Annotated in this window: 35 protein-coding genes; 13 read left to right on the top strand and 22 right to left on the bottom strand. The window is 60.7% G+C overall.

Annotated elements, in window-relative coordinates:
* Positions 1 to 226: 226 nt before the first annotated feature.
* Positions 227 to 1,243, bottom strand: coding sequence for a TRAP transporter substrate-binding protein (locus BUE38_RS15395; protein ID WP_073436137.1), 1,017 nt, complete (start codon positions 1,241 to 1,243; stop codon positions 227 to 229).
* Between the two features lie 236 nt (positions 1,244 to 1,479).
* Between BUE38_RS15395 and BUE38_RS15400 the strand changes: the two genes are divergently transcribed.
* The 3 genes from BUE38_RS15400 to BUE38_RS22645 all read left to right on the top strand — a co-directional run bounded on the left by BUE38_RS15400 (position 1,480) and on the right by BUE38_RS22645 (position 5,579).
* Positions 1,480 to 3,240 carry an IlvD/Edd family dehydratase gene (locus tag BUE38_RS15400; RefSeq protein ID WP_073436138.1) on the top strand — a complete coding sequence of 587 codons (1,761 nt, stop codon included), beginning with the start codon at positions 1,480 to 1,482 and terminating at the stop codon, positions 3,238 to 3,240.
* Between the two features lie 121 nt (positions 3,241 to 3,361).
* Positions 3,362 to 5,164 carry an IlvD/Edd family dehydratase gene (locus BUE38_RS15405; protein ID WP_073436139.1) on the top strand — a complete coding sequence of 601 codons (1,803 nt, stop codon included), beginning with the start codon at positions 3,362 to 3,364 and terminating at the stop codon, positions 5,162 to 5,164.
* Positions 5,165 to 5,195: 31 nt separating this feature from the next.
* The gene (locus tag BUE38_RS22645) at positions 5,196 to 5,579 is read left to right on the top strand and encodes a hypothetical protein (protein ID WP_143166354.1); all 384 of its coding nucleotides are present in this window, start codon (positions 5,196 to 5,198) and stop codon (positions 5,577 to 5,579) included.
* On the opposite strand, the gene BUE38_RS15410 is transcribed toward BUE38_RS22645, so the two are convergent.
* Positions 5,525 to 5,836 carry a hypothetical protein gene (locus BUE38_RS15410; protein ID WP_073436140.1) on the bottom strand — a complete coding sequence of 104 codons (312 nt, stop codon included), beginning with the start codon at positions 5,834 to 5,836 and terminating at the stop codon, positions 5,525 to 5,527. The two genes, BUE38_RS22645 and BUE38_RS15410, sit on opposite strands and share 55 nt — an antisense overlap.
* Before the next feature lie 176 nt (positions 5,837 to 6,012).
* On the opposite strand from BUE38_RS15410, the gene BUE38_RS22650 reads away from it, so the two are divergent.
* The 3 genes from BUE38_RS22650 (at position 6,013) to BUE38_RS15425 (ending at position 8,218) form a co-directional block, all read left to right on the top strand.
* The gene (locus BUE38_RS22650; protein ID WP_143166355.1) at positions 6,013 to 6,228 is read left to right on the top strand and encodes a hypothetical protein; all 216 of its coding nucleotides are present in this window, start codon (positions 6,013 to 6,015) and stop codon (positions 6,226 to 6,228) included.
* 17 nt (positions 6,229 to 6,245) lie between these two features.
* Positions 6,246 to 7,172 (top strand): LysR substrate-binding domain-containing protein, encoded by a 927-nt coding sequence (locus tag BUE38_RS15420; RefSeq protein WP_073436142.1) that lies wholly within the window; start codon positions 6,246 to 6,248, stop codon positions 7,170 to 7,172.
* A gap of 101 nt (positions 7,173 to 7,273) precedes the next feature.
* Positions 7,274 to 8,218: a Gfo/Idh/MocA family protein gene (locus BUE38_RS15425; protein WP_073436143.1), complete on the top strand. Its 945-nt coding sequence runs from the start codon at positions 7,274 to 7,276 to the stop codon at positions 8,216 to 8,218.
* A gap of 58 nt (positions 8,219 to 8,276) precedes the next feature.
* Here the strand turns inward: BUE38_RS15425 and BUE38_RS15430 are convergent, their stop codons facing one another.
* The gene (locus BUE38_RS15430; protein WP_073436144.1) at positions 8,277 to 9,254 is read right to left on the bottom strand and encodes a LysR family transcriptional regulator; all 978 of its coding nucleotides are present in this window, start codon (positions 9,252 to 9,254) and stop codon (positions 8,277 to 8,279) included.
* A 370-nt stretch (positions 9,255 to 9,624) separates the two neighbouring features.
* Between BUE38_RS15430 and BUE38_RS15435 the strand changes: the two genes are divergently transcribed.
* From BUE38_RS15435 to araH, 4 genes are all read left to right on the top strand, one after another.
* Positions 9,625 to 10,719: an aldose epimerase family protein gene (locus BUE38_RS15435; RefSeq protein WP_234987057.1), complete on the top strand. Its 1,095-nt coding sequence runs from the start codon at positions 9,625 to 9,627 to the stop codon at positions 10,717 to 10,719.
* A gap of 438 nt (positions 10,720 to 11,157) precedes the next feature.
* Entirely contained in the window at positions 11,158 to 12,096 is a 939-nt protein-coding gene (locus BUE38_RS15440; protein WP_371860452.1) for an arabinose ABC transporter substrate-binding protein, read from the top strand.
* Complete coding sequence (gene araG, locus BUE38_RS15445; RefSeq protein ID WP_073436147.1) at positions 12,080 to 13,618, top strand: L-arabinose ABC transporter ATP-binding protein AraG; 1,539 nt, start codon at positions 12,080 to 12,082, stop codon at positions 13,616 to 13,618. The genes BUE38_RS15440 and araG overlap by 17 nt, the downstream gene beginning before the upstream one ends.
* Before the next feature lie 110 nt (positions 13,619 to 13,728).
* Complete coding sequence (araH, locus tag BUE38_RS15450; RefSeq protein ID WP_073436148.1) at positions 13,729 to 14,742, top strand: L-arabinose ABC transporter permease AraH; 1,014 nt, start codon at positions 13,729 to 13,731, stop codon at positions 14,740 to 14,742.
* A gap of 156 nt (positions 14,743 to 14,898) precedes the next feature.
* Here araH and BUE38_RS15455 read toward each other — a convergent pair whose 3' ends face one another.
* The 6 genes from BUE38_RS15455 to BUE38_RS15480 all read right to left on the bottom strand — a co-directional run bounded on the left by BUE38_RS15455 (position 14,899) and on the right by BUE38_RS15480 (position 33,254).
* Entirely contained in the window at positions 14,899 to 15,666 is a 768-nt protein-coding gene (locus tag BUE38_RS15455; protein WP_371860451.1) for a FadR/GntR family transcriptional regulator, read from the bottom strand.
* A gap of 111 nt (positions 15,667 to 15,777) precedes the next feature.
* Positions 15,778 to 17,949, bottom strand: coding sequence for a site-2 protease family protein (locus tag BUE38_RS15460; RefSeq protein WP_084541985.1), 2,172 nt, complete (start codon positions 17,947 to 17,949; stop codon positions 15,778 to 15,780).
* Positions 17,950 to 17,956: 7 nt separating this feature from the next.
* Positions 17,957 to 19,306, bottom strand: coding sequence for an efflux RND transporter periplasmic adaptor subunit (locus BUE38_RS15465; RefSeq protein ID WP_073436150.1), 1,350 nt, complete (start codon positions 19,304 to 19,306; stop codon positions 17,957 to 17,959).
* 19 nt (positions 19,307 to 19,325) lie between these two features.
* Complete coding sequence (locus BUE38_RS15470; RefSeq protein ID WP_084541986.1) at positions 19,326 to 20,228, bottom strand: efflux RND transporter periplasmic adaptor subunit; 903 nt, start codon at positions 20,226 to 20,228, stop codon at positions 19,326 to 19,328.
* The gene (locus BUE38_RS15475) at positions 20,218 to 21,903 is read right to left on the bottom strand and encodes a TolC family protein (RefSeq protein ID WP_073436152.1); all 1,686 of its coding nucleotides are present in this window, start codon (positions 21,901 to 21,903) and stop codon (positions 20,218 to 20,220) included. The genes BUE38_RS15470 and BUE38_RS15475 overlap by 11 nt, the downstream gene beginning before the upstream one ends.
* Entirely contained in the window at positions 21,900 to 33,254 is an 11,355-nt protein-coding gene (locus tag BUE38_RS15480; protein WP_073436153.1) for a VCBS domain-containing protein, read from the bottom strand. Before BUE38_RS15480 ends, BUE38_RS15475 begins: the two co-directional genes overlap by 4 nt.
* 411 nt (positions 33,255 to 33,665) lie before the next feature.
* On the opposite strand from BUE38_RS15480, the gene BUE38_RS22655 reads away from it, so the two are divergent.
* Positions 33,666 to 33,893: a hypothetical protein gene (locus BUE38_RS22655; protein ID WP_143166356.1), complete on the top strand. Its 228-nt coding sequence runs from the start codon at positions 33,666 to 33,668 to the stop codon at positions 33,891 to 33,893.
* On the top strand, positions 33,880 to 34,845 hold the full coding sequence (locus tag BUE38_RS15485) for a GlxA family transcriptional regulator (RefSeq protein WP_255320825.1): 966 nt from the start codon (positions 33,880 to 33,882) through the stop codon (positions 34,843 to 34,845). The genes BUE38_RS22655 and BUE38_RS15485 overlap by 14 nt, the downstream gene beginning before the upstream one ends.
* Before the next feature lie 55 nt (positions 34,846 to 34,900).
* On the opposite strand, the gene BUE38_RS15490 is transcribed toward BUE38_RS15485, so the two are convergent.
* The 8 genes from BUE38_RS15490 to tmpA all read right to left on the bottom strand — a co-directional run bounded on the left by BUE38_RS15490 (position 34,901) and on the right by tmpA (position 42,905).
* Entirely contained in the window at positions 34,901 to 35,650 is a 750-nt protein-coding gene (locus tag BUE38_RS15490; RefSeq protein ID WP_073436154.1) for an ABC transporter permease, read from the bottom strand.
* A gap of 1 nt (position 35,651) precedes the next feature.
* Positions 35,652 to 36,371 carry an ABC transporter permease gene (locus BUE38_RS15495; protein ID WP_073436155.1) on the bottom strand — a complete coding sequence of 240 codons (720 nt, stop codon included), beginning with the start codon at positions 36,369 to 36,371 and terminating at the stop codon, positions 35,652 to 35,654.
* Between the two features lie 65 nt (positions 36,372 to 36,436).
* Entirely contained in the window at positions 36,437 to 37,381 is a 945-nt protein-coding gene (locus BUE38_RS15500; RefSeq protein WP_234987059.1) for a transporter substrate-binding domain-containing protein, read from the bottom strand.
* 110 nt (positions 37,382 to 37,491) lie between these two features.
* A complete protein-coding gene (locus BUE38_RS15505) occupies positions 37,492 to 38,298 on the bottom strand; it encodes an amino acid ABC transporter ATP-binding protein (RefSeq protein WP_073436157.1) in 807 nt (268 codons plus the stop codon).
* Positions 38,295 to 39,485: a pyridoxal phosphate-dependent aminotransferase gene (locus tag BUE38_RS15510; RefSeq protein WP_073436158.1), complete on the bottom strand. Its 1,191-nt coding sequence runs from the start codon at positions 39,483 to 39,485 to the stop codon at positions 38,295 to 38,297. The genes BUE38_RS15505 and BUE38_RS15510 overlap by 4 nt, the downstream gene beginning before the upstream one ends.
* Entirely contained in the window at positions 39,482 to 41,119 is a 1,638-nt protein-coding gene (locus BUE38_RS15515) for a 5-guanidino-2-oxopentanoate decarboxylase (protein WP_073436159.1), read from the bottom strand. Before BUE38_RS15515 ends, BUE38_RS15510 begins: the two co-directional genes overlap by 4 nt.
* A complete protein-coding gene (locus BUE38_RS15520; RefSeq protein ID WP_073436160.1) occupies positions 41,116 to 41,748 on the bottom strand; it encodes an HD domain-containing protein in 633 nt (210 codons plus the stop codon). The genes BUE38_RS15515 and BUE38_RS15520 overlap by 4 nt, the downstream gene beginning before the upstream one ends.
* Positions 41,745 to 42,905 carry a 2-trimethylaminoethylphosphonate dioxygenase gene (gene tmpA, locus BUE38_RS15525; protein WP_073436161.1) on the bottom strand — a complete coding sequence of 387 codons (1,161 nt, stop codon included), beginning with the start codon at positions 42,903 to 42,905 and terminating at the stop codon, positions 41,745 to 41,747. Before tmpA ends, BUE38_RS15520 begins: the two co-directional genes overlap by 4 nt.
* 232 nt (positions 42,906 to 43,137) lie before the next feature.
* On the opposite strand from tmpA, the gene BUE38_RS15530 reads away from it, so the two are divergent.
* The gene (locus BUE38_RS15530) at positions 43,138 to 44,184 is read left to right on the top strand and encodes a GlxA family transcriptional regulator (protein WP_073436162.1); all 1,047 of its coding nucleotides are present in this window, start codon (positions 43,138 to 43,140) and stop codon (positions 44,182 to 44,184) included.
* On the opposite strand, the gene BUE38_RS15535 is transcribed toward BUE38_RS15530, so the two are convergent.
* The 5 genes from BUE38_RS15535 to BUE38_RS15555 form a co-directional block, all read right to left on the bottom strand.
* Positions 44,147 to 45,454, bottom strand: coding sequence for a TauD/TfdA family dioxygenase (locus BUE38_RS15535; protein ID WP_073436327.1), 1,308 nt, complete (start codon positions 45,452 to 45,454; stop codon positions 44,147 to 44,149). The two genes, BUE38_RS15530 and BUE38_RS15535, sit on opposite strands and share 38 nt — an antisense overlap.
* Positions 45,455 to 45,721: 267 nt before the next feature.
* On the bottom strand, positions 45,722 to 47,497 hold the full coding sequence (locus BUE38_RS15540; protein ID WP_234987063.1) for a BCCT family transporter: 1,776 nt from the start codon (positions 47,495 to 47,497) through the stop codon (positions 45,722 to 45,724).
* A 288-nt stretch (positions 47,498 to 47,785) separates the two neighbouring features.
* Positions 47,786 to 48,238, bottom strand: a complete 453-nt coding sequence (locus BUE38_RS15545) for a thioesterase family protein (protein ID WP_073436163.1) — start codon at positions 48,236 to 48,238, stop codon at positions 47,786 to 47,788.
* Positions 48,238 to 49,191, bottom strand: a complete 954-nt coding sequence (locus BUE38_RS15550) for an L-carnitine dehydrogenase (RefSeq protein WP_073436164.1) — start codon at positions 49,189 to 49,191, stop codon at positions 48,238 to 48,240. Before BUE38_RS15550 ends, BUE38_RS15545 begins: the two co-directional genes overlap by 1 nt.
* Positions 49,188 to 50,096 carry a beta-keto acid cleavage family enzyme gene (locus BUE38_RS15555; RefSeq protein ID WP_073436165.1) on the bottom strand — a complete coding sequence of 303 codons (909 nt, stop codon included), beginning with the start codon at positions 50,094 to 50,096 and terminating at the stop codon, positions 49,188 to 49,190. Before BUE38_RS15555 ends, BUE38_RS15550 begins: the two co-directional genes overlap by 4 nt.
* Positions 50,097 to 50,301 lie beyond the last annotated feature (205 nt).

Genomic DNA, 50,301 nt, shown 5'->3' on the forward strand with positions numbered 1-50,301 from the left:
TCATCGCCACACACACCAGCCAGGCGGCACTTTGTCCGGCCTTGACCACCCAGCGGTCGAAGCCGCTGCGCACCGGGTCGGGAGCCTTTTCCGGCGTTATGTCACTCATGGGGCGTCCTCGGAAACTGTCTCAACAAGCGGACTCGACAAGGGATTTCGAAAGGCCGCGCAGCGTCCGGGACTGTGCCCGGACGCAGGTATCGAAATCGCGGTGGAAGGAAAGCGGTTACAGCTGGCCGCGTGCACGCAGGAAGCTGGTCACCGAGTCATAGAGTTTCTGGGTCATGGCGTTCTGCCCGGCCCATTCCTGCCATTCCTGTTCGGCGGCCTGACGGAACTTGATGCGTTCTTCCTGAGGCAGATCGAACGGATGAACTTCCGGATCCTCATTGAGGCGGGCCAGGGTTTCGATGTCCTGGGCCTTGAGGCGCGCAATCAGGTCATAGGCCATGCCGTCGAAAGCGGTTTCCAGCGTGGTTTGCAGGTCGGCCGGCAGGCTATCCCAGATCTCCTTGTTGAGTGACACGGCGATCATCGGCATGGAGTGGAAGCCGGGATACAGCGGGTAGGGCGCGAAGGCATGCAGCCCCTGGGCGTCATTGTTGGATAGCACCGTGGAATCGGCCGCATCGATGACACCCTTCTCGAGTCCGGTGTAGACCTCAGAGCCAGGCAGGTTGACCGGCGTGGCACCGATGCGCTCAAAGATGTTGTAGACCATCCCTTGGGGCGCGCGGATCTTGAGCCCCTCGAAGTCCGCCAGGCTTTCGATCGGCACCGTGGAGGGAATTGACTCCAGCGGGAAGGTGGCGGCCGCCATCAGGTGCGCGCCATAGGGCTCGACCAGTTCGTTGTAGAGGTCTTCACCACCGGCAGAATTCATGAACTCCAGGAAGTCATAGGGATTGTTCCAGGCACCCACCAGATTACCGATCATGCCGAAGGCCGGATCCTGGCCGGAGAAGTAGCTGGGATCGGTCATATGTCCCTGCAGAATGCCGGAAGATACCGCCTGGAGTGTTTCGGTCGGCCCGACCACCGAGTTGATGGGCAGTACCTCGATACTGACGCGACCGTCGGTCATGGTACTGATGCGCTCGGCCCATTCCTGCTTGATCTTGAAACTGGGCTCACCGGCGGTTTCCGATGCCTGGAAGGTCCATTCGTACTCGGCGGCCTGCGCAGTTACTGAGGTCAACAGTGCGCCAGAGGCCAGTATCAGCGTAGGGAGTGTTCTGTTCATGGTCGCTCTCCGGTCAGGTGTTGTTGTAGGGAGTTGTTGTTGAGAAGCGTTGTGGGGAAACCGCCTCTTGAAGACGGTGAACATGGATTGCTCGGAGGAGCAATGTTGCTCATTGGGCTAATATGTTCAACATATACTTTCGTATGTGTGTACTTTGCATAGGGGAGCGGATAGGGTGGCTGCAACCGCAGTTCACAAGCGTCATCTACCTACCGTGACATCCGAGGAGCATTGCCATGGCCCGGGACAACGAATCCTCTGCCAAGCGCCAACTGCGCAGCGCACAATGGTTCGGCAGCGCCGACAAGAACGGTTTCATGTATCGCAGCTGGATGAAGAATCAGGGCATTCCCGATCATGAGTTCGATGGCAGGCCGATCATCGGTATCTGCAACACCTGGTCAGAGCTGACGCCCTGCAACGCACACTTCCGCAAGATTGCCGAGCACGTGAAGAAGGGGATTCTCGAGGCTGGTGGATATCCGGTGGAATTCCCGGTGTTTTCCAATGGCGAGTCCAATCTGCGCCCCACTGCCATGTTCACTCGCAATCTGGCTAGCATGGATGTCGAGGAGGCGATTCGTGGTAACCCCATGGATGGCGTGGTGTTGCTGGTGGGATGTGACAAGACCACTCCGGCGCTGCTGATGGGGGCGGCGAGTTGCGATATCCCGACCATCGTGGTCACCGGTGGGCCGATGCTCAATGGCAAGCACAAGGGACAGGATATCGGCTCGGGCACCGTGGTCTGGCAGTTGTCGGAGGAGGTCAAGGCGGGACGTATTTCCATCCATGACTTCATGGCTGCCGAGGCCGGGATGTCGCGTTCGGCGGGTACCTGCAACACCATGGGCACGGCCTCGACCATGGCCTGCATGGCCGAGTCGCTGGGCACTTCGTTGCCGCACAATGCGGCAATCCCGGCAGTGGATTCGCGTCGCTATGTATTGGCCCATCTGTCGGGCAATCGTATCGTCGACATGGTGCACGAGGATCTGCGTCTATCGAAGGTACTGACCCGTGAGGCCTTCGAGAACGCCATCCGCACCAATGCTGCCATCGGCGGTTCGACCAATGCGGTTATCCATCTCAAGGCCATCGCCGGACGTATCGGTGTCAACCTGGAACTGGATGACTGGAATCGAATCGGGCGCGGCACGCCAACGCTGGTCGACCTGCAGCCGTCAGGACGTTTTCTGATGGAAGAGTTCTACTATGCCGGCGGTCTGCCTGCGGTTCTGCGTCGTCTGGGCGAAGTCGACCGACTGCCCCACAAGGATGCCTTGACCGTCAACGGCCAGACACTGTGGGATAACGTCAAGGACGCACCGATCTACAATGATGAAGTGATTCGTCCGCTGGAAAAGCCGCTGGTCGAGGATGGCGGAATGTGTGTGCTGCGTGGCAACCTCGCACCACGCGGTGCCGTGCTCAAGCCGTCCGCGGCCAGCCCCGAGCTGATGCGTCATCGTGGTCGCGCCGTGGTGTTCGAGAATTTCGACGACTACAAGGCACGCATCAATGACCCGGACCTCGATGTCGATGAGACCAGCGTGCTGGTGATGAAGCACTGTGGTCCTCGGGGCTATCACGGCATGGCGGAAGTCGGCAACATGGGGCTGCCCTCCAAGCTGCTCGAGAAGGGCGTCAAGGATATGGTGCGCATCTCCGATGCCCGCATGAGCGGTACCGCCTACGGCACGGTGGTACTGCATGTATCCCCGGAAGCGGCGGCGGGTGGCCCGCTGGCGGCGGTGCGCAACGGTGACTGGATCGAACTGGATGCCTATGCCGGCAAGCTGCACCTGGATATCAGTGAGGAAGAGCTAGCCGCTCGCCTGGCGGAGAACGATCCGACCGAGGCCTCGCGCCAGATAGCCTCCACCGGCGGTTATCGCCAGTTGTATATCGAGCGCGTGCTGCAGGCGGACGAGGGTTGTGACTTCGACTTCCTGGTGGGATGTCGGGGAGCGGAAGTGCCTCGCCACTCACACTAGGTTTTCACACCAGGTTCTCATACCAACCCTTGATGGGAATTTGCCACCAATAGCCACACTGCTCGTAGCTCGTAGCTCGTAGCTCGTAGCTCGTAGCTCGTAGCTCGAATAGGGAGACCCCATGTCTCAACGCCCACGCTTGACCCCGGATCAGTTACGTTCGCGCTGGTGGTTCGATAACCCGGAGCATCCGGGGACCACGGCGCTGTGTATCGAGCGCTACATGAACTATGGCGTGACCCTCGACGAGTTGACCTCGGGGCGACCGATCATCGGCATTGCCCAGTCGGGGTCGGATCTCACCCCATGCAATCGTCACCACATCGAGTTGGTCAAGAGGGTCAAGGATGGCATTCGGGCTGCAGGGGGCGTGCCCTTCGAGTTCCCCCTGCATCCGATCCACGAGAATGTACGCCGTCCCACTGCGGCACTGGATCGCAACCTCGCCTATCTGGGGCTGGTCGAGGTGTTGCATGGCTACCCGCTGGACGGTGTAGTACTGACCACCGGCTGTGACAAGACCACTCCGGCCTGCCTGATGGCGGCGGCAACGGTGAATATCCCGGCCATCGTGCTGTCCGGCGGACCTATGCTCAACGGCTGGCGCGGCAATCAGCGGGTGGGGTCGGGAACCATCATCTGGGAGCTGCGCAAGCGCCTGGCTGCCGGTGAGATCGATTATGCCGAATTCCTCTCCACCGCCACTGACTCGGCACCCTCGGTGGGACACTGCAATACCATGGGCACGGCCTCGACCATGAATTCGATGGCCGAGGCGCTGGGCATGAGCCTGCCGGGCTCGGCGATGATTCCGGGGCCCTACAAAGAGCGCGCCATGGTCGCGTACGACACCGGTCAGCGGGCCGTGGAGATGGTCTGGGAGGACCTGCGCCCTCTGGATATCCTGACCCGCGAGGCCTTCGAGAATGCCGTCGTGGTGTGCTCGGCGTTGGGTGGCTCGTCCAATGCGCCGGTGCATGTCAATGCCATTGCTCGCCACGCTGGGGTGCCGCTGAGCAATGATGACTGGCAGCAACTGGGCCATGAGGTGCCGCTGCTGGCCAATGTGATGCCCGCTGGTGTCTATCTCGGAGAGGAGTTCCATCGTGCCGGAGGCGTGCCGGCGGTGGTCAACGAGTTGCTGAAGCACGGGTTGATTCACGGCGAGGCCATCACCGCCAATGGAGGCTCGATGGCCGAGAATGTCGTCGGCTGCGAGACCCTCGACGAGGATGTCATCTGTCGCTTCGATACTCCATTGCTCAAGCAGGCCGGGTTCCTCAATCTCAAGGGGAATCTGTTCGATTCGGCGTTGATGAAGACCAGCGTCATCTCTACGGATTTTCGCCAGCGTTTCCTCTCCAATCCTGATGATCCGGATGCTTTTGAGGGCAAGGTGGTGGTTTTTGATGGTTCCGAGGATTATCACGCCAGGATCGATGATCCCGATCTGGGCATCGACGCCACGACCATACTGGTGATGAGAGGCGCAGGGCCGGTGGGGCATCCCGGTGGCGCCGAGGTGGTCAACATGCAGCCGCCGGAGGCGTTGATCCGTCAGGGCGTGGATTCTCTGCCATGTCTCGGCGATGGGCGACAGTCGGGGACTTCGGGGTCTCCGTCGATACTCAATGCGTCGCCGGAAGCGGCGACCGGCGGGCCTCTGGCCTTGCTGCAAAGCGGCGATCGCCTGCGTGTGGACCTGGCGCGTGGGGAAGTACAACTGCTGATTGATGATCAGGAACTGGTCCGGCGCCGGGAACAACTGGAACGCGACGGTGGTTACCGCTATCCCGCCCATCAGACTCCCTGGCAGGAGATCCAGCGGACGCTGATCGAACCGCTGGATCGTGGCATGACACTGCGTGGTGCCGATGACTATCGCGATGTGGCTCGGTGTTCTCCGCCTCGGGACAACCACTGATATTAACCCGGCATGCTTTCATGTCGGGTTAATGGCGGCACAGGGACGTGCCGCCGTCGGTCATCAGGCCGACGCGAGACCGCACCACACCAGCAGACCCGCGCATCTGCGCCAGTGTGATGCAGACGAAAATCAAATCGATCAGGATGAGCGATTTGATTGCCATGTTATTAACCCGGCACGCTTTCATGTTGGGTTAATGGCGGCACATGGACGTGCCGCCGTCGGCCATCAGGCCGACGCGAGACCGCACCACACCAGCAGATCCGTGCATCTGCGCCAGTGTGGTGCGGGCGACAATCAAATCGATCAGGATGAGCTATTTGATGGCCATGTTAATAGTGATCCGCAGCAGCCTGATCAACCCCGACAGGGACCGGCAGCCCCGGGAGTCTGCTCATCCACTGATGGCTGATCGATTCCGATGTCATCTCTCAGGCGTTGATCGAGCAGCTCGGTCTCTTGCCGGCTGCGTCGCAGATGGTGCTGGTGTTTCCACGCGTCCAGACGTCGCTTTATCCAGTTTTCAATGGCGGTGATCAAACCCAGCGGTGGCATGGCCGGCATGACCAGATCCGGCATGCGATTCAGTGCCGTCTCTTCCTGCCGGTCCTCCATGTCAGGGTGTTCATTCCTGGCTTGGGTCTGATGTCGACGATTGAGCTGTTGCATGGTGCTGCCTCCTGTGACGGTGACTTGTTGGGACAAGTCGGGAATCCATGGCCCCGGAATGTCGTCGAATGATGCCTGGGGCGAGGTCTACACCCGCAGCATCGTCGCTGCATTCTGTTCAATCCAGCGAAACTTGCTACACTGTATTTTCAGGAAATCTGAAAGCATGATCTTCAATGATCTGTTTTATTAACCCGGCATGCTTTCATGTTGGGTTAATAGCGGCACAGGGACGTGCCGCCGTCGGCCATCAGACCGACGCGAGACCGCACCACACCAGCAGATCCGCGCATCTGCGCCAGTGTGGTGTGGACGACAATCAAATCGATCAGGATGAGCTATTTGATTGCCATGTTAATAAGAGAATCGTTTCCAGAGAGCTGTTCCTATAGAACCAGAGGACCCCACCATGTCCGCTTCCGTCGGCCCGGGCTGGCAGGCACCATTGCCGTTACTGGATCTCGATGTGCTGCGCAATTTTGTGGCCATCGTCGAAAACCGCAGTTTCTCGCGCGCTGCTCAGCAAGTGCATCGCACCCCCTCGGCGCTGAGCATGCAGATCAAGAGTCTGGAAGCGACGCTCGGCAAGGCGCTGCTGGTGCGTGAGGCGCGGCGGATCAGCACCACGACCGAGGGCGAGACGCTGTTGCGCTACGCTCGACGTCTGCTGAACCTCAACCAGGAGGCCGTCACCCAGTTTCTGCAGCCGGCCCTGCAGGGCTCGGTGCGGATGGGCACAGCGGACGATGTGGGCACCCGGCTGTTGCCACAAGTGCTGTCGCGTTTTGCCCGTTTCCACCCGTCAGTGCAGGTGGACGTGAGCGTTGCTCCCAGTCTGGAATTGATGGAGCGTTTCGATGGTGATGACCTCGATGTGGCTCTGATGACTTCCGGTACCGATGGCCTGCCTGAGGGAAGAGGGGAAGTGGTACATAGCGAACCGTTGGTATGGGCCGGTCGCAGTGGAGGGTTGGCCAGCGAATGCCGTCCACTGCAATTGGCGCTCTCCAACCACGGCTGTGCCTGGCGCCGCATGGCTCTGGCGGCGCTTGACGCCACCGACATCGACTATCGCATTGCCTATGTCAGCGAGAGTACCTCTGGTCTCTGTGCGGCGCTCAGCGCCGACCTGGCGGTATCGGCATTACCGGCCAGCATGGTGGAGGCACCCTTGCGTAGCCTGGGTCAAGGCGTCGGCCTCCCTGTCATGGGCAATTACCAGGTGCTGATGCTGCGTCACCCCGATCGTCAGTCCGCCAGTGATGCATTGGCTGAAACGGTGATCGAGGCGTTCCAGCACTGGAGTGGACAGTCACTGGAACTGGCCAGCGCCTGATGTCGCGATGGCTGGCGACCTCTGGGGATAAGCTTTTCAATATGATGTTTTCAATGACCTTTTCAATATGATGTTCTCAATGAGCAGGGGGAGAGCCGTTTATGTCGGTGTTTCGTGTGGGTCTCGTGGGGGCGGGAAAGATCGTCCAGGATCAGCATCTGGCTGCCATCGAGGCAACGCCGGGTCTGGAACTGGTGGCCTACGCCGATCCTGGTGTGCAGCTCGAAGGACTACCGGGCTTCACGGATCTGACGGCGATGCTCGATGCTCACCCAGAGATCGATGCGGTGGCCATCTGTACTCCAGCCAGACTGCGTCATCGTCTGGCTCGTGAGGCGCTGACCAGGGGCCGGGCGGTGTTGCTCGAAAAGCCCCCGGCCACTACCCTGGCTGAGGCCGAGGATCTCAGGAGCCTTGCCGAGGACCTGGGGCAGGTGCTGTTTTCTGCCTGGCATTCACGCTATGCGCCGGGTATTGCACAGGCCCGAAAGTGGCTGTCGCGAGGCCAGGTCGATTCAGTGGCGATCCGTTGGCACGAGGATGTGCATGTCTGGCATCCGGGCCAGACATGGCTATGGGAAGCCGGTGGCATGGGGGTGTTCGATCCGGGGATCAATGCGCTATCGATTCTGACCCACCTGCTCGACGAACCGTTCTTCCTGAAGGGAGCCGAGTTGGAGGTACCAGGCAACTGCCAGACACCGATTGCTGCGAGGCTCGACTTCCATCTCGGTGATGGGCCTTCCGGGCAGGCGCGCAGGATTGCGGCGGATCTTGATTTCCGTCACGAGGATCCGCCCCACTGGAACATGACCTTCGAGACCGACTGTGGTGTGCTGGCGCTGGAAGGCGGCGGAGCACGCTTGATCATTGACGGTGAAGTGGTCATCGATGCGCCTGAACGTGAATACCAGGGCGTCTATGCGCACTTTCATGAACTGCTGGCGCGTGGCGTCAGTGATATGGACATCACGCCGCTGCGCCATGTTGCCGATGCCCTGATGCTTGGCCATCGCCATTGGGTAGAGGACTTTGTCGACAGTTGAACGGGGTCGACAGTTGAGCGGGGCGGCGGTTGAGTCAGGAGATGAATGAGCCAGTGGATCAGCGTGCCGGGCGTCGCCAGCTTTGACGACGAATCACATCCCGCAGCCTGGTGCTCAAGGCGGCGGCGCCTGGGGACAGGCGCGTTTCGCGTCGAGTCACCAGGCCATAGGGTTGCACGCTCAGGGCCTCGCGTGTCGGCAGTAGACGAAAGCGCCCTCGGTCGCAGAGTAGATCTGCGACCTCCTGGGTGGTGACTGTCAGTGTATCGGTGGCGGAGACCAGGGCCAGGGAGACCAGAATGTCGGGAGTATCGACAATCTGTAGAGGAGGCGTCAGTCCGTGGTAGGTCAGCAGATAATCGAAGCGCTGGCGCATCAGTGATCCTGACGGTTGCAACACCCAGGGATAGCGCATCATCGCCGCGAGATCGGGGCTGTTGGAAGCGGTGAGCGGATGGTCATGACGACAGACGATGCAGATGGCTTCTTCGCCGATTTCCTCGAACACGAAGTCACCCGCATTGAACCCTGCCGGAATGCGACACAGCGCCAGGTCGAGCTCGCCATTCAGCAACCTGGGGATCAGGGCCTGGCTGACATCAACGTCCACACTGACCTTGAGTCCCGGTAGGTCCAGACGGGTCTCTTCCAGCGCCTGGGTAAGCAGGGTCACGGTAGGATCCATCACGGTGCCCACGGCAACGGTACCGGCGTTGCCGGCCTTCAGTGCATTGAGTTCGTCACCGGTCTGTTTCAGTGAAGACAGCATGGTGCGGGCATGACGCACCATGATCTCGCCATACCAGTTGGGCTCGAGGCCCCGGGAATGACGCTCGAAGAGCTTCAGCCTCAGGCGCTGCTCGAGATCACCGAGGAGCTTTGACGCTGCCGGTTGACTGATGCCCAGGCTATTCGCCGCACGATGCAGGTTGCGGTGGTCGTCCAGTGCCGCCAACAGTTGCATATGGCGTAACTTTAGTCGGACATCGAGATACCAGTCCGGGGCGAGGTCGTCGTTGTCTACCGCTCGCGTCATAGGGTGATAGCCAAATGGATATGAGAAATGTGACAAGGGAGTATTAGCGGTTAATCAGAGCGATGTCCAGGCTGGGATTTCAACCGGAAGACACTCCGGTTGTTCAGTCCATACCTGTGTCTGGAGAATGCGAATGCTGTCACCTGGTTCATCACGCCCTGGTTTATCACGCCTTTTTTCATTACACCCAGGTCCTTCACAGCCTGCTCCATCGCGTTCGGTAGCGTCAGAGCCGGCTGTACGGGAGAGGGGCTTTCCCTCCCGCAAGCGCCATGTCGGCTGCCGTGCGACTGCTGGCCTGGTTTCTGCGATGCTGGTGGGTCTACCACTGTCCGCACTGGCCGGTGATACAACTCAGGAGGAAACAAGGATGAGTGAGGTGCCTGCCGCCGGTGTGACGGCGCAGACCTTTGGCCAACTGCCGGATGGGCGTGAGGTAGAGCTCTACCGGTTGGTCAACGACAATGGCATGGAGATGACAGTGATGTCACTGGGAGGCACCATTGTGTCCCTCAAGACGCCGGATGCCGAGGGCAATCAGGCGGATATCGTGCTGGGCTTCGATAGTCTCGAGGACTATCTGGCACCGGAGTATCGCAAGGCCAATCCGTATTTCGGTGCCCTCATCGGTCGCTATGGCAACCGCATTGCCGGTGGCCAGTTCGAGATCGATGGCCAGACCTGGCAGGTGCCGCAGAACGACGGCAACAACTCTCTGCATGGTGGGAGTCGGGGATTTGATCAGCGCCTCTGGGAGGTCAGCCCAGTGGAGGAGGGCAGCGGTGTCGGCGTGGTGCTGACACTCACCAGCGAAGATGGTGATCAGGGGTATCCGGGTCAGTTGGAGGCCGAGGTGCGTTACACCCTGACCGACGACAATGCGCTGGATATCCATTACCAGGCCACGACCACTGCAACCACACCGGTGAATCTTACCCAGCACAGCTACTTCAATCTCGAGGGCGAGGGCAACGGCGATATTCTCGACCATCAGTTGACCCTCAATGCTGACGCCTTTACCCCAGTGGATGACAGCCTGATACCGACCGGCGAGATTCGCTCAGTCGCCGACACACCGTTTGATTTTCGCCAGCCGACCGCGATCGGTGCCCGTATCGACGAAGACAACCAGCAACTGCAGCGTGGTCAAGGCTACGACCATAACTTCGTGCTGAAGCGTGAGGCTGGTGACGACCTGGTGTTGGCGGCACGTGTCGAGGCGCCAGACAGTGGCCGGGTGATGGAGGTCTACACCACCGAACCGGGGATACAGTTCTACTCCGGTAACTTTCTCGATGGCTCGCTGGAGGGGAAAGCCGGTCAGCCCTATGGTCATCGGTCGGGCCTGGCACTGGAGACCCAGCACTATCCTGACTCACCCAACCAGGCCGATTTCCCCTCTACGCTGTTGTCACCCGGCGAGACCTGGCTCAGCCATACCCGCTATCGGTTCTCCACCCGCTGACTGGCTCAAAGCCTGATCTGGCGCTTCACACTGACTGCAACGATCATCAAGCCCCGCTCATGCGGGGCTTGACGTCTGAATGACATGATCTTTGTAAGGACTCTGTACCAATCCTTCCTTCTCGACCGACAAATCTACGCACTTTAGTCGCAACGGTGGTGATGGCCCTTCTTCCGAGATCCGGCTATTGGCGGCTGATCGCGACATAGTGATAACTAAATGGATATCAATGCCAGTCGTTAATGCTATTTGGCGGTTATGGGTGATACGCCTAGAGTTCGACACAGCAGGCTCATGGGCGCAGCAGCGCCCATTCCCACAACGACATTTCCACAACCACGTTTCCACAACAATAAATTCAGCTCGATTGAGGAGCAGCATGATATGAGACCCCTGTCACTGTTGACGACCATCACCCTGGGGACAGGACTGGCCTTGATGACCACGGTAGGCGCGCAGGCAGCCGATGACATCAAGTTGGGCTTCATCGTCAAGAAGCCTGAGCAGGCCTGGTTCATCAATGAGCAGAGAGCGGCCACGGCCCTCGGAGAGGAGCAAGGCTTCGAGGTGGTGCGTTTGGCCGGGGAAGATGGTCAACAGGTACTCAGCGCCATTGACAACCTCAACTCCCAGGGCGCAAAGGGTTTCGTCATCTGTCCGCCGGATGTGCGCCTGGGGCCGGCGATCATGAATCGGGCTGAGCAGTACGGCATGAAAGTGGTCACCGTGGATGATCGCTTTGTGGGCGCCGACGGTGAGCCGATGGAAGGAGTACCGCATCTCGGCATGTCCGGTTTCAAGATCGGCCAGCAGGTGGGTAATGCCATCGCCGACGAGATGGAGGCGCGTGGCTGGGATCCCGAGGAAGTCGCTGCGCTGCGTATCACCAATTATGAACTGCCGACCGCGAAGGAGCGTACCGATGGCGCGACGCAGGAACTGATCGAGCGTGGACTCCCCGAGGACAATATCTTCGATGCGCCACAGCAGAACACTGATACCGCCAGTGCCTTCTCCGCAGCCTCGCCGGTGATTTCACAGAATGGTGAGTTCGAGCACTGGATCATCTATGCCCTCAATGAGGAGAGTGTGCTGGGTGGCGTAAGGGCCACCGAACAATATGGTCTGTCGCCGGAAGATGTGATTGGCGTAGGGATCAATGGCTCCGGTGCCGCCTTTGCTGAGTTCTCCCGGGACAATCCCACTGGCTTCTACGGCACCGTAGCGGTCAGCTCCACTTCGCATGGCCGCGAAACGGCCAGTAGCCTCTATCAGTGGGTGACCGAAGGCGTCGAGCCGCCGGCCAATGTCGAGACCACCGGTACCTTGATGACAAGAGACAACTGGGAGCAGGTGCGCGATGAGCTTGGCCTTTGATGAAGTTGCCGGCACCGCGCCTCTGCCATCGACTCAAGCCTTCCTGAAGGTCGACAATGTCACGGTCGAATTCCCCGGTGTGCGTGCGCTGGATGGCGTGAGCTTCGAGGCTCACGCTGGCCAGGTCCATGCGTTGATGGGCGAGAATGGTGCTGGAAAGTCAACGTTGCTCAAGGTCTTGAGTGGCGTCAACCGTGTCACTTCAGGCGCCGTCTGGTTGGATGGCGAACGCCACTTGTTTGCCAATGCCCGTGAGGCGCTGGCGCAGGGGGTTGCCATCATCTACCAGGAATTGACGCTGTCGCCCAATCTATCCGTGGCGGAAAACCTGTTGCTTGGCCAGCTACCCGAGAACCGTGGGCTGCTCGACCGCAAGCGGCTATATGCCCGGGCCCGAGAGGTGCTGGACGATCTTGGCGAAACCGAGGTTCACCCGGCGACGAAGGTGCGCGACCTGTCGATTGGTCAGCAGCAGATGATCGAGATCGGTCGAGCCCTGCTGCGCGACGCCCGAGTCATTGCCTTCGATGAGCCGACCAGCAGCCTGTCCGTGCACGAGACCCGACAGCTCAAGCGTATCGTCAAGCGTCTGCGTGACGAAGGCAGGGTCGTCCTGTATGTCACCCACCGCATGGAAGAAGTCTTCGAGATGTGTGATGCGGTCACGGTATTTCGTGATGGCTGCCATATCCGCACCCACGACACCATGCAGGGCCTTGATCACGATACCCTGGTCAGCGAGATGGTCGGGCGCGATATCGAGGATGTCTATGGCTATCGGCCACGGACTAGAGGAGAGGTGTTGCTGTCGATTGCCGGTGTTGCAGGGCATGGGGTAACCAGCCCGGTGAGCTTCGATGTGCATCGTGGTGAGGTCTTCGGGCTGTTCGGTCTGGTCGGTGCCGGTCGCAGCGAGTTGATGCGTCTCGTTTGTGGCGTCGAAGCGCCGAGTGCCGGTGAGGTCCGTTTCCAGGGACAGGTTCGGCGCTTCTCGACTCCCGGTGATGCCATACGTGCGGGTCTGGCCATGTGCCCGGAAGACCGCAAGTCCCAGGGCATCTTTCCCATCGCCAGTGTGTCCGACAATCTCAATATCAGTTGTCGGCGCTTCTTCAAGCGCCTTGGCTGGATGCGCCATGCACGACGCGAGCTCGACAATACCGAGGACTACATCCGTCGACTCAGCATCAAGACGCCGGGGCCACGAACGCCGATCGCATCGCTGTCCGGTGGCAACCAGCAGAAGGTCATTCTGGCACGCTGGTTGTCCGAGCAGATCGAGCTGTTTGTCATGGATGAGCCTACCCGAGGGATCGATGTCGGCGCGCGGCGGGATATCTACAACCTGCTGTATGACCTGGCAGACGAAGGCAAGAGCGTGGTGGTGATTTCCAGCGACCTGGCGGAGATCACGGCTATCTGTGACCGTGTTGGCGTGATGCGCGATGGTGAGTTGGTGGATATCGTGCCTCGTGACCAGGTGACTCCGGAACGCCTGTTGAGTCTTGCCCTGCCGAGTTGATGGCGCGAGTGGCGGCGTTTGCTGCTCTTGCCAGCGCTCTCTCAGAGTCTTTTCTTCCAGCGATTTTCTTCCAGCGACTTTCTTCCAATAACGAAATGAGTAGAGATGTTATGACGACTCAACGCCTGGCTGAAGGCGATGGTGCTGAGGCACCACGCGCCAAGGGCCGTCAGGGACTGGCCAAACCCCTGCGCACGCTGCTCGATACTTCCGGCCTGATTGCCGTCTTTATCCTGTTGTTCATTGGCCTCTCGGTGCTGATCCCCGACTTCCTGACCAGCCGTAACATGGTCGGTCTGCTGTTGTCGGTGACAGTGATCGGGACCATCGCCACCACCATGATGCTGGTGCTGGCGCTGGGGGAAGTGGACCTCTCGGTGGCCTCCATCGTGGCCTTTACCGGAGTGGTGGCGGCGGTAATCACCACCACCTCGGGCAGTGTCTTCATCGGTGTGCTGGGTGGGATTGCCGCCGGGGGCGCAGTGGGTGCCTTCAATGGCTTTGTCGTAGCGCGTTTCGGGATCAATTCGCTGATCGCTACCCTGGCAGCGATGGAGTTCGTGCGTGGTCTGGCCTACATCACTTCCGGCGGTGACGCGGTAATGATTACAGTGCCTGCCTTCTTCGAACTGGGCAGCGCCTCCTTTCTCGGGTTGACCCTGCCGGTCTGGACGATGATTGCGTGTTTCGTGGTGTTTGGTGTGCTGCTCAACCTGACCGCCTTCGGGCGCAATGTGCTGGCCACCGGGGGCAATGCCGAGGCTGCCGCTCTGGCTGGCGTCAATGTCCGTCGATTGAAGGTCATCGTGTTTGGTCTGCAGGGTGTAGTCGCTGGTATCGCTGGTGTACTGCTGACTTCACGCATGGGCCTGGGGGATCCCAATACTGCGCTGGGACTGGAACTTGCGGTGATCTCGGCCTGTGTGCTCGGTGGTGTGGCACTGTCCGGTGGGGTGGCGTCGATTACCGGGGTACTGGTTGGGGTGCTGATCATGGGTTGCGTACAGAACGCCATGGGCCTGCTCAATGTGCCCACCTTCTATCAGTATCTGGTGCGCGGTGCCATTCTGCTGCTGGCGGTGATGTTCGACCGCTGGAAACAGACACGGCGTAGTCGAGGCTGAGCTACGAGCAGCTATGTTCGTTCCAGACGAACAAACGCACTTCCCACATCCCTGTGGGTCGCGAGCCACGAGCAACACGAGCCATGAGGGATGACCTCGTGGCTCGTTTTCGTTCGGAGTGTATTCCAGAGAGGCGCGTCCGTGCTTGATGGAGCTTTACGCCGAGGGAGGAAGTTCCACACCGCTGCCGAGGATGGCATCGCCCGGCTGCAGTCCCAATGCCTCGGCGGTACCGGCAAGTACAGCCTCCGCAGCGCGAAAGGCTGTCTGTGGCTGTCGGGCACGGATTGCCTCCATCAGCTCACGGTGGCGCTCCAGACTGGCTTCGGGGTCGGTGGAGCTCTCGTTGGACATCTCGATCAGCAGGTAGATCGACGGGCGCAGGATGTGTGAGAGCTGTGACCAGACGATATTGCGCGTGGCCTTGAATATGGCGACGTGAAAGGCGATGTCATGGTCACTGTGGAGGCGCCTGGCGTTGCTTCCCGCTGCATACATCTCACGCTCCATGCCTTCGAAGGCCTCCTCGATGGCCACCAGGTCGCGGGCAGTGGCACGACGTGCTGCGGTCATGGCCACCCAGGGCTCCACATCGAGTCGAAAGGCCAGAATCTCGCGTTGGATATCCGGGTTTGGCGCCGCGTAGCGGGTCATCCAGTCGGTGACCTGAGGGTCGAGGATGTTCCAGGCATCAAAGTCGCGAACCCGGGTGCCATGGCCGGAAATGCGCTCGATGATGCCGGCATCGACCAGTTGGCGAATATCGCTGCGTACGGCGGAACGATTGAGGGAGAACTGAGCGGAGAGATCAACTTCCCGGGGTACCAGATCACCGGGCTGATAACGGCCGGAGAAGATTGCTTCGGCGAGGTACTCTGTCACACTGGGGCGTTTGCTGGTGGTAGCGGGGGAAGGCGGCACTATTGAGCTCCATTCAGGGTCCAGCCGATCCTCGCATATGTTGAACATTTACTCAATTCCACCCTTCGTTGCTGGGCGTCCTTGCCTCCATTGTCCGGCAGATGATGACGCGGGTCAGAATCCGCTTTCGCGTACCGCAATGGCTGCCAGCCAGGTGCCCAGGCGTGCCGCCAGACTCTGACGTTCGGCGTCGATATGCAACCGCCCGCGGGCTTCGCGAATGTCGTTCCAGCTCGTGTCAATGCGGGCCTGAACGGCAAACAGCGGTTGCTCCAGCTCCAGTGGCTGTCCCTCACTACCGCTCTCCTGCTGGGTCTTGAGCACACCGCCATGGCGCTCAGCCAACATGGTCTGGTCCAGCAGCCGTGTGCGTGATGGCGCGATACGCACCAGTTCACCGTGCAGGGCGCTGGGCTGACCTTCGACGAAGAAGCGCACCGAGCTGCCGACTTCCAGGCGATGGATGTCCTGCTGGTCAATGTAACCTTCCACTACCCAGTGTGCGGGGTCGATCAGCACCCCCAGTGGTTCCCGGGGGCTCAGCCACTGACCAGGTGCCAGCTGTTCGTTGATGCGTTGCCACTTGCCGGCGAAGGGAGCCGAGAGATGAAGACGAGTGATCTCGCGCTGGTGAGACTCGATATTGCTGAGGTTGAGCAGACGCCTTGCCTGGGCGGCGCTCAGTTGAGCCCGTCCCTGAGGGTTGTCGAGCAGCCCGGTCAGTTCGGCATCGATATTGTCCAGCGCGACCTGCTGAGCGGCGAGATCCAGGCTGATATCCGGCTCGATCAGACTGACCAGCGTGGCGCCTTGTTCCACTGAACCATCGTCATGGCGAGCTTCTAGTCTGGCCGGCATCGGTGCATAGTAGGTCAGCGAGCGCGCCGAATGAATGACGCCGGGGCCGCCGACACTGGTCTGCCACGGAATGAACAGCAGCGCGGTCAAGCCCAGGGCTACCAGCAGCCAGCCAACACGGAAATGCCTCGGGACGGCGCGACGCTGTGACCACCAGTGGGACAGCTCCTGGTGTATCGGGCGCACGATGAACCACAGGATCTCGACGACGAACAGGAAAATCCCCAGTGCCTTGAAGAACATGGTGTAGACGGCCACGGCAATCCCCAGAAACAGCACCAGGCGATACAGCCAGGTGGCGAAGGCAAACCCTACAAGGGCTCGACGGTGCGAGCGCGAAAACGCTTCCGGCCAGGGCTCGTTCAGGCCCAGCAACCTGCGGCGCAACCAGCAGCGTGCCTGACCACCGGCACGTTCGTGGAGGTTGGGAAAGTCGAGCACGTCGGTGAGGATGAAGTAGCCGTCGAAACGCATGAAGGGACTGGAATTCAGTGCCAGCGACAGTACCCAACTGGTGGTTGCCAGATACAGCAGGGCGCTGTTCAGTGCGCCAGGTTGGGTCATCACCCAGCCGAGTGTCGCCAGCCCGGCCAACGCCAGCTCGGTCAGGATACCCGCCGAGGATATTGCCAGGCGCTGGCGCGACCCCTTGAGCTTCCAGCTCTCTCCGGTATCGGTGTAGAGCATCGGCCACAGCACAATAAAGGCGATGCCCATATGCGCTACCTTGACGCCGAGACGGGTGGCCACCAGTGCATGGCCCAATTCATGAAATGACTTGGCTACCACCAGAGCACAGGCAAAGCTCACCAGCCCCGAGAGCGAGAAGGCTTCGACCACGGCATGGGTAAAGCGATCCCAGCGCTGCACCACGAGCAGGATCCCCAGTATGCCCAACAGCAGCACGGCCATGACGCAACTGCGTGTGAACAACCAGGGAAGGGCGCGGGCCATGGTCTGAAGGGCACGTTGTGGACGCACCAACGGCAGGCGGAAGAACAGATAGTTGTGCAACCACCACTTGGCCTTGAGCCAGGGCGAGCGCTCATTGGCCTCGGCGGCAAAGCGATCGACCGTGGCGGTATCCGGTCGCAGTAGGTGATGGGTAGCGAGAAACTCGACCAGTGCCAGTACCTGGTCAACATCCGGCTCCAGTGCCGTCTGGGCACGTATCTGCTGACAGATCTGCTCGGGCCTCTGACCCCAACGACGCAGACATTCGAATTCCAGCCAGCCGATGCGATAGAAGCGATTGGTGACCGGGTCCTCGATGCACCACGCGGGTTCACCATCCCGTTCACGGGCCACTTCGACCAGATGCAGGTCATCACGCAATGGCGGTACCGGGCGCTGGAGGCGTGGGTCCGTGGCGCCGGGCTCATCGGCGGTCAGAGTCGTGGCAACGTCACTGCTGGAGAGATTGATCATCGGACCGTCACCATCCTGTCCAGGCCCGCAGCGCTGAGATCGGTCGCCGCATCAGGTAATAGCCGAGACTGACCTCTTCTCCGTACAGCCTGGCAGTGCCGTACAGCCCGAGACGAGCGTGTTCGGTGTCGTCATCGGCGTCGATACTGGCCACCAGGCGATAGGCGGCAACACCGTTGTCGTCGGGTCTGGCCTGGTAGTTGGTCTCGATGATCTCTCCCTTGATCGGCTCAAGGGGGTAGGCAGTGAGAAACAGTGTGACTTCGCTGCCCGGTTCGAGGGCGATGGCATCGGCCACCGCCAGTTGCACTTCGATCTCCGGCTGGCCGGGGTCGGCCAGTTGCAGGATACGTTCGCCGGTGGAGACCGGACGGCCCTGCCAGTCGTCCTCATCGCGATAGATGGCGACGCCTGAGGTCGGGGCATGCACCGTAGTACGGGCCAGCTCGGCCTCGACCCCTTCGAGCTCAGCCTGGCGCTGGTCGCGTTGGGCCCGAAGACGAGCGATCTCGGCCATGCTGGAGGCATCATCGAAGGCCAGGCTGCCAGCGGCATTGAGCTCGGCTTCGGCCACGGCGAGCTGTTGGCGAAGGACCTCAGCGCGGCTCTCGAGACTGGTGGTATCGAGCCGGAACAGCGGTGTGTCTCGGCTGACCGACTGATTGGGGGCAACCAGCATATCGGCCACCACGCCGTCCAGCGGGCTGGTGATCAGCATACTATCGTGAGAAATGATCTGTGCCGGTGCCAGAGCCGACTGGCGCACCGGGATGAACATCACCGCCACCGCCGCGACCAGCAGCAACCAGGCAATGCGCTTGCCGGGGACTCGCCATTTCCTGCGTTTCGGCTCTAGCGCCTGCCAGCAGAATGCCCAGCAGTTGGCTAGCGCAGGCATCTGTTCGCGCAGCGTCTGGGGTGGGGACTGGTCGAGCAGGAACACTGCGAGCCCCAGGCGTTGGCCATCGCGGCCATGCAATGGCACGCACCAGACCACCGCTGGCCACCACTGTGACCAGCCTTCAGCGATATCATCAGGCAGTTCAAGGTGGTCTCGAGACAGCACCTGTGGTGTTGCGTCTTTCTGCTGCGCGTCCAGCCAACGCCCGGCACGCTTCAGCCACTGGAGGTAGGGGGTCTGTTCGCGGGGGGTGGCCAGCCCGGAAACACAGGCGACCCGAATGTCGCGAGCAGTGGTGCTCAATACCAGTGCCTGGCGGAAACGTAGCAGCGGGTAGGGATCGTTGGCGATGGAGAACGCCAGCGCCGCCGATGACTCGGCGGCCATGGCGCGATCACGCAGCGCCGTCAACAGTGGCGCGAGAGACACTGGACTGGGTTGTTCATGTGCACTCATGTTCTTCTCGACAGCTGTTCTACTCGGTGACCGCTGCGCTGTCCTCGAACAGCATTCTGGCGTTGCCGGTCATACCCGGCCTCAGCTCCTCGTGAGTGTTGTCCAGAGTTGCCTCCAGTGCCACTGTCTGGGCAACGGCATCTATGCGTGCACTGATCGCACTGAGCGTCGCCGCATAGCGCTGTTCAGTCTCGTTGACGGTGACTTCCAATGCCTGGCCGACCTCGAGTCGCGGCAGCAATACGGAAGGGGCATTGAGGCGCACCTTGAGCGGGCCCTCGCCGACCAGATCGACCATTGGCGTACCGGCGGCGACTGTCTGATAAGGCTTGACGTGGATACGTGCAATGCGGCCATCGAAGGGGGCCTTCAGGGTGCACTGGTCGCGTTCGGCCACCGACAGGTTGACGGCGCTCTGAGCCTTCTCGACCTCGGCCTGGGCCACGATCACCTCATGGTCGCCAACCGCATCGAGTCGTCGCAGGCTACGCTTGGCGTCGAGGTTGAGGCGCGCCACCGAGACTTCGGTGCTCGCCGCATTGACCCTGGCCTGCTGGATCCTGCAGTCAAAACGTGCCAGTACGTCGCCCTCGCTGACCGTATCCCCCAGGCCTATCGGCAACTCCTCCAGGGTGCCATCCATACGGCTGGAGAGTGTCGAATCCTGTTGTGGTGCCAGCAGCACCCTGAGCCGCAATGACTCGGGGGAGTTGCGTAGCTGCTGCACCTGCTCAGGTTGCAGGGTCTGGGCGGGTGGGGCGGTCGGGCTGCCCGTTGGCGGCTGTTGCTGGGCCATGGCGCTGAGGGGTAGCGCGGCAGCGGCGACGATCATCGTCAGCCGTGCCAGATATCCTTTCCATTCCGCCTCGAGCTGTTTGTTTCCACGTCTTCCTGATCCATGAATTCGCGGATTATTGGGCATTGCCACCTCCCTGTATGGCACCGGGTTGGCTCATGGGCGTGGCAGTGGCAGGCGTTGCTGAGTCGGACGTCGTTCTGGGCGACGGAGTTTGAGGGGTGGCTCGTTGCAATGGCGCGCCATAGGTGTGATCCGTGGCCCCGCTGGGATGCGCGGCTATGATGCCCTGGGTCTCATGGATATTCATGGCGTTTTCCAGTTCGGCGGCCAGGGTCTGGACGCTGTGATCGGCAACGGTATCAGGCAGGACGTCCACGCCCACCGAGTTGAACAGCCGCCCCCAGGCGGCCTGAGCGCGGGAGTAGGCAGCTTCGCGGGAATACTGGGACAGCAGGTAGCGGCTCTGGGCTCGGATGACTTCCAGCTCGGAACCGATCGAGGTGGAGGCGGCTGCCTTCGAATAGTCGAGCAGATCCTCATCGACTTCCAGGCTTTCGTCGGCGTACTTGAGTTCCTCGAGGGCCAGGTGGTAGCGCAGTGCACCAACACGCACTTGGGTGAGCACCGCCATGGAAAGGGCTGTGCGGCGCAGTTCATCGACGTCCGACTGGGTTTCCTGGGCCTGATTGAGATCCGGGTATTGCAGCAGGCGCAGCAGGTTGAGGGAGACGTTCACGCCACTCTGGGCCCAGTCATTGTTGTACAGATAGTCGTTGGAGTCGTATGCGAGGCCTGCGCTGACGGTGATGTTGGGCCACAGGCGCAGTTTGGCCGCTTCCAGGTCGAGCTGGTTGACGCGCTGGCGATACCACTCTTCCATGATTTCGGGGCGTTGCTCCAGTGCTATCTGCTCAAGGCGTGCGACATCGCTGATTTCCGGTGGTAGCTCGGGTTCCGGCATATCGGCCAGTTCGAGTCGAGTGCCTGGCGGCAGCGACATCAAGGCAGCGAGTTCGGATTGGGCCAGTTCGAGATCCTGGCGACGTGCGGTCAGCAGTGACGTGGAGTCCAGCAGAGCACGTTGATAGGACAGCACTTCCTGGCGGGGCAGCAACCCCTGGCGCTGGGCTTCGCGGGAGGCGTTCAGCGCCACTTCGGTACGTGCCAGCAGCACATTGAGCTGAGGAATCAACCGCTGGGCGGCCAGAGCACGCCAGTAGGCATTACGCACATCCCGCAGCACATTCTGGGCGACCTTGCGGCGGCGTTCCTCGGCCATCAGGATCTGATCGGATTTCTGCTGGTTCTCATAGTAGGCCAGGCCGAAGTCGAGCAGGCTCCAGCTCAGGTCAAGGCCAGCGGTGGTGTGATAGCGCTCCTCGGAAGTGGAGGGGCGCAGGCTTTCCTGACGATCCTCGATGCCGATGGAGGTGCCACCGGAATCGTTGCTGCGGTCACTGTACCCTGCACTGGCGACCAATTGGGGCAGCAATTCGTGACGAGAGACGTCGCGCAGATCCGAGGACAGCGCACTTTCCATCAGTTTCAACCGGTAGTCGAGGTTGTACTTGAGGGCACGCGCTGCAGCTTCATAAAAGGTGATCGGCTGGGTGATCGGCTCCTGAGCCGAGTACATCTTCGCCTGATCGCTGATCGCTCTCTGGCGAACTTCTTCCTCTGTATAAGGATCAACCTCAAGGCTGGAGCAGGCGCTGAGCGTCAGGCTGGCGGCTATGGCGGCTCCAAGTGCAGTCACTGGAAAGCGAGCCAGACGCGGGGAGGGGCGAACAGCTGTCATGAGTCAGACTCCAATGTCAAAGGCGCGAGACGCGAATTCGAGACCTGCAACTGCTGGCGGAAACCTGGCGCAATCGGCTGCGCTGCGACCTCCGGCACCTTGTCGTCGGTGCCTTGTGCAGTGTGGGTCTGTTGTTGTTCGGTGCGTGCCGCACCGTCCTGTGGTGTGGTTTGACGATCATCCGTGTTGGAGGCTGGCCTGGCATCAGCTTCGGCACCGGCATTGTCATCAGTGCCAGCGTTCTCGGCGGGTCTGAAGCCTTCCAGCATGGTGCTGTGGGTAGCCGCATGAATGGAGGGGTCCGGCAGCAATCCATCGGCGGATAGATTGGTTCGCCCATGGCGACCCAGCAGTATCATCTGATCCTGTTCGTGGAAGGCCCGACTGACGGCCACCGCCCGGCCCACGAACTGGCCTTCGACTTGACCGAGGTCCATACCGACGAAGGTCTGCTGTTCGAAAGGGCGTACCAGCCAGGGATTGCCACTGTCGCTGATGCGCAGGTAGTTGGTGGCCTCGATATTATTCAGCTCGACCTCTGGAGTGATATAGACGATCGGCTCGAAACCCAGGTCGGCACCCGGGCGCGACCCCAGCGTGCCCTGACCCTGGTGATAAGGATCGGCATCACCGCCCACCGGAATATAGGGCGCGGCGATATCGAGGGTGATGGTCAGGTTGGCGGATGCCGGTGCGCCGGCCAGGTCGCCAATGCGATAGACGAACACGTCCTGGAGTATCGGTCCGCGTCCGGCAGCCTGCAGTACTTCGCTATTGGTCATGTCGATGACGTATTCATAACTGCCATCGGCATTCAGCACCAGGGTGCCATAGCGCCCGTACAACGGCTGCCCGGCGGAGACCGTGCCATCATCATCGACGGGGCGTACATCAACCACCTCGCGGCTGTCACCACCATCGACATCACTGTCATTGGGCAGCACATTGCCGGTGGCCTGAGGCTCGGGCGTCTGGTCGCTGGCAACGTTGCTGTCGTCGCGAGCCACGGGGTTGTCGTTGGCGCCCTCGACAATGATGGTCAGGCGGGCAGTCGAGGTATCGCCCGTGGTATCACGCATCACATAGTCGAAGCGCTCGGTCAGCGTTTTGCCTGCGGTGCGCAGCGCCTGCACGGTGGGATTGTCGTTGTCGACCTCATAGGTATAGCTGCCATCGGCATTGACGATCAGAGTGCCGTAACGGCCCTGTAGCGTCTGGCCGGCGAGGGCGCTGTTGTTGCCCTGGCTGACACTGATGACGGCTTTGGTTTCGCCATACTCTGTGCCATCGATGTCGGTATCGTTGTCGAGCACGTTCCCGTCGGGATCGACGCCAGGGGTGCCGTTATCGATACCGCCGGCCTCGACGGCAATGGAGTCATCGTCATTGGCCACCGGCGTGTCGTTGGCGCCCTGGATGACGATGGTCAGCACTGCCTGGGATGTATCACCGGCGGTGTCGCTGATGACATAGGTAAAGTTCTCGTTCAGGGTCTGTCCCGAATTCCGCAGTGCCTGTACCTCGGGATTGTCGTTGTCGACTTCATAGGTATAGCTGCCATCGGCATTGACGATCAGGGAGCCGTATTGCCCGGTCAGCGACTGACCCGCCTGCACGCTGTCGGTACCCTGGCCGACGCTGACCACGGTAGTGGTTTCGCCGCGATTGGTGCCGTCGACATCCGAGTCGTTGTCGAGGACATTGCCACTGGGATCGACACCCGGCGTGCCATTGTCGGCGCCTCCGGCCTCGACTGCAGTGGCGGTATCATCGTTGGCCACTGGTGTATCGTTGGCGCCTTGAATGACGATGGTCAGTCTCGCCTGGGAAGTATCTCCCGCAGCATCGCGCATCACATAGTCGAAGCGCTCGGTCAGCGTCTGGTCGGCGGCGCGCAGGGCCTGCACGGTGGGGTTGTCGTTGTCGACCTCATAGGTGTAGCTGCCATCGGCATTGACGATCAGAGTGCCGTAACGGCCCTGTAGCGTCTGGCCGGCGAGGGCGCTGTTGCTGCCCTGGCTGACACTGATGACGGCTTTTGTTTCGCCATATTCGGAGCCATCGACGTCGGTATCATTGTTGAGCACATTGCCGGTTGGGGCAGTCCCCGGAGTACTGTTATCGATGCCGCCTGCCTCGACAGCAGTGTTGCCATCGTCATTGGCCACCGGGGTGTCGTTGCGACCATCAATAGTAATGGTCAGTTCCGCGCTGTCTTCAGCGCCCCAGCGATCATCAATGGTGTAGGTAAAGACATCGGTCAACGTCTGACCGCTCTGGCGCAAGGCCTGAACGTCGGGATTGTTATCGTTGACTTCGTAGGTGTAACTGCCGTCACCATTGAGAATCAGACGTCCATATTCGCCGTCAAGATATTCACCAACCACGCCTTCGGTACCGGCGCCACCGGCGTTTCCGGTACGAATGCCGATGACTTCAAGGTTGGGGCTATCATCGGGTGTCGGGCCAACGTCGCGATCAGGATCTACATCGTTGTCCAGTACATTGCCAGTGGCATCTTCGCCGGGACTGGCATTGTCCAGGCCGCCGGCTTCAATGGCCGAACCAGCATCGTCACCGGCAACCGGCGTATCATTTCCGCCACGGATGATGACCCGCAATTGGGCGGTGTCGGCCAGACCACCCTGGTCAATGGCTTCATAGGTGAAGTAGTCGTTGAGAAAATCGGTAGCATCCAGAGCGATAACATCGGGGTTGTTATTGTCGACTTCGTACAGATAACTGCCATCGGGGTTGATGGTCAGAGTGCCGTATTGGCCGATCAGGCTGATGCCTCCCGGCAGGATCGCTTGTAGCGGGTCGCCACTGGATTCTTGACCAGCGCGAGCGGCGCCTACCGACAGACTGTCATTGCCATCAACATCGGTATCGTTGGGCAGTACATTGCCATCGGGATTATGGCCGGTGCCGTTGGGGTTTTCGGCGACAGCGTACGCCAGGTCGTTGCTGGCCACCGGCGCATCCCAGGCACCTTCGATGGTCAGGGTCAGCTGTGCGATGTCTGTCGCGCCGACCGTATCCAGCATGCGGTAGCTGAAGGTCTCGGTCAGCGATTCCCCTTCGACCAGTTGCTGTACCGCATCAAGGCTGTTGTCGATGGCGTAGGTGAAGCTGCCATCGGCGTTGATGGTCAGAGTGCCGTATTCACCGGCAATATCGGTACTCCCTGACACGCTGGTAAAGTCACCGCCATCGGCTTCGCTGCCGGTGCGAATGCCATTGACGGCCTTGGTATCCCCGCCATCGACATCGGTGTCGTTGCCAAGCACATTGCCGGTACCATCCGCGCCAGGATCGCCATTGTTGGTGCCACCCGCTTCAGTGGCAGTGGCGGCATCGTCGGTGGCGACCGGAGTATCGTTGCTGCCCTCAATGGTGATGGTCAACGTAGCGTTGGTCTCGGCCCCCAGCGGATCAAGAGCGGTGTAGGTGAACGTCTCGTTGAGCTGATCTGCTGAGGTCCGCAGTGCTTGAACATCCGGGTTGTCGTTGTCCAGCACATAGCTGTAGCTGCCATCGGCATTGATGGTCAGAGTGCCGTAGCTGCCGGTGATTGAGCTCCCGGCGTTGGCCGTCGTGCCGCCTTGCGCGAACTCGCTGACCTCCAGGGTCTGGCCATCGATATCGGTGTCATTGTCGAGCACGTTACCGCTGGGGTCGACGCCTGGCGTGCCGTTGCCGACGCCACCGGCTTCGATGGCAGTGGCGGTATCGTCGGCAGGTGAGGGAGGATCGTTGGCACCGGTAATGGTCACCACCAACTGGGCGAGGTCGGTATTGTCTGCGGTATCTGATAGCTGATAGGTAAAGGTTTCGGTAATGGTCTGGCCTGCAGCGAGCGCCTGAACATCGACGTTGCTGCCATCCACCATATACTCATAACTGCCATCGGGATTGATGGTGAGCGTGCCATAGTTGCCAATGACGTCTGTGCTTCCCACCACATTGGTGAGGGTGCCGCCATCAGCTTCCGTGCCAGTGCGAATGCCGTTGACCGAGAGGTTGGTGTTGGGGCGGTCGACAGTATCGACATCTTCATCGACACCATCACCATCGTCATCGGTGATCAGGTTGCCGGTGCCATTCTCTGCGGGAGTGCTGCCATCGGTGGAGGGCGCCTGGGCAGCAGTACTGTTGTCGGTGGCGACCGGGTTGTCCTGGTTACCGTCAATGGTAATGGTCAGGTTGGCCACGTCGATCAGGCCTCCGGCATCGACGACTTGATAGCTGAAGGTTTCGGTCAAGGTGTCGCCGTCGGCCAGCCGCTGAACATCGGTATTGTTGTTGTCGATCACATATTCGTAGCTGCCATCGGCGCCGATGGTCAGGGTGCCGTAGTCGCCGGGGATGCTGGTTCCGTTGACACTGGTGGTATCCGCGCTGACGTCAGTGAAGGTCGCATCGAGCTCCTTGTCGCCGACACGAATGCCGCTGACGGCCTGGGTTTCATCATACTCATCGACATCGGTGTCGTTGGTCAGCACATTGCCATTGGCATTCTGGCCGCCGGTGCTGTTGTTGATGCCACCGGCTTCAATGGCGGTGCCGGTATCGTCCGCGGCAACCGGGGTATCGTTGGCCCCCTGAATGGTCACGGTGATGGTGGCTTGGGAAGTAACGCCGGCGAGATCGGCGATTTCATAGGTGAAAGTCTCGGTCAGGGTATCGCCCGACTGACGCAGCGCTTCGACCTCGGGATTATCGTTGTTGACGATGTACTGGGCGAAACCATCACTACCGATGATCATGGTGCCGTATTGGCCAATCACTTCCGTCGTCTGGCTCGGATTGGCATCCACGACCTGCAGGTTGTCAGCATCAATCCCCGCCTGGGTAACGGTCAGTACGTCGTCGTTGGTGGCGATATCGACGTCGGTATCGTTGTTGAGCAGGAAGCCATTGGGGTCGATACCTACCTGATTGTTGTCAGTGCCGCCGGCTTCCAAGGCAATGGCGGTGTCATCATTGGCGACGGGGTCGTCATTCACTGCATTGACGGTGATGGTCAGCGTATCAACATCGGTTAGCGCGTCATCGGGGTTCTGGCCGGGAATGCCATCGCCAAGCGCTTCGTCTGGGTTGTCGCCGAAGTTGCCTTGATCGTTGGTGGTAATGGTCAGGGTGTCTTCGCCGTTGAAGTTGAGATCGCCCTGGTAGGTCAGGTTGGCGAGGGCAGCATTGATCTGCGCCACGCTGCCGGTAATGGTCAGCGTGGCGGTACCACTACCCGTGACTGTCGCATCACCGACATCGGTGATATCGAGAGTCCCTTGAGTGACTTCCAGCACAACTTGGTGGTTGTTGGCTCCCGCCTGACTGGCGGGGTCACGGGCATCGGGGTCGCTGATCGACAGGCCGTTGATGGGAATAGTGGTGTCTTCGTCACCCTCCGGCGCAGTGCCCGGCAGATGATTGACCGGTGCCTCATTGAGCTGCACATAGCCGATATTGGCTGGGCTGTCGCCGCCTTCACCGAGGTTGATGGTGATACTGGAAAGACTGCCATCGCCGTAGGTGCCGCCATCGGTATCGAAGCGAGCACGCACATCACCGGCATCGGTATCGCTGAATTCATTGGCTGCAGTGATGCGATACAGTCCGGTGGGCAGGACGCCGAACTGATACTGGCCGTCGGCGTCAGTCGTGATGACGAAGTTCTCGTCGTCAGCCGTATCCAACTGGCCATCAGCCCCCGCCCAGGTCAGGGTGACGTCCTGACCGTCGAAACCGGCTTCGTCACCATCCTGAGTGCCGTTGGCGTTGTCGGTATCGTCCCACAGGGTGCCGGAGATAATGCCCAGGCCGGCACCCTCGGTGAGGATATAGTCGTTGACGCCACCGCTGCCATTGCGCTCGCCTTCACTGGTGCCATCCGCACCGACCGTGCTGCCGCCGAACTCGGTGAAGTCCTCGGGCAGGCTTGACCAGGTCAGGGTCGCCAAGGCATCGGCGTCTGTGACGAGGACATCATTGGGCACATCGACGCTATAGTTGACCGTGACATCAGTGCCCGGATCGAGTTGGTCGAAGGTGACGCTGATGCCGTCGGTGGTATTGATGGCTACACCGTCCGGAAGCGTATCGACACCGATCTCATAGCTGTCACCATCAATAGTGATGGTATTGACGGTGTAATTGGTGCCATCCGGGAACGCGTCCGTGAGCGATACGTCATAGGCCGGCATGCTTCCGTCCTGGGTAAAGCTGACATCCACTGTGGCATTGCCTGTGGTATCGCCGGTCCCTGGATCGAAGTCGACCACGTTCTTGTCGAGGCCAGTAAAACTGGGTTCGGCAATACGCTCGACGATTCTCTCGCTGACGAATTCATTATCGTTGCGGGTCTGGGTGACGGTCATGCCGAGCTCGGTACCGGCGATATTGCCTGCGACGTTATCGACCCGAACGTTGAACTCCAGACTGATGCCCTCCGCATCATCCTGTTCGGGGGGCTTGCCGCTGTCGTCATCGTTGGCGATGGTCTCCAGATTGATGGTCAGGGTGCGTCCGTCAGCAGAGATAGTGTAGAGATCTGGATTGAGAATACCGCTGGGGCCGTTGGAAAGATCCTCGGGAATATCTACTGCTTCCGGCGACTCGCCATTACCATCGATCTCATTAGCCCCGGTATCCAGTATCGGAAACAGGCCGCTGCCATTGGAGATCAGGCCCATCAGAATCTGATTGGCGGTTTCCGGCAGGATGGTCAGCCCTTCATCGACCTGAATGGTAAGGTTGTAGCCTTGCGACAGGCCTTCAGGAATCAAGGCAACGACGCGATAACGAATGATCTCACCGACGGCGACATCTTCACTGGGGCCGCTGGTCGGGTCTGCCGCGCTGGTATCATCCAGTCCGCCCACCCGGGAGACGCGCAGCTCCTGGGCCACTGGAATCAGCAGGGTATCCTGTTGCTGGTAGTCGTTGAGAACGCCACTGTTCAGATTACCATTCACCCCAGTGCGCTCCTCGCCAACACTGGACGTGACCTCATCATCAAGACTGGTCCACTGCACCTGAGCTTCGCTGGTCAGGTTGGTGAAGTCCGCTGCCATCAGGCCCACTGTGCCGGATATAGTGATGGTGATGCTCTGGCCATTGGTCAGGTCAACATCCGAGCCATCGGCAATACGTAATACACCATTCTCAATCACGAAATCAGCGGCGGTGAGATTGCCCGCACTGTCAACAACACCTGCAATACTCAGATCGTTGACGTGTTCCGGTAGCTGGGTGTTGAGGATCAGGTCGAAGGCATCGGTGCCGGAAGCATTATTCAGACTAATGGTGAATTCGATTTCATCATCGCGATCGACACCCGGGCCAGGATCGCCGGGTACTGTCAACTGTTGGTCGATGGTCACGGTGGGCTCGACGATGGTCGTGACCATGCCGTCACCGGTACTGGCAATGTTGCGGTCCACCGGGGTCGCGCCGTTGACCTCGTCGCCATCCGGGTCGCTGTAACCCAGCTCGGCATCATTGGTATGTGATGTGCCTTGCTGGTTGCTCTGGACATTATCGGCAATCAGGCGCAGACGGATCACAAAGCTGTTGTTGCCGGCGTCGTTGTCGGCCTCGGTACTGCTGGCAGTGAAGGTCAGACTACCATCGGGACTGATACTGCCGGCTGCGACAGTACCGGCGAAATCCGCGCTCAGTGCGCCGCTGCCTGCGGTTGTCTGGATCAATTCATAGCCCAGACTACCGTTGAAGCTGGTGTCCAGCACCATGCCCGGCGGGATCAGATCACTGACATCGAGTTCCTGGGTAGTGCCCTCGGGCAGGGTGACGACAATGTCGTAGTCCATGCTTTCGCCGACGACCAGATTGTTGCCGCTGGTGTGGGCTTCACTGGAGTCATCGTTGCTCAGACTGCCGTCCTTGTAGTCGATGACGACTTCGGGAGCGGCAACCTGCTGAGTGGCATCGTCGCTGAGGTCATTGGGCGTGAAGTCCTGGCCACCTTCGACACTGGCGTAATTGTTCAGTGTGGCGGTGCTGCCCATCGTGCGGCTGGCAGCCACCGCTGCTACCACCTGAACGTCGTAGGTGATGACGATAACGTTCAGGCCACTGTTGTCATTGTCGGTACCATCACGGCCGGCCAGCAGCGTGGCCTGGTTGTCGGCATCGAGCAGGGTGATGGTATTGCCATTGACCTCGTAGTCGGTGCCTTCGATCAGTTCGGTCCCATCACCGCGGGTCAGGATCAGGTTGGCGGCATCAAGGCTACCGCCAACGAAGGCCAGGTCAGGGGGAACTTCGATGGTGGTGGCCACATCGTAGGCACCGCCGCCGCCGGTGTTCTTGAGAATGGTCGCCAGCCGCAGGGTGTCTCCGGCGTCGATATCACTGACATTACCATCACCGACACCGGGGTCGGTAACGGCCCCCGTGTGTGGCGCACCCGTTGTGCCGGGTGCAGCCCAGTTGCCATCGGTGCCGGATACGGTGCCGTTGCTGGAACTGACCACGCCATGGGTGATACCCACCACTGGCTCGGCTACTGACTGTACCCGGGCTACGTCTTCGCTGATCAGCTCATTCTTGTCGAGAGTGGTGGTCTGGCTGGATAGAGCCAATACATCCAGTGAGCGCTGATCCGCAAAGGGCTGGTCGCCCACGGTCATGGTGAAGTCAACGGCAATGGTGCTGGGGGAGGCGGCGTTGTCGACGTCGGCGAAGGTAAAGACCAGTGAGTTACCAGGCCCGCTGGTGACACTGGTGATTGCGCCCGCGTGGGTATTGGCGGCATTGAGTGCCCAGGTATTGGAGCCGGTGCCTTCGGCCCAATCGATGCCCGAGGTGTCCAGCAGCGGCAGTGGTAGGTACACCGTCAGGGTGAAGTTCTCGTGATCGCCGGTAATCAGGTCATAGCTGACCGTGAAGGTGACCTCTTCGCCTGGGGACAATTCCGTGTCACCACTGGGGATGGTGATATCCACCTGACCGGTGGGCACTGTGGTTTCGGTGTTGGAGTTGTCGCTTTCATCGAACCCCGTGGTGTTGTTCTCGTCGATCAGGATATCGGCAGTGACCACTGCGCTGTTGCTGACGCTGTCGCCTTCGTTGATGGCAGGATGATCCACGCCAGTGGCATATTCCTCGTCGATGACGGTGGTGTAGTCGATGGTGGCACTGGTGGGTGTGCCGTTATGGACCTCGTCGAAGGCGTTGTCCCCCGACAGCCAGGGTTGGCTGGGGAAGGCGGCTTCCATGGAGGCGGCGATATCGAATTCCAGAGTGGTGGTGCCATCGGCGTTGTCGGTTTCGCTGTATATCAGCTCGACGGTAACATTCTGTTGCACATTGCCGTCACCATCGACGAAGGTCACCGTCATGGTCGGCGTGCCCTGGACGGTCTGGCCGTTGCTCAGAGTATCCGTGATCACGAACTGGCCCTGATTCTGGCTGGTGGTACCGAAGGCGAAATAGTCCGACAACGTCATCTGCAACTGGTAATCGAGGGTATCGCCCGGTGTCAGGCCAGATGCACCGGTATCGGTGACGATGGTCGCTGTCTTGTGCAGTGCGATGGATTTGGCAGTAAAGCTGATCGGCTCACCCGTCCCGCTGAAATCGACGGTGCCGCCGCCATCGGGTTCGTCACGATCATCGATGGGGTCCCAGTCTCCAGATCCGGTGGGGGCATCGAAGGTAATGGTGACATCATCGCCGGTGTCCGGGTCGATGATCGGATTGCCTTCGGCATCCTGTTCGGGGACGTAGAACTCCACGGTACTCGATTCGGCACCGGTGAGCTCAGCGTATTCGACGGTGTACTCGGTGATGAACACATCGTCCCGGTCGATCAGGGTCTGGATCGCCGTTGGGTTGGTGACCACCTGACCGCTGGCCAGGGTGATCGAGGTCAGGGTGCCTGAGCCTGGGTCAATATTGGTGACCTGCACATTGGAAGGTACTGGCTGGGTAACCACCACATTGCTGATGGGCTGGACCGTGGGGTCGATACCTGCAGGTTTTATGGTGGTGGTCAGGCTATGAGTATAGTTCTCACCGGTGGCGGTCTCGTCCTCGGTCATGTTGAGTGTCTGCTCGACATCGACAACTGTCGGCATGACAGTAATGACTGATGGGTTGGTACCGATGACACTGGGGTCATCCTGAGGATTGTCCAGCGAATCATGGCCCAGCTCGAAGCCGCCGATGGCGGTGATGTCGAGTTCTGGCGAACCATCGGTGGCTGAGGTGTCGGCCAGTTCACTCAGGGTCGCAGTAAAGGTGACTTCGATGGCTGGTTGATCGGGGCCAAAGCTGGCGAAGGGAATCTCGACCACCGCCAGCGTATCACCAGCCCGGTAGCCATAGTCGGCGGCGTTGATGATCACCGCATTGCCGTTGGCGTCCTTCGCAACAGGATGTGCCGCCTGACCATTGGCATCGAAGGTAACAGTGGTGATGGGCAGATCGCCGCCCACATAGCTGGCCGAGTTGATGGTGATGCCGTCGTCGATTTCGGCTCCTGCGCCGTCCTTGCCGGTGGTCGGCACATACAGATGGATAAAGGGCGCATAGCCGATCTCGGCAGAGGTGTTGCTGAAACTGACCGTGAAGTCGAAGCTCTCGCCCAGTGGGACCTCTTGACTGGTTGCCCCCAGCGAAACGGTCGGTGCGGCAGGCAAGAGGCCGTCCATGGTGGCCAGTCTGGCGAGATCGGTACCGGTCTGCTGATCGATATCTCCTCGGGTGGTCTCCAGTTGCCAGTCGCCACCGAGGCGTGCTTCACCGGTATCGTCATCGGATGCGGCGACATCGGCACCGGTAGCATCGGCGAGGCCGTCGATCAGTTGCTGGCCGCTGGCTCCGTCACCGACTCGGCAGCCGTAGAGCAGCAGATCGGCATCGGCACTCAGAGCATCGCGCCATTGACCAAGTTGTTGTTCGAGTTGAGGAAGGGTGTCGGCGGAGACATGGGAGCTGCCGAGCAGGAATTGACCATCGGTGCCATGGCTGAATATCTCCACGCTCTGGACATCGTCCATGCCGGCCAGCGCGGAGGTAATGGAATCGATACCGTTATCTGCGGCATCGACGACCAACAGTGCGGCATCGGACGAAGTACCGTCGATGATCGCCTGTTGTTGGGCCGGATCAAGGCGCGCGTCGACCACCACGAGATGATGGCGGGCGCCGTTGGCGCTACCTGTTGTCTTGGCATCACTGGTCGTATTGGCCTCGACGTGCCGCGAGTCGCTGTCCTGGTGGGTGTCGTCGGAGTTCTGATCTACCGCGGCTGCAGCGGCACCGTCAAACAACAGTCGAGGCTCGAGCGCAACAAGGCGAGAGCGGGGACGAATTCCTTTCATGACGACTCCGTCAGCTGAGTTCCTGCGCTATCCAGGCCTGTAGAGTGCCAGTGTCTGCGTGCATTCCTGGTGTCGTCGTCAGTGCCTCGGAAGATGATATCTGGACCCAGGTTTGCAACCGACGTGCATGAGTTTTGGTCTCTTGGGGGTGCGAGGGTTATGCCCTGGACGTTTTTTTTTTGCTCTTTTCCCGTCAAGAGTGAATGATCCCCATGCCTCTATAATCTCCCTTGGGCCGGTCGCAGGATCCTCCGGCGATAAAGGCAATAGATCTGGCAGCCGATATTTAGAGTAGCCCAGATGAATGAAATATGAGTAACCGAATTAGTGAGATATACACTTTTCAGCAGCTATCAAAGGGCAACAAGACCGGTTTGTTCTATTAACCCGGCATGCTTTCATGTTGGATTAATGACGGCGCAGGGACGTGCCGCCGTCGGCCATCAGGCCGACGCGAGACAGCACCACACCAGCAGATCCACACATCTGCGCCAGTGTGGTGCGGACGACAATCAAATCGATCAGGATGAGCTATTTGATTGCCATGTTAATAGTGACTGGTCGAGAAACGGTCATGATGCGCGAGGTAGGGTAAGCGCATGGCCTCCATCAAGGGAGGAGCTCAGTGCTGAACGGTAACCACATCCAGGGAACGGAACATATCGGCTTTCTGCTGCTGCCCGGCTTCTCGATGATGGCATTCTTCTCGGCGGTGGAGCCGTTGCGCATCGCCAACCGCATGGCCGGGCACCAGCTGTACGACTGGACGCTGATCGGGCTGAGCGAGGAACCGGTCACCGCCAGCAATGGTATGACGCTGCTGGTCGATCATGGCATGGCGGATGTTCGTCACCTGCCGGCATTGGCGGTGTGCAGTGGCTTCGACCCGGAGCAGTGGATCGGGCGAGGGTTGATGGCATGGCTCAACCGGCTCGATCAGGGAGGCTGTCGTATCGGAGCGTTGGATACCGGTGCAGTGGTGTTGGCCGAGGCCGGACTGCTCAAGGGTGAGACGGTGACCCTGCATTGGGAGTCGCTACCGGCCTTCAATGAGCGTTACCCTGGAATCGCCACATGCGATGAGCTCTTCCTGCTGGGGGACAAGCGGTTTTTCTGCGCGGGTGGGGCGGCGGCCATGGACATGGCCCTCGAGTCGATCGCCAGACGTCACGGTACCGCCCTGGCGGTGGAAGTCTCCGAGCAGTTGATTCATGACCGTTTACGTTCGCGCGGTGATCACCAGCGGATGACCCTGGCACGACGCCTGGGCAGCCACAATCCACGTCTTGTCGAGGCGGTGGCGCAGATGGAGAGTCACGTCGAGACACCACTTTCGCTACAGGTCGTCGCCCAGCGCAGCGGTATTTCCGAACGCCAGTTGCAGCGCCTGTTCGCCGATACCCTGAGGACGTCTCCGGGGGCCTGGTATCTGGGCATACGGTTGGACAGGGCGTTGTACCTGCTCAAGGAAACCGACCATGGCGTGCTGGCCATAGGGCTGGCCTGTGGTTTCAGTTCGCCATCGACCTTCTCCCGAGCCTTTCGGCGTCGTTTTGGCCAATCGCCCAGAGACGCCCGGCGCCGTTCATGATCAGCCAGGGCTGGTGACAGGCAGGAGTTGAGCCTGCCTGTCGGAGACCTTCTTTTCAGGATATGCGTGAAACAGAGGGGCGCTGACGGCGCCACCAACTGCTGCGCTGCGGTTTCATACCCGGAAAGTGACGTTCTACCTGGCGCAGAACCAATGTCAGTACCACGGTCAGCAACAGGTAGAGGGCGGCGATCAGCAGCAGAGGCTCGTAGGTGAGAAAGGTCTCGTCGCGGATGATATTGGCCGCCTGCAGCAGATCCATCATGGCAATGGTGGACACCAGCGGTACCGACTTCAGCAACAGGATCATTTCGCCGGTCAGTGTCGGCAGGCAAAGCTGGATGGCACGCGGCAGCCATAGGTGAATGAACACCTGCAGCGGTGACAGACCAAAGGCCCGACCAGCTTCGCGCTCGCCGAGGGGCACGCTGAGCAGGGCGCCGCGCAGGACCTCCCCGGTGTAGGCGCCCACTGAAAGCGTGAAGGTGAGGCTGGCGTAGAAGAACGGGTCTCGCAACAGGTCCTTGAACAGCCCCTGCTGGGCCAGTGGCAATCCCTCCAGCAGGCGACCCACGCCGTAATAGAAGAAGAACAACTGGACCAGCAGAGGTGTGCCGCGAATCACCGTGGATACGCCATGGGCCAGCCATGCCAGAGGGCGGGGCCCCTTGATGCGAACAATCGCCATGAGGACCGCCAGCAACAACCCTGCCACAGACGAGACGCCCAGCAGCCAGAGGGTGTTGATCAAGCCCTCGACCAGGTACTCACGGTAGAAGGGATCATTCAACCAACTGAAATCCATCTCAGGCCTCCTCGCTGTTCGCGGTGGGCTGGCCGCGGCGAACGTATTGCTCGAGGCGGCGGAACAGCGCCGTCGAGCTCAATGTCATGATCAAATAGAGTACTCCTGCGGCGGAGTAGAACAGGAAGTGCGAGCGGGTGCTGGAGGCGGCCTGCTGGATGGTGAAGAACAGCTCGCTGTAGCCGATGACACTGATCAGGGCGGTATCCTTGATCAGGATCAGCCACAGGTTGGACATCCCTGGCAGGGCGTTGGGCAGCAGCGCCGGAAGGGTGATGCGATGGAAGCGCGCCCAGGGCGAGAAGCCGAAGGCGTCAGCGGCCTCCAGTTGACCACGAGGGATCGCGAGGATGGCGCCACGAAACACTTCCGTCATATAGGCACCCTGGACGAAAGCCAGAACTCCCACGGCGGTGAGAAAGCCATTGATAGTGACCGCGCCACTGAAGCCCAGACTGTTGGCCAGGGCGGTCAGTGCCTGGGAGCCTGCGTAGTAGAGCAGGATGATCAGCAGCAGTTCGGGCACCGCGCGGACCGCGGTGGAGTACAGCGTGCCCAGGCCGCGCAGGGGAGCCCAGGGACTCAATCGGCAGGCAGCGCCGAGCAGCCCGAGCAGCAGCCCGATGGCATAGGCCAGTAGGGCGATCTCCAGCGTGGTCAGGGCGCCGGAGAGAATCGGGCCTGCCCAGTCGGCAAGGCCCTCTTGAGAAACACTATTCATGTCAGTCCGTGATGAAGCGCTGGGAGAGAAATCACGCAATGGCGGCACAAGGCCGCCACCCCGCCTTATTCGTCGCTGATGCAGACATCAGTACCGAAGTACCGCTCGGAGAGTGACGAGCAGGTGCCGTTGGCATTGATCTCAGCGATGGCGGCGTTGAGGGCCTCGATCAGCTCGTCGTCTTCCTTGCGCAGGCCGATACCGACACCTTCGCCATAGGCGTCATGGTGAGGGGCGGTGGCCTTGATCTCGAAACCAGCGGCTTCGTCGCGTTCGACGAACTCACGCATGGCAATCTCGTCGGCGAGGATCAGGTCCAGACGTCCGGCCAGTAGGTCGCGATTGACCTGTTCGGCCTGGTCATACAGGCGCACGTCGACGCCACTGTCGCGTAGTGCTCGACGAGCAAAGGTGGCATTGGTGGTGGCGCTCTGTACGCCGATCACCTTGCCATCGAGTCCGGCGGGGATCTCGTCGCTGAAGTCGGAGGCAGCGACATAGGCGCCGGGCGTGAAGTAATAGGGCGAACTGAAGTCGATCACTCGCTGGCGGGCCTCGGTGATCGACATCGAATTCATGATCATGTCGATACGTCCGGACTGGAGTGACGGGATGATGCCGCTCCAGCCGGTGGGGGTTATCTCGCACTCACGCTGCATGGCGTCACACAGAGCCTCGGCCAGTTCTACCTCGAAGCCGGTCCAGGCTCCGTCGGACGAGGTATAGGTGAAGGGCGGATAGGGTTCGGCCGAAATGCCGATACGCAGTGGCTCCTCGGCCAGTGCAGAGGACATACCGATACCGGTCAGGGTGGTGGTCAGGATGGTCACGGTCAGAAGATGGAGTTTCATCAGAGGCTCCTGGTTATTATTAACATGGCAATCAAATAGCTCATCCTGATCGATTTGATTTTCGTCCGCACCACACTGGCGCAGATGCGCGGATCTGCTGGTGTGATGCGGTCTCGCGTCGGCCTGATGGCCGACGGCGACACATCCCTGTGCCGCCATTAACCCAACATAAAAATATGCCGGGTTAATATCGGGATACGTCTTGTTCGGGATATGTCTTGTTCCAGGGGGGCATCGTTCAGGCCGAATCGCGGCCCGGTCCATGCCCATCAAGCCGCCGGGGCGATAAAGCGTCGACAGCGCTCGTTGTTGCTGTCGAAGACCTGCTTCGGCGTGCCGGCAGCACCGATGACGCCCTCATCGAGAAAGATCAATTGATCGGAAACCTCCCGAGCGAACGCCATTTCGTGGGTCACCATCAGCATGGTGCGACCCTCATCGGCGAGATCCCGGATCACCCCAAGTACTTCGTTGACGCGTTCCGGATCCAGCGCAGAGGTAGGTTCATCGAACAGCAATACCCTGGGCTCCATGGCCAGCGCCCGAGCGATGGCAACGCGCTGCTGTTGTCCACCGGAGAGAAAGGCCGGGTAGCTGTCGGCGCGCTCGGCCATGCCGACGCGCTCCAGATAGTGGAGAGCGATCTGGTTGGCCTGATGTCTGGCCATGCCCTTGACGCGGACGGGAGGCTCGCTGACGTTGCCCAGCACTGTCAGGTGTGGCCAGAGATTGAACTGTTGAAAGACCATGGTGGCGCTGGCGCGGAGTCGCTGAATTCGGGCCCGACTGAGAGCGCTGCTGGCGTCCCCGACGGTGTCGCCGAAGGAGACACGCTCACCGGCAATCGCCAGCTCCCCCTGATCGGGACGTTCCAGCAGGTTCATGCAGCGCAGCAGGGTGCTCTTGCCGGAGCCACTGGCGCCAATGATGGTAGTCACCGTACCTTCGTCGACAGTGAAGGAAACATCACGCAGCACGGTGAGTTGGTCGTAGTGCTTGACGAGGTGGCGCGCCTCGACTGCTGGCGTCGGACGCGTATCCTGGGAGTGGGGAATAGCGGTCGGCGATGAATTCATAGGCACTCGGAGTTGGTGGAAAGACATGCCTCGGCACACTGGCGCAGGCGCAGACTGGCCTGCTTCAGGGACTCGGGCGATTGGGTCAGGCTGAGGCGAACAAAACCGGCCGCCGAGGGACCGAAGGCCTCTCCCGACAGTACCGAGACGCCATGTTCGTCGAGCAGGCGGTCGGCAAACTCTCCGGAACTGAGACCGGTACGGCGGATGTCGACCATCACGAACATGCCGGCAGCAGGCGGGACTGCCGATACGGCATCGCTGCCGGTCAGGGCCTCACAGATGGCGTCGCGGCGCTGGCGATAGGCATCGCGCATCTGCTCCAACTCGCGGTGGTCGCCACTCAGAGCGGCAATGCCGGCATCCTGAATGAAGTCGGGGCAGCCATACAGCATGCACAGGGCAAGGTTGCTGAGGTGGTTGATCAGCGCGGGTGGCCCCATCACCCAGCCCAGCCGCCAACCGGTCATGGCATGGGACTTCGACAGGCTGCTGATGACCACGGTGCGGTCCTCTATCCCGGTCAGCGATGCCGCGCAGGTATGGCTGACCTCGAACACCAGATCGGAATAGACTTCGTCGGAGATCAGCCACAGATCGTGGGCTCGGCACAACTCGGCAATGGCGAGCCATTGGTCGGGCTCGATGCAACTACCGGTGGGGTTGTGCGGGCTGTTGAGCAGAATAGCGCGAGTGTTTGGCGTGATGGCGGCGGCGATATCGCCGACATCAAGCTGGAAGCCCCGGTCTGCCTGCAGCGCAACTCTCACCAGTTGGGCACCGGTGGATTGGATGACAGCTTCGTAGGTAACGTAGCTGGGCTCCGGCACTATGACTTCATCACCGGGGTCCAGCAGGCACTGCGCCGTCGCGTAGAGACCGCACTGAGCACCGGCGAGCACGATCAACTGGTCGGGAGAGGCCGTGACGCCGTACTTGCGATAATGGTTGACGATGGCTTCACGCAGGGCCACCTTGCCCTGGACATCGGCGTAGTGGGTATTACCGGCATAGAGACTGTCGCGGGCGGCATCCATGATCCGAGTCGGCGTAGTGAAATCCGGGTCACCCACCGACAGTACGGTGATGTCCTCACCAGCCTGCTGCCTCGCCAGGGCTCGGTAATGAATGTTCCAGGCGGCAGCGCCTTCACCGGCTATCCTCGCCGTCAGTTGTGATACTTTCATGTGTTCCTCTTTTCCACGGGTAGCGTGTTCGCCGACACCGTTGATGCCTGCCAGCGGGCGGCATCGACTTCGATGATCAGCACGCTGTCACTGTCCTTCACTTGTTCGAGGGCATCTGCCAATTCCGCCGGACTGCCAATACCGAGATACCGGCATTCAAAGCTCTCGGCCAGGGCAGCGAAATCCGGTGCCTTGAGATTGACACCGACATGGGCGACCCCATCGGCACTCATGTAGCGGCGAATCTCATCGTAGCCGTCGTTATTCCAGATCAGCAGGGCCAAGGGACGTGCCAGGTCGCGTGCCGTGCCCAGCTCTCCCAGCACGAACTGCAGGCCGCCGTCGCCGACCATCGCTACAACGGGGAGTTGCGGCCGGGCGATACTGGCGCCAAGAGCTGCAGGCAGGGCGTAGCCCAGGGTGCCAAAGCCGGTGGCGGCATTGAACCAGCGCCGAGGCGCAGGGCGACGCGCGATCATGTTACCGGCGTAGACTGGACCAGTGGAGTCGCCGACGATGATGGCCTCGGGCAGCACCTCGTCAAGAGTGGCAAACAGCGGCACATACTGGGCCAGATCGGCATCCCGTTCCAGCGCCATGGCTTCGCGGGTGGCCTGGGTGCGCAGTCGACCATCGCGCTGATGCTCGGTGATGACTTCGCTCAGGGCTGTGGCGGCGAGCCCCGCGTCCGAGACGATGGCGAGGTCGGCAGCCTGGTTGCGCGCGAGCTGCCGAGCGTCGATGTCGACGCGAATCAGCTTGCCGGGGAGCGAGAAGCCATCGTCGAACACCAGGTCGTAGTCCGTTTCACCGAGCTCGGTGCCCAGTGCCAGCACTACATCGGCCTCTCTGGCCAACTCGCGACAGGGTGGCAGGCTGGCGTTGGCGCCAAGATCCAGCGGGTGGTCATGGCCGAGAACGCCGCGTGCATTGATCGTCGTCAGCGTCGGCGCATCGAGACGCTCGACCAGTTGGCGAACCGCCTCCGGCGCAGCGACGGCGCCACCTCCAATCAGTACCAGCGGGCGATGTGCTTCGTTCAGCCATCGCTGAGCCTGATCAATGGCCGCCGGAGCGGGCCCGGGGGGATGGAATCGGGCCACCCTTGGGACCGTCGATGAGTGCATCTCCGCCACCATCACATCCAGAGGGATTTCGATATGCACCGGGCCGGGGCGCCCGCCACGCAACACGGCAAAGGCCTGAGCCATGACTTCCGGCAGATTGTCGGCATCAAGCAGGGTATGGCTGAAGCGACAGACGCCCGCCAGGGTCTGTTGCTGGCTCGGTATCTCATGCAGGTGGCCGTGGCCCAGACCCAACTGATGGCGAGCATTGACGCTGGAGATCACCAGCATGGGGACGGAGTCGGCCAGCGCCTGCCCCATGGCCGTAGCAATGTTGGTCATGCCCGGGCCGGTGATGATGAAACACACCGCGGATTTGCCGCTGGCACGAGCATAACCATCGGCCATGAATCCGGCACCCTGTTCGTGGCGCGGCGTGTAGTGGTGCAGGGAACTGTCGTGCAGTTCGCGGTACAGCTCGATGGTATGGACACCGGGAATGCCGAAGGCGGTGTCGACGCCATAGGCTTCGAGCAGTTGAATCAGATGCTGCGCACAGGTGGTCAAACCCGGGACTCCTCGCTGTTGGATGGGGCAGGGCAGGTGTCCTCGACACTGGGCAGTCCGCCGAAGGGGGCACGGCTCAACACACGCTCGACCATGGGAATGAAGGTTGCCAGGGGCAGGGTGTCGTAGTCCGGGTCGAAGCTGGTCTGGTCCCACTCGTCGCAGAATCGCACGGTGCGCTGATAGGCGGGGTGATCGCACCAGGCGTCACGTGCATGGCGGTCCTGACCGTAGAACTGCCGATAGTGATAGCCCTGGAAGAGCTCGTGATGGCGAATCATCCAGGCATTGAGAGGATCGACGAAGGGCTCGAGGATTGCCGCGGCAATCTCGGCATGGTTGGCCGGGGCCAGGTCATCGCCGATGTCATGCAGCAGCGCACAGACCACGGTTTCCTCGTCGGCATCGGCACGCATTGCGCGTGTGGCGGTCTGCAGGCTGTGCTCATAGCGATCGACCGGATAGCCGTGATGATCCCCGCGCAGGCGCTCGAGGTGAACCAGTACACGGCGACAGGCATCGGCCTGATAGTGATGAAAGTGGCGATCGATAATGACCCAGTCGTTGTGGCGGCTTTCATCGAAGCGGCGAAACTGTGCCTGGTCGAGAGATGCAGTCGGTTTGCTCATCGGGTCTCCCTCTTATGGGTCGGTCGATGGAGCTCCGAGCTTCGGGATGTCGGAGCGAGGTGCTCGCGCAACCAGTGATGTCGACTCTGGGTACTGTCGCGATCCACATAGCCCTGACGCAGGTGACGAACACCACCGGCCAGTTGAAAGGCGGTTCGGCCGTGCAACAGGCGATAGTTGTCCATGATCAGCATCTGGCCGGGATCCAGCTTGAGCTTGAGGGTCAGCTCGTCGCTTGAGATCAGGCGATAGAAGGCCTGGCGGGCCGCATAGTATTCGCGCAGCTGGTCGCTGGGCAGCAGGGCGACCCTTTCGGTGCGGTTGGAGTAGCGCACGCGCCTCACCGTGTCGGCGCCGTCGGTCTCGATCAGCGGCCCTTCGCTGGCCAGCCGAGTACTGTCGTCCTGGTAGCGAAAATCGGGGCGCACCCGTGTCAGGCAGTCAAAGGCCTGGGGTTGCTGTTCGCGTAGTCGCCGAGCCGCTTCGAAGCCGTCGACCAGGGTGCTGTCTCCACCTTCGGCAGCGTTGGTCAGGCAGTGCAGCCAGATATAACCGGGAATGGGATCACGGTAGGGGTTATCGGTATGGGGCTCGAGACCGCGCTGGGTCATGGTCAGGTCGTAGGCATTGGCCACTGAGCGCACATCGGCTATACCGCCCCAGTTGGTGTGGCGCAGGGGACCGATACGGTCGATCAGCGTCTGCATGCCATCGGCCTCGCAAGGTACACCATCCACGCGCACGAAACCGTATTGATGGATGGCCTCGAGCATCGCCAGTAGTGCCTGGTCGTCGTCCACCGCTGAGGTGAAGTCGGCGCGGGGAAGTGTGTCCAGTTGTGCATCCCACAGGGTGATGCACAGCTCGGAGGTCGGGCGCTCGGCCTGACAGAGATCATCCATCGGAAACCTTGCCAGGTGTCCATCGCTGAACTCCAGGGTCAGCAAATCCTCCTGGCTATCCAGGCGCGTGATGCTGAGGTCCAGGGGCAGTTCGGCGGCTTCGATCAGTCGCTGGCCAGTAGCAGGGTCGAGGGTGTCGGCATCGGGTGCCCGCTCGCGCAGCCATAATGCGTCGAACAGCAGTGGGCCGCTGGGGCCGGGCAGTGATAGCTGGCGGCCGGCGTCGGTCAGGCATGGTGAGGCATGGGAGCTCATCTGGCATTGCTCTCCGCGGTTGGCGCTATTGTTGAACAAGTGATGGTGCCTTCAGTGAGCGCTTTGGCATCACCGGGCAGGATAATGCTGCGGCACGGTCCAGTGCCGGTTGGAACTCGTCAGTACAGGGCTGTTTTGATTGATGTGATACCTGCGTTGACTCTTTTACCTTACTCCCGCTTATGGTCTATTATTTGACGAAATTCGCCATAACCTTGTCGAGATTCGTCGCATGACCGAGGACAGTGCCTATCCCTACCCCAGACCGGATTCTCCACCACTGCTGTCGCCGGAGGACGCAGAGACGACACTCAATGTCTGGCTGGTGCCGAAGTTCTCGATGTTGACGCTGTTCTGCCTGCTGGAGCCGTTGCGTGTGGCCAATCGCTTTGGCCGCAAGCTGTTTGCCTGGCGCCTGTTGTCTGCGGATGGCCAGCCGGTGATCGCCAGCAATGGCGTTCGTATCGATGTCAGCGGCGCCATTGGTGAGCTGGGAACGGAGCCGCCGGGACAGACCTGGCACAGGAACTCGGTGACCCGCCTGATGGTGGTATCTTCCTGGGAAGCAGAGGCCACCGTGACCGCGGAGGATCGTGCGGTACTGCGTCGCCTGGCGGCCCATGGTGCCTGGTTGGGCGGTCTGGATACGGCTCCCTTTATCCTTGCCCGTGCCGGGGTACTCGACGGCTCGCGGGTCGCCATGCATTGGGAAAGCGTACCCGCCTTTCGTCAGGAGTTTCCGTCGATCAAGATCAGTACGGCGCGTTTCGAGTGGCATGGCGACCGGCTGACGGGTGCCGGTGGCGCGGCCAGCATTGATATGATGCTGATGTGGATCGAGCAGCGTTATGGACCTTCGCTGGCCGAGATGGTGGGCCGCCAGATTGTCCATCATCGGTCCATTGATGAGCCTTCGGGAAGGCAGTTGCCGACCGATTCCAGGCTGCCCCGTGCCGTGGTCCGGGCACTGGCGGTAATGGAGGCCAACCTCGCCCAACCCCTCAGCATCCCGGAGTTGTGTCGCCTGGCGGGTCAGTCGCAGCGTCAGTTGACGCGTCACTTCCAGACCTGGTTCAGGGAGACGCCCCGGCAGACCTATCTGGGGATGCGTCTCGATCTGGCACAACGCATCCTTGCTGATAGCCATGTCAGCGTGACCGAAGCGGCCATGGCAGCCGGCTTCGGTCATCTTGCCACCTTCTCGCGTGCCTACCGGCAGCGCTTCGGTGAGCCACCCAGCGTTACGGCGCGGCGGGGGCAGTCGTCACCTGGCTGGTAGTCGTTGAGCTGTCGGCGACCTGGCGTTCCCGCTGGCGACGCTGGAGGATGCGGAAGCGTGAGCGGATCTCGTCACGTTCCAGGTAGCAACCCTGCAACCAGCGATGACCGGTATCACCGGCAAAGGCATCGCGGGCGTGGAGCAGGCGGCGGTTGTCGAAGATCACCAGGTCGCCCGGCGCGTAGCTGAAACGCAGCGCGAAGCGCGGCTGGCGCAGTCGCTCCTGCAATGCCATCAGCGCACGGTAGGCCTCATCTACCTCATTGAAGTGCGTCATCAGCGGGCCACGCAGGAAGTCGGCGATGCGGACCTCATCCAACTGACCCCGATCGTCGAGCACGATCATCGGGGAATGCCAGACGTAGTCGCTATTGCGTGAGGTGTTGGCAAAGCGCCACTGCACACGGGTCAGCGTCGCAAAGGCGACCGGATCTTCCTCGCGTAGCGCCTCGGCAACGGCAAAGCCATCCATCATTACCGCCTGCCCACCGCTGACGCTGTTTTCCAGGCAATGCAGGAACTGCAGGCCGGGGTGATACTCGCGGGTCGGCAGATCCACATGGGGTGGCAGGGCAATGGAGGTGTAGGCGTTGGAGTCGGGATCGGGCTTGGCTCGAACGTCGAACAGGGTGCCGAAGTTGGTGCTGCGAATCGGACCGATGCGCTCGGCGATACGGGCCAGGGTCCCCGGTTCGGTAGGCAGGTTGCGCAGGCGCACCAGACCACGGCCGAGAATGGCCTGCAGCGCGGGCTCAAGAACGGCAGCCTCATCGATACTGTCCGCCGCGCTATCGAGCAGTCCGCTGGCGTCGAGGGTGACGGGGGACTGATCGCTACCGCCACGCCAGGTGGTGACCGGTACCAGAGGTTGGCGATCATCCTCGGTGTTGTCGTAATCGTGGTAACGAAGCCAGCCGGGGTGAAAGCGCAGTTCAATTCCTTCCGGGAGCATTGTCACGGCGAGGGCACCGGCCTTATCGAGGTAAGCCGAGGCGATTTCCGGCCAGGCCACCAGGCTGGAAAGGTCGAGAATACGTTCACGGGTCGCTGGGTTGATGGTGGTGTCGTCGGCGGCGTTCTCACGCAACCAGATGCTGTGGTAGCGGCTGGTGCGGCCATCGTCCCAATGCAGAGTGATGACACGGGCGTCGTGACTGACATCGACCAACTGGTGGTCAACGGGCCAGGCATCATAGTCAGGTGTGGCCGGCAGTGAGGGATGCACAGTAGCGAGCTCCTCGGCAGATGAATGGGGTGAGTCACATATCATCAGCATGGCCTGGGATGGCGCTGGTTAATGTGCATGATTCGACATGCAGTGTGCACAATTCGACATTCTGTTCCGGTCGGTCGCTGCCCAGTTGCAGCAACATTCATCTGCTGCAGACATCCTGTGATTGGAACGGCGTTGGACCATCGCGGAAAGCGGTAGAGGAAACAGGGATAACGAGGGGAAATGGAGGGTGAGGGCGCCGCAAGCCTCGGAGTATTCAGCAGTCCTCGAGGCTTGCGGCCTGGCGTTACTGGCTGGTGCTTGTCAGGAAGACTGACGAGTGCGCGAAGTTCTGCGCCAGCCCTCCTTGAACAGGGCAACCAGTACCCCCGCGGTCATGATCAGGATGACCACACTCAAGGGTAATGCAGCGGCGATCAATGCCGTCTGTAACGCCTTGAGTCCACCAGCCACCAACAGTACAGCTGCCACCATACCGATGACCAGCCCCCAGAAGATGCGGAATCGCTGAGGCGGCTCGGGGTTACCCAGAGACAGGATGGTGGTCAGCACGAGGGTGCTGGAGTCGGCACTGGTGACGAACCAGCTCATCAGCAGGAACACCATCATCGCCGACAGGACCCAGCCCAGCACGCCGGTTCCAGCAACGCCGTCCGAGGTGGCAAAGAGCGCGGCCGGCAGATTCCAGGCATTGACCAGTTCGATGATCCCGGCGGATCCTGTTCCGCCGGCAGCAGTCAGTTCCTGGTGCAGGGCGGTACCACCGAAGATGGCCAGCCAGACGAAGATGATGAAAGTCGGCACCAACAGCACGCCAAGCACAAACTCACGCAGAGTTCTGCCGCGGGAGATGCGTGCAATGAACAGGCCGATGAACGGTGCCCATGCCAGCCACCAGCCCCAGTAGAAGATGGTCCAGGCCTGTAGCCAGTCGGCTTCGCTCTGTTCCTCCGGATACCACAGCCCCATGGGGATGAACTCGACAATGTAGTCGAGCATGGTCTCGCCGAAGGTCATTACCAGCCACAGGGTTGGCCCACCGATGACGAAGGCGCCGATGACCAGGACCGATACCCAGATATTCAGCTCGGAGATGATCTTGATGCCACGGCTGACACCGGATACGGCGGAAAGAATGGAAATCACGGTAATGATGGCGATCAAGGTCAACTGGGTATCCAACCCCGCACCCGTGCCGATCAGACGTTGCAGGCCGACGGCCATCTGGCTGACGCCGAGACCCAGAGACGTTGCCACGCCGAACACGCAGCCGAGAACGCCGAGGATGTCGACGATATGCCCGATAGGGCCGTAGATGCGATTCCCGATGAAGGGATAGAGCGCTGAGCGTAGCGCCAGGGGGAGGCCCTTGCGGTAGGCAAAGTAGGCCAATGCCATGCCGACGACGACATACACCGCCCAACCGTGCAGTCCCCAGTGGAAGAAGGTGACCCGCAGGGCATCAACGGCACGAGCTTGAGTCATCTCGGCATGGCCTGCCATGTCGGCATGGGGATTGTTGGGATAGCCGAAGGAGCCACTATTGTCGAAATAGAAGGTTGGCTCAGCGACGCCGAAGAACAGGATCCCGATACCGATACCTGCCGAGAACAACATCGAGAACCAGGCAAAACGCGTGAATTCAGGCTTCTCGTCGTCCTTTCCCAGGCGCAGTTTGCCGAACGGAGAAAGCACGATGAAGAAGCAGACGGCAATCAGTACCACCACGGTAATCAGGTAGTAGCCGCCGAAGGTGTTCTCGATCCAGTTGCGCGCGGTGCTGAATACGCTGCTGGATAGCTCGGGGCTGGCGCCGGTGGCGACAACAAAGGCCAGTACCAACAGTGCGGCGGTGATGGTCATGCCCCGATGCATGTTGGCGAACAGACCCTTGGTAGCCAATGGCGATCGAGGAAAGGCGGGATCGGCATTGGGTGAGGGGCGCTGTGGGTCGTGTGAAGTAGCGATAGTCGTTCTCCTCTGGAACCGGGCATCGGGCCGGCGATCCCGTGACGACCTGGTGGTCGCCAGAAACAGGCCCTCGGCCTTGTCGAAGTCGAGGGTGGATGAATCTCTCAAGACTACACAGCCGCAACTCTTGCCGACGGGCGCATTGCGCGTTTCGCAACACAGCAAGCGCCACCAGCGCGTGACAGCACTGGTGGCGAGAAGATTCTGCGGCAGTGAACCTCACGGCATCGACCGTGATGGTAGAAGCGACAGACGTATGGACGTCATGGGACTGCAGTGCATGGCGATGTCCTTGTTGTGGTTGTGGTTACAGGACAGCTGTGGCGCAGTTCTGGTGCGCTGGCATGAGCGCTTGAGTTGTTCTCCCGGGTCAGGCTCGCGTCGTTGTTTGCGGTGTCAGCGTCTTATTCCGATCCGTCTTCCTGCGCTTTCGATGATGTCGGCCGTTGCGGGAGGCAGTTCACCCACTGCTCCTGCAATGTCGGCCGGGAAGGGCGTCGGCCGGCCGCTGGCCACATCGATGCCCATCAACATCTGCTCGCTGGTGGCCAGCACCTGGCCTTCGGCATCGCGCATCTCGAACAGCACATGTAGACGTTTGGCATCGCTGTCGATCAGGTGAAACTCGATGTCCAGCGGTTGCCCCTCGTGGGCCTCGCGGCGGTAGCACAGGTGGGTTTCCAGGGTGTAGATGGTGTACCCGTGGTGCTCGCGACCTGCAGCATCCAGGCCGATGTGATCCATCAGAGCCTCGACCGCCAGCGAGAAGACGCGTGCGTACTCGGCATCGTTCATATGACCGTTGTAGTCCACCCATTCGGGCGCGACCAATGTCTGCATCAGTGCCATCAGATCCGTCCTTCGAGGCCTTCGGCTTCCGGCCAGTACTTCCTGGTCAGACCCAGCAGCTCCACCAGGAAATCGTCACGGCGACGATCGAGTTCGGCGACCGGGCGACCTGCGGCCTGGTATTCACAGCCTTCGACGACCCGGTCAATGAGCTGGTCGGTCAGTTCCGGGGCCTCGAGTTTGGTCCATGGCAGTTTCAGGGCTGGACCGAACTGCTCCAGCATGTGCCGCATACCCTGTTCGCCGCCGGCGAGATGGAAGGTCAGGAAGGTGCCCATCAGCGACCAGCGCAGACCGCAACCGTAGATCACGGCTGCGTCGATCTCCTCGGTGGTGGCAACACCGTCATTGACAAGGTGCAGCGCCTCTCGCCACAGCGCTTCCATCAGACGATCGGCGATATGCCCTTCGATCTCCCGGCGCACCACCAACGGGCGCATGTCGAGGTCGCGATAATACTGCTGGGCCCGTTCCATGTGCTCGCTGGTGGTTGCTTCACCACCGACGAGTTCAACCAGCGGCAGCAGATAGACCGGATTGAAGGGATGGGCGACGATCACGCGTCCGGCCGCCTTGTGGCAGTCACGCTGCAGGTCGCTGGGCTTGAAGCCCGAAGTCGAAGAGCCGATCACCACATCGGCAGCAGCGAGGGCATCCAGTTGAGCGAGGATTTCCTGCTTGAGTTCGAGTCGCTCGGGAACGTTTTCCTGAATCAGGTCGGCGCCCTTGACGGCCTCGTCCATATCGGCAACGAAACGCAACCGTTCACGGCTGGCGCCGTCGGCAAGCCCGAGCTGTTCGAGCGCCGGCCAGGCATTGTCAACGAAGGCGCGGGAGCGTTGTTCGGCATCCGCTGCCGGGTCGAAGGCGACCACGTCCCAGCCATTGGCCAGGCCACGGGCGATCCAGCCGTTGCCGATCACGCCTGTGCCGATAACCGTCAGTTGTGTCATGCGAGGTCTCCTGCAACAGCGTTGGTCACGGGGTCACGCAGTTTCAGCTGCTCACGAGTCTCTGCCGGTGTCATCACCCGAGCGCCGAGGTTTTCGACGATGTTCGCCGCGCGTTCGACCAGTTGGCCGTTGCTGGCCAGAACGCCACGGTCCAGATAAAGGTTGTCTTCGAGGCCAACGCGGGCATGGCCACCGAGCAGCACTGCCTGTGCGACCATCGGCATCTGCATACGGCCGATGCCGAAGGCTGCCCAATTGGCGTTGGTCGGCAGCTTGTTGCGCATGGCGACCATGGTTTCGGTATCTGCTTCGGCGCCCCAGGGAATGCCGAGGCACAATTGGTACAGAGGATCGCCGTCGATCAGCCCTTCCTGCTGGAGCTGGCGGGCGAACCATACATGGCCGAGATCGAAGCATTCCAGTTCCGGCTTGACGCCAGCGGCCTGGACCAGGCGAGCATGCTCACGCAACCAGTCCGCCGGATTGACATAGACCATGTCACCGAAGTTCAGGCTGCCGCAATCCAGAGTGCACAGCTCCGGTAGCAGCTCTGCCACCGGAGCGTGGCGTTCGGCAGGTGTCTGGATATCGGTACCGGGGCCACCACGGGTCGGGTCCTCGAGTGAAGGAATCCAGTCGCCGCCACCGCCTGCAGTGATATTCATGACGATATCGGTACCGGCTTCACGGACCCGCTGCATCACTTCACGGAAATGGTTGAGGTCGTGACTGATACCACCTGTCTCGGGATCACGCACATGAATGTGAGCGACACTGGCACCGGCCTTTGCGGCTTCGATACAGGCATCGGCAATCTGCTTGGGGGTAACCGGGACACCGGAATGCTTGGCGGTGGTATCGCCCGCGCCAGTCACGGCACAGGTCAGGATGACATTGCGATTCATAAGGACTCCTTGGACGCTATGAATGCAGTGTCGCGAAGATTGGCGGAGACAAGTTTGCGTAAACCGACAGGCGGTTTGCAATTCGAGACAGAAGAGGCGAGCAGCGAGCTACGAGTATCCCAGCCCCGAGTAACGAGCTACGAGCACGCTACGCTCGAGTTTGAACCCCGAACCCCGAACCCCGAACCCCGAACCCCGAACCCCG

It is taken from the genome of Halomonas cupida, assembly GCF_900142755.1.
GTDB lineage: Bacteria > Pseudomonadota > Gammaproteobacteria > Pseudomonadales > Halomonadaceae > Halomonas > Halomonas cupida.

What these genes read in the sequence shown, in the direction of transcription:
- BUE38_RS15395 (WP_073436137.1), bottom strand. Translation starts at nt 1,243, where the DNA reads ATGAACAGAACACTCCCTACGCTGATACTGGCCTCTGGCGCACTGTTG.
- BUE38_RS15400 (WP_073436138.1), top strand. Translation starts at nt 1,480, where the DNA reads ATGGCCCGGGACAACGAATCCTCTGCCAAGCGCCAACTGCGCAGCGCA.
- BUE38_RS15405 (WP_073436139.1), top strand. Translation starts at nt 3,362, where the DNA reads ATGTCTCAACGCCCACGCTTGACCCCGGATCAGTTACGTTCGCGCTGG.
- BUE38_RS22645 (WP_143166354.1), top strand. Translation starts at nt 5,196, where the DNA reads ATGGCGGCACAGGGACGTGCCGCCGTCGGTCATCAGGCCGACGCGAGA.
- BUE38_RS15410 (WP_073436140.1), bottom strand. Translation starts at nt 5,836, where the DNA reads ATGCAACAGCTCAATCGTCGACATCAGACCCAAGCCAGGAATGAACAC.
- BUE38_RS22650 (WP_143166355.1), top strand. Translation starts at nt 6,013, where the DNA reads ATGATCTGTTTTATTAACCCGGCATGCTTTCATGTTGGGTTAATAGCG.
- BUE38_RS15420 (WP_073436142.1), top strand. Translation starts at nt 6,246, where the DNA reads ATGTCCGCTTCCGTCGGCCCGGGCTGGCAGGCACCATTGCCGTTACTG.
- BUE38_RS15425 (WP_073436143.1), top strand. Translation starts at nt 7,274, where the DNA reads ATGTCGGTGTTTCGTGTGGGTCTCGTGGGGGCGGGAAAGATCGTCCAG.
- BUE38_RS15430 (WP_073436144.1), bottom strand. Translation starts at nt 9,254, where the DNA reads ATGACGCGAGCGGTAGACAACGACGACCTCGCCCCGGACTGGTATCTC.
- BUE38_RS15435 (WP_234987057.1), top strand. Translation starts at nt 9,625, where the DNA reads ATGAGTGAGGTGCCTGCCGCCGGTGTGACGGCGCAGACCTTTGGCCAA.
- BUE38_RS15440 (WP_371860452.1), top strand. Translation starts at nt 11,158, where the DNA reads ATGACCACGGTAGGCGCGCAGGCAGCCGATGACATCAAGTTGGGCTTC.
- araG (WP_073436147.1), top strand. Translation starts at nt 12,080, where the DNA reads ATGAGCTTGGCCTTTGATGAAGTTGCCGGCACCGCGCCTCTGCCATCG.
- araH (WP_073436148.1), top strand. Translation starts at nt 13,729, where the DNA reads ATGACGACTCAACGCCTGGCTGAAGGCGATGGTGCTGAGGCACCACGC.
- BUE38_RS15460 (WP_084541985.1), bottom strand. Translation starts at nt 17,949, where the DNA reads ATGATCAATCTCTCCAGCAGTGACGTTGCCACGACTCTGACCGCCGAT.
- BUE38_RS15465 (WP_073436150.1), bottom strand. Translation starts at nt 19,306, where the DNA reads ATGAGTGCACATGAACAACCCAGTCCAGTGTCTCTCGCGCCACTGTTG.
- BUE38_RS15470 (WP_084541986.1), bottom strand. Translation starts at nt 20,228, where the DNA reads ATGCCCAATAATCCGCGAATTCATGGATCAGGAAGACGTGGAAACAAA.
- BUE38_RS15475 (WP_073436152.1), bottom strand. Translation starts at nt 21,903, where the DNA reads ATGACAGCTGTTCGCCCCTCCCCGCGTCTGGCTCGCTTTCCAGTGACT.
- BUE38_RS15480 (WP_073436153.1), bottom strand. Translation starts at nt 33,254, where the DNA reads ATGAAAGGAATTCGTCCCCGCTCTCGCCTTGTTGCGCTCGAGCCTCGA.
- BUE38_RS22655 (WP_143166356.1), top strand. Translation starts at nt 33,666, where the DNA reads ATGACGGCGCAGGGACGTGCCGCCGTCGGCCATCAGGCCGACGCGAGA.
- BUE38_RS15490 (WP_073436154.1), bottom strand. Translation starts at nt 35,650, where the DNA reads ATGGATTTCAGTTGGTTGAATGATCCCTTCTACCGTGAGTACCTGGTC.
- BUE38_RS15495 (WP_073436155.1), bottom strand. Translation starts at nt 36,371, where the DNA reads ATGAATAGTGTTTCTCAAGAGGGCCTTGCCGACTGGGCAGGCCCGATT.
- BUE38_RS15500 (WP_234987059.1), bottom strand. Translation starts at nt 37,381, where the DNA reads ATGGCGGCACAGGGATGTGTCGCCGTCGGCCATCAGGCCGACGCGAGA.
- BUE38_RS15505 (WP_073436157.1), bottom strand. Translation starts at nt 38,298, where the DNA reads ATGAATTCATCGCCGACCGCTATTCCCCACTCCCAGGATACGCGTCCG.
- BUE38_RS15510 (WP_073436158.1), bottom strand. Translation starts at nt 39,485, where the DNA reads ATGAAAGTATCACAACTGACGGCGAGGATAGCCGGTGAAGGCGCTGCC.
- BUE38_RS15520 (WP_073436160.1), bottom strand. Translation starts at nt 41,748, where the DNA reads ATGAGCAAACCGACTGCATCTCTCGACCAGGCACAGTTTCGCCGCTTC.
- tmpA (WP_073436161.1), bottom strand. Translation starts at nt 42,905, where the DNA reads ATGAGCTCCCATGCCTCACCATGCCTGACCGACGCCGGCCGCCAGCTA.
- BUE38_RS15530 (WP_073436162.1), top strand. Translation starts at nt 43,138, where the DNA reads ATGACCGAGGACAGTGCCTATCCCTACCCCAGACCGGATTCTCCACCA.
- BUE38_RS15535 (WP_073436327.1), bottom strand. Translation starts at nt 45,454, where the DNA reads ATGATATGTGACTCACCCCATTCATCTGCCGAGGAGCTCGCTACTGTG.
- BUE38_RS15545 (WP_073436163.1), bottom strand. Translation starts at nt 48,238, where the DNA reads ATGGCACTGATGCAGACATTGGTCGCGCCCGAATGGGTGGACTACAAC.
- BUE38_RS15550 (WP_073436164.1), bottom strand. Translation starts at nt 49,191, where the DNA reads ATGACACAACTGACGGTTATCGGCACAGGCGTGATCGGCAACGGCTGG.
- BUE38_RS15555 (WP_073436165.1), bottom strand. Translation starts at nt 50,096, where the DNA reads ATGAATCGCAATGTCATCCTGACCTGTGCCGTGACTGGCGCGGGCGAT.